The sequence below is a fragment of the Streptomyces tirandamycinicus genome (genome assembly GCF_003097515.1).
GTDB lineage: Bacteria > Actinomycetota > Actinomycetes > Streptomycetales > Streptomycetaceae > Streptomyces > Streptomyces tirandamycinicus.
In genome coordinates this window covers 2005911-2063581 of sequence record NZ_CP029188.1, presented here as the reverse complement: position 1 = coordinate 2063581, position 57671 = coordinate 2005911, and the positions used below count along the sequence as shown (strand labels likewise).

Genomic DNA, 57671 nt, shown 5'->3' with positions numbered 1-57671 from the left:
GGCAGGGCAGCCTGGTGGGCTACTCTCGCGCGCTTTCCAGCCGCCTCTCGCGCGTGGCCTGGAGCCACTCGAGGTCGGCGAGAACGTCGTCGGTCACGTCCTTGCGGATCGGCCCAGTCTGGGGCGATGTGGGTTGCTCCGATGCAGGGCGTGGAGTCAACGCGTTCACCGCTTTCGCTGGGCGGCGAGGGTCTCGTAGTGGTCGCACAGGGACGACACCGACAACGCCAGCTTCCGCGCCCGGCGGTACGCGGCGGAGGCGCCGAAGCCTGCCGTGGTGTGCAACCTGCGCCACGCCTCGTCCACCCCGACCTGCTCGACCTCGGCGGGCATGTCCCCGGCGGGCTGGTGAGTGATGAGTGTGCGGATCTCGGGGACCAGGCGCTCGACGTAGCCACGCATTTCGGCGGTCAGCTCGCCCAGCTGCGGCTGCGGCTCGTCCATGAGAATGACGCGCCGCGCGGCCTCGCGCATCGAATGGACATCGAGCCCCGGCCCCGCGGTGGTTGCGGCGACCTCAGCCCTCGATCTGCGGTTCGTCATGGTCCCGGCTCCCTCGCTGGTCGGCTTGGTGACCAGGATGGCGCTGGGCGGAGGGCGCAACGCTCACAGATTTGTGAGCGTTGCCGGCGAGCATGTAGGTGTCAGAGACCGATCCACGCGGCCAGATGACCGAGGCTGTCGGAGGTGCGGCGGGAAAGGTGGACCAGGCCCCTGACGGTCTCCCGTGCACCCGGGTGATACCGCGTCTGTTCCGGAGCTGCGTGGCGCGCCTCGGCGATGGATTTGAGTGCGGCCTCAGTTCGGCCGATCTCCATCTCCGAACGGGCCCGGTCGATGAGGAAGTGCGCTCGCCGAGAGGTGGCCGTGCTCGCCGGCAGTTTGATGTGTCGGGCCTGCTGTACGGCGTCGTCGTAGTGGCGCATCTCCACTGCCGCGGACATCCTGTGCAGGGCGACGTTCGTCGGGCCGAAGGAGAGCCAGTACGCGTCCGAGGCGTCGCCCGTCCGCTTGGCGTATGTCTCGGCTTCGCCGAGGTGGGTGTCGACAGCGGTCCCGTTGGCGGCCCGGGCCGCGATGACCGATGCACCGAGGTGCAGCTGGCCGGCGACTGCGAGGGCTTCCCGGCCCTGGTCGGCCGGGTCGAGCAGGCTGTGACCGGAACGGATAAGCCGCTGCCCGATGACGTACTCGCCTTCGCGGAAGTACACCAGCGCGCGCATGTACTGGCGGACGGCGCCGAGGCACGGGTCGGAGGCGCGCTGCGCGGCCCAGTCCATGCGGTCGAGGGCGACGGCGCTGAGGTCGTAGTAGCCGAGCTTGACGGAGATGTCGTGGGCCGTGCGGTATGTGGAGGCGAGGGCTTGCCACACATCCCGGCCTGGGGTGCGGTAGGCGGTGGTGGTGAGTTCGGCGATGACGCCGGGGAGGGCCCGGGCGGCCTTCCTCAAGTGGGTCGCGCGAACGTCCGCGCACAGTTGGTCGGCGGCGCCCATGAGGCGCCCGGTGGCCCGGGTGGTGAGGTGCGGGTCGTCCCCGAGGTCGTACAGGTCGAGGGCCTCGCGGATCGGGCGCACCAGTTCGGCCAGACGGTCCTGCTGGAGCTCGGCCACGTAGGGCTGTCCTGTGAGCGCTGTGACGTCGATGCGGAGGGCATGGGCTACGGCCGCGACGAAGTCCACGGTGGCGGGTCGGGCGCCGCACTCGACTTGGTTGAGCAGGCTGTACGAGTAGGGGAGGCGGTCGGCAAGCTGCTTCTGCGTGAGCCTGGCCAGTCTCCGCTGTTCCCTGATGCGGTCACCCGTGCTGTCGGCATCCAGATTGGCCGTACCAGGCTCCGTTCCTTGCAGGCACTTGGCACGGTACTCGTACGTATCGGTGTCGGTGAGCGCTTCCGCCTCCCACTCCACCCGGTTCGGCGACGGTCGTGTGTGATCGGATGTGCGCATGACGAGGACCCTGTACCTGTTCGGAAGCGCGGCCCCGCCGGTGTTCGACATCGCGCGAGTCGTCGAAGACGCCCACGGCCGGGGGTGGGACGTGTGCTTGGGCCTCACGCCCACGGCGGCACGCTGGCTCGGGGACAGTCTCAGTGGACTCGAGGCGCTGACCGGCCACCCGGTCAGGTCGGAGTACAAGCTGCCCGGGCAGCCTGATGCCTGGCCGAAGGCCGACGCCATCCTGGTTGCGCCGGCCACCTTCAACACGATCAACGCCTGGGCCCTGGGCCTCACCGAACGCTTTGTCGTCGGTGTCGTGGCAGAGGGCGTCGGCAAGGGCATCCCGATCGCGACGATGCCGTGTGTGAACGCGGCTTACGTGCAACACCGGGCATTCGAGCGAAGCGTGGCAGAGCTTCGCTCCATGGGTGTGACCGTGCTGTACGGCGAGGGCGGGTTCGTCCCCAACCAACCGGGTCAGGGGCGGCCGGATGCCTACCCGTGGGACCGCGCACTCGCCGCGGCCGCGGAACTGCTCGAGTCCAGCGGCTGACTGCCGGCGTGTGTTGCTTGCTCAGAGGTCGCCGGGTCGCCCGGTAACCCTTCCGCGTGCCCGGGATCACGCGAGCCGTCTGCTTCAGCGCTCTGTTGCGGCGATCAAGAAGGAGATGCTCCTGGTGCTGCGGCTCGGAAGAGGCGGTGCGGCGGTTCGAACCCTGCTCGTCGCGTGGGAGGCAGCGGTGCGCGCACGCCGGGCGGCAGCTCGCGCACGGGGTCCGGCCGGGCCTGAGGAAGGGCCAGGGGACCGGGTCCATACCGGGGAGTGCGAACCGCTCTGCTCAGGGACCAGGAGGGTGCTGCCCCGAAGCCGGCAGCGTGAGGCGGCACCGCTCGCCCTTCGGCGCCTCCCGCAGCTCGTCATGGCATTGCAGGGAAGGCCGGTCGGAACGGAACCGCACTCGACCAACGTCCGAACGAGAAACACGATCAGCCGGTGACCCGCTTCCACGGGTCACCGGCTGATCGTTCAGGGTGAGTGACGGGACTCGAACCCGCGGCATCCTGGACCACAACCAGGTGCTCTACCAGCTGAGCTACACCCACCATGACCGGTCGTTCTCCCGACCGGCCGAGAAAAAGTGTACAGGGTCCGAGAGGGTGCTCGCGCCCGCGTTTCCGGCGGTTCGGCGCGAGCCCCTCCGCCTGGCCGTAGAGGGCCGCAGGGCACTCCGCCGTACGCGGGACGCACGGCCCGTGCGTGCCTCCTCCGTACGGGCCCCGGTACGCGAGCGCCGAGGCGGCGGCGACTCGTGCGTGGCGCGGTGCGGGCGCGGTGCCGGGGGCAGGCCGGTGCGGGGTGGGTGTGGGGGCGGGTGTGGGGGCGACAGGCCGTCGGGGGCGCGTCGCGCGGTCTGGGCGCCGGTGCCGGGAGGTGCGCCGACGCCGGGGTCTCACCTACGGGTGCAGGCGGTCTGCGCGCCCGGATCCGCGCCCGGATCAGGCGGGAGTGTGCACGGTTCGCAGCACCGGGGTGCGGGTGGGCCGGTGCCGTACGTCCGCCCGGATCGCGCTCGAGAGGCGCCCGGACGCCGCCCGGGTCCTCCAGGGCGGCGCGGACGATCCCGGCAGGAGGACGTGCCCGGCGGGGCCGGGCCGGGGAAGTGGTCGGACGGGCGCCGGGACGACCGGGCAGGGATACCCCTGCACACAGTCCCGGGAACGGGACCGCGTCGGGCGGGGCGGCGCGGACGCCGCCCCGCCCGACGCGGGCGGGTCACTGCGGCGCGGGCACCACGTGGCGCGCCGCGATCGTCTTCGCGGTGTCCGAGTCCGGGCCCGGCTGCGGGACGAAGATCGCCTCGCGGTAGTAGCGCAGCTCGGCGATCGACTCCCTGATGTCGGCGAGCGCGCGGTGGTTGCCGTTCTTCTCCGGACTGTTGAAGTACGCCCTCGGGTACCAGCGGCGGGCCAGCTCCTTCACCGAGGAGACATCGACGATGCGGTAGTGGAGGTACTCCTCCACCTTCGGCATGTCGCGCAGCAGGAAGCCGCGGTCGGTGCCGACCGAGTTCCCGCACAGCGGAGCTTTGCCCGGCTCCTTGACGTGCTCACGCACGTACGCGAGGACCTGGTCCTCGGCGTCGGCCAGGGTGGTGCCGGACGCGAGCTCGTCGAGGAGGCCCGAGGCGGTGTGCATCTGCCGCACCACCTCGGGCATGGTCTCCAGCGCCGCGTCCGGAGGGCGGATCACGATGTCCACCCCTTCACCGAGCACGTTCAGTTCCGAGTCGGTGACCAGCGCGGCCACCTCGATGAGTGCGTCGTCGGCCAGCGAGAGCCCGGTCATCTCGCAGTCGATCCACACCATGCGATCGTTCATGCGTCCTACCTTATGGCGCACTCCGCTGGCCGGGGAGCGCCGGACGCCCCGGGGCGTAGGCGTCCGGGCCGTGCTTGCCCGGTTCCGGGGAACCGGGGGACGCACCCAGCGCGGCCGGGGACCTTCTCGGGTGCCCGGGGGACACCCGGTCCGGCACGGCCGGCTGCTCCGCCGCGGAGGCCACCGGCTCGCCCTGCGGGCGTCTGGCCCGGTAGGCCGCCCGGTAGGCCGCCGGAGAGGAGCCCAGCTGGCGGCGGAAGTGCCCGCGCAGCGCCACCGGGGAGCGGAAGCCGCAACGGCCCGCGACCTCGTCGACCGAGTAGTCGGAGGTCTCGAGCAGCCGCTGCGCCTGCAGTACCCGCTGGGTGATCAGCCACTGCAGGGGAGCGCTCCCGGTGAGCGAGCGGAACCTGCGGTCGAAGGTCCGCCTGCTCATGTACGCACGGGCCGCCAGGGTCTCCACGTCGAACTGCTCGTGGAGGTGTTCCAGCGCCCAGGCCACGACCTCGGCGAGCGGGTCGGAGCCGATCTCCTCGGGTAAAGACCTGTCGAGGTAGCGCTCCTGACCGCCGCTGCGCCGCGGTGGGACGACCAGCCGTCGGGCCAGTGCCCCGGCGGCCTCCGCACCGTGGTCGGTCCGCACGATGTGCAGACAGAGGTCGATGCCGGCCGCGGTGCCGGCGGAGGTGAGGACGTCGCCGTCGTCGACGAAGAGCTCCCGCGGGTCCACATGGACCGACGGATAGCGCTTGGCGAGCGTCGGCGCGTACATCCAGTGCGTGGTCGCCGGACGGCTGTCCAGCAGCCCCGCGGCGGCCAGTACGAACGCCCCGGTGCACAGCCCCACGATGCGGGCGCCCTCCTCATGGGCGCGGCGCAGTGCCTCCAGCGCCTCCGGCGGTGGAGGCGAGGTGATGGACCGCCAGGCCGGCACGACGACCGTGCCCGCTCTGCCGATCGCCTCCAGCCCGTAGGGCGCGGTGAGTTCGAGTCCCCCTGTGGTCCGCAGGGGGCCCTCCTCACCGGCACATACGAGCAGCCGGTAGCGGGGAACTCCGGCATCCTGTCGGTCGATTCCGAACACCGAGAGCGGAATGGAACTCTCGAAGATGGGACCGCCGCTGAACAGCAGCACCGCCACCACTTCCCGGCGGCGGCGCCCGGACAGCTTCCTTACGGCCTCCGGCGCGGCGGAGTCCTGACTCATGACGCTAAGCCCCCCTCGGTGTTCGCGTCTCCCCGTTCTTGTCGGGCCTGTCGCTCCTGCACGTTTCCCCTCGGTTCTGCACGAGTCCCCAGACTTCGATACTCATGATCGAATCTACTGCGTCCCGTGGTGCCGGCGTGACAAGTTCCGGATTCGGCACATTGTCGACAAGGCAACTTGGCGCGAAGCATTCGATCACGAAGCGTTGCATCCGGAGGCCGCGCAGGGAAGTGCGCGGCGCGTGCATGGCCCATCCCCGTAGGGTGCGCGGGGCGCGCGCGGTCCTTTCTCCGCAGGTGGCACGGGGGTTGACGGGTCATTTCCGCAAGGAAGGCCCGCGCGGGCGAAGTTGGCTGAAAACCTACGGGTGTGTATGTGCGAATCCGTCAGCCGCGGGAGGTGCGCCGTGCCCGACGGCCCCCGCTCCGGTGTCCCCGCGGCCCGGCGGGGCGCGCCGCCGCCCGCTCGGACCGGCGCATCAGCGCCCGGCTCACGCCGGTCACGGCGGCCAGGCCGGCGGTGATCGCCGCGGCGCCGCCGACGGACGTGCCGTACGCCACAAGGACGACCGGGACGATGACACAGCCGAAAGTTGCCCATCGAACCATTTCGGCCGCGGCGTCGCCCGCCGGGGTGCGGTCGGCGGCCGTCGCGGGCCTCCCGGTGCCGTACCCGGCGGGGCGGGTGGTGCGGGCCGGACGGTCCGTGCGGGCGGCACGGGCGGTGCGGTCCGTTCGTCCGGCCGCTCGGCCGCCGCTGCGGGGAAGCCCCGGCGCGTCCGGTGCGGCGGCTGCCGCCCGGCCCCCGGCCGTCGTCCGCGGCGCCCTGCGGCGGCCGCGTGCGGGAGCCCGGCCGAGGGGCGGGGTGAAGGTGCGGGCGGCCGGGGATGCGGGCACGGAAGCTCCTTGCGGCTGTGGCTGAGGCTGAGGTTGAGGCGGCTGAGGCGGCGGATCCGTTCGCCGATCGGTGGGGTGGGTTCACCGATGGGTGGCCCACGGATCCGCCGGGAGGCGGCGCGGTCTCGCCGGTGGCCCGGTGACCCGGTGGGGCGACGAGGGAAGGCGAAAGGCCGACGGGAGACCAACGAGGAGCGCGGCCGTGCGGTCACTGCCGGGCCCTTGTCCGGTGGTTCCCCGGGCCCCGCCGCCCGTCTCCGTGCCGCCTGCCGCCTGCCGCCTGCCGCCTGCCGTCCGCCGGAGCCCGCGGGTCCCGGAGGGTGCCGGAGGGTGCCGGAGGGTGCCGGAGGCGCCCGCGGGCGAAGCCTGTACGGTGCAGGCGCCATTGCCATACGGAGCGTGCTCGTGCATGCTCCCTGGGACGCATGCCTCTTGGCTCGCCGGGAGCGGACACGTGAGCTCCGGGCGGGCGAAGACGAGCTCTGGGCAGGCAAGGAGTGGCGCCGTACCCTTGGGGGTATGGGGTTGGGAAGATGATTCCCGGACAGAGCTCCGCCACCAACCATCACCCTCCCATGAGGATCTGAACGCCGAGACAACCGATGGCCGGTCACGAAACTCCCGAACCCGCGGACCGCAAGCAGGTCGCCGACCCCCTGTCGGATCTGCAGGCGGCGGAACAGTCGCGCCGTTCCTGCGATCCCGCCTTCCGGCACGGCGTCGTGGTCGGCTTCGACGGATCGACCTCCAGCGAGCGGGCACTGGCCTATGCGATCGGCATGGCCAGGCGTTCCGCTTCGGGTCTGATCATCGTGCATGTCGCCAACCGCCTTCCCACCACGGTGTGGGCGGGCTGCGAACCGCCGGTCTTCGTAGACGTCCCGGACCACCGCACCGAGGTGCTGGGACTCGAACTCGCCTGCGCGGACTACCTGTCCGAGGTTCCGTGGATCCTCGTCGAACGCGGCGGCGACATCTGCAACGAACTCGAAGAGGTCGGCCGGGAGTATTCGGCGGACGCCATCGTGGTCGGCTCCACCCATGGCCTCGTAGGGCGCATTTTCGGCTCGGTCGCCGGGCGGCTCGCCCGCCGTGCGCAGCGCCCCGTCATCGTCATCCCGTAGCCCCAGAGGGCGCACGAATCCCTTGCGCACCATCGTTCTCGCAGGTCGGCGCTGTTGGTAACTTTTTGACGACCGTCATGACTACTCGTCCGTACGGGGTGGATTGTGCGCTTGTGAAGGGTAGATAAGGGTGGCTGGGAATCAGCACCACCACGCGCACGAAGGGAGCCCGCCGTGGACAAGGACGTCTCCGCGGGAAGCGCCACGTCAACCACTCTCGGCCACCTCGCACTGGGCCTGACGCTGCTGGCGTTCGGGATCGGCAACACCGGTGTGATCGACAATGTCGCGGCGTCCGACGCCGCAGCCCTCGCCACCTGGGTGGGCGGCATCGCACTGTTCGTCGTCGGACTGCTCGAGTTCCGGGCGGGCGACGGCGGTGCGGGCACGGCCTTCGCGGGCCTCGGTGCCTTCTGGTTCACCTGGGGGATGGGCACCGGCGCGGAGGTCTCGGCGGAGGCCGCCGGGCTGTTCATGCTGCTGTTCGCGCTCCTGGCGCTCACGCTCACCCTGGGCGCGTCCGGCAGCGGCATCCTCGGCCAGGGCGTGTACGGGCTGCTCTGCGTGTCGATGCTGCTCCTGGCGATCGCCTCGTTCGCGGGGAACGACGGGCTGGCCAAGGCCGGCGGCTGGGCCGGCGCGGTCGCGGGCCTCGCGGCCTGGTACGGCGCCACCGCGACGCTGGCGCACTGGCCCACCTTCACCGGGCGTGCCGCGGGCCGGGGTGTGACGGCCACCGGCTGAGCGGCGGGACGCCGGCGTGGGCGGTTGCACGCCGGCGACGAAAGAGGCGACCCCCTTGCGGCACTGGTGGCGTGCGCAAGGGGGTCGCCGTCCGCCGAGCGGGGCCGGGGCAGGACCGGGGCAGGACCGGGGCAGGACCGGGGCGGGGCCGAGGTCGTGCCGGGGCCGGGCGGGAGCTACTCCACGGTGACCGACTTGGCCAGGTTGCGCGGCTTGTCGATGTCCCGGCCGAGGGCCAGAGCGGTGTGGTAGGCGAAGAGCTGGAGCGGGATCCCCATGAGGATCGGGTCCAGCTCGTCCTCGTTCTTGGGGACGAGGATCGTGTGGTCGGCCTTCTCCTGCTCCTGGTGGGCGACCGCGAGGATCCGGCCGCTGCGGGCCTTGATCTCCTCCAGCGCGGCGCGGTTCTTCTCCAGCAGCTCGTCGTCCGGGACGATCGCGACCGTCGGCAGCGCCGGCTCGATCAGCGCCAGCGGGCCGTGCTTCAGCTCGGAGGCCGGGTAGGCCTCGGCGTGGATGTAGGAGATCTCCTTGAGCTTCAGGGAGGCCTCGAGCGCCACCGGGTAGCCGCGGACCCGGCCGATGAACATCATCGACTTGGCCTCGGCGTACTCGTCCGCCAGCTTCCTGATCTCGTCCTCGGACTCGAGGATCTCGGAGATCTGGGCGGGCAGCCTGCGCAGGCCCTCGATGATCCGCTTGCCTTCGGCGACGGACAGGTCGCGGATGCGGCCCAGGTGCAGCGCGAGCAGCGCGAAGGCGACGACCGTGTTGGTGAAGCACTTGGTGGAGACGACGCAGACCTCCGGGCCCGCGTGCACGTACACGCCGCCGTCCGTCTCGCGGGCGATGGCGGAGCCGACGACGTTCACGACGCCGAGGACGCGGGCGCCCTTGCGCTTGAGCTCCTGGACGGCCGCGAGCACGTCGTAGGTCTCACCGGACTGGGAGACCGCGATGTAGAGGGTGTCGGGGTCCACGACCGGGTTGCGGTAGCGGAACTCGGAGGCCGGCTCCGAGTCGGCGGGGATGCGGGCCAGGGACTCGATGAGCCCGGCACCGATGAGACCCGCGTGGTACGAGGTGCCGCAGCCGAGGATCTTGACCCGGCGGATGCCGCGGGCCTCGCGGGCGTCAAGGTTCAGACCGCCCAGGTGCACCGTGGAGAACCGGTCGTCGATCCGGCCGCGCAGCACGCGGTCCACGGCGTCGGGCTGCTCGGAGATCTCCTTGTGCATGTAGGTGTCGTGGCCGCCCATGTCGTACGAGGCGGCCTCCCACTCGACGGTCTCGGGGGTGGCGGTGGTCGTGGTGCCGCTGGTGGTGTAGGTCCGGAAGTCGTCGGCCTTCAGGGTGGCCATCTCGCCGTCGTTGAGGGTGACGACCTGGCGGGTGTGGGCGATCAGCGCGGCGACGTCGGAGGCGACGAGCATCTCCTTCTCGCCGACGCCGAGGATGACGGGGGAGCCGTTGCGCGCGACCACGATGCGGTCGCTGAAGTCGGCGTGCATCACGGCGATGCCGTAGGTGCCCTCGATGACCTTGACCGCCTCGCGGACCTTCTCCTCCAGGGTTCCGGCCTGGGAGCGGGCGATCAGGTGGGTGATCACCTCGGTGTCGGTCTCGGAGGCGAAGACGACCCCGTCGGCCTCCAGCTTGGCGCGCAGCTCGTCGGCGTTGTCGACGATGCCGTTGTGGACCACCGCGACCTTGTTCTCGGGGTCCAGGTGCGGGTGCGAGTTGACGTCGCTCGGGGCGCCGTGGGTGGCCCAGCGGGTGTGGGCGATACCGGTGGTGCCGGTGAAGCGCTTGGGGACCCGGGCCTCCAGGTCGCGGACCCGGCCCTTGGCCTTGACCATCTTCAGGCCGGTGCTCTTGGGGCTGGTGATCACCATGCCCGCGGAGTCGTAGCCCCGGTACTCCAGCCGCGCCAGGCCCTCCAGCAGCAGCGGCGCGACGTCGCGCTTCCCGATGTAACCGACGATTCCGCACATAGAGTCTCTGCCCCTCCAACGACGTTCCTGTGTGTGTGCCCGGCCGCGCCGCACGCGGGGTGCGCGGCGCACGCGGTCTCCGTGGCGGCTCAGCCGTAGACGATGCGGCGCAGCTGCCGGAGCGAGAGCTCCGGGGGAGCCACCGCGCGGTGCGGCAGCTCGGCCGCGATCCGTTCGAAGATCTCGGTGTTCACGCCTCCGCCGGCCTGCAGCTCCCGGTGGCGGCGGCGGACGAACTCCTCGGTCGTCTCGTCGAAGAACGCCAGCACGTCCAGCACCACCCGGGCCGCCTCACCGCGCCGGAGCGCGGTGCTGCGCACCAGATGGTCGATGAGGTCGTCATGCGACGTACGGCGTTCGAGCACCCGTAGATATTGGGGTGCCGTCGGGGTTGAACGCAAGATTCCTGCCCGATTTCGGGCATAAACCTGCGTGATCATGGTTACAGTGAGTGCTTGGACCTGCTCTACGAGGGGCGCTCGCCGCGGTCACGGCCGCGGCGATCATGACACGTGAGCGGACGCCCGGCGGAGGACCGTACTCCGCCGGACGCCCGCCCGGTCCGGGGTCCGCGGGGCTAACGGAACCGCGCGATCGGGTTCTCCAGCTCGCCCACCAGCTGGAGGGCGCCCGACGGGTCGGCCAGGTCCACCATCTGCTTGTTGTCACGCAGCTGGAGCCGGTTGAGGCAGGACAGCGCGAACTCCGGGGCGAACATGTCGTACCGGGCGAACTTGTCCGCCAGCTGCGGCATCGACTCCTGGTAGCCGGTGACGCACTCGGCGACCGTCCGCCAGAACGCGTCCTCGGTGAGCACGCCCTCGGTGACCAGTGCCGCCGAGAGGAACCGGAAGAAGCAGTCGAAGACGTCGGTGAAGACCGACAGCAGCTTCATGTCCTCGGGGACCTCGGCGCGCACCCGCTCGACCGCGGGCGGAAGGACCGCGTCCGGGTCCATCACGCAGATCTCCTCGGCGATGTCCTTGAAGATCGCGCGCTGCACCGTGCCGTCCTCGCCGAGCACCAGGATGACGTTCTCCCCGTGCGGCATGTAGACCAGGTCGTACGCGTAGAAGCAGTGCAGCACCGGCAGCAGGTAGGCGTCCAGGTAGCGGCGCAGCCACTGCTCGGGGGCCAGGCCCGACTCGGTGATCAGCGCGCCGGCGAGGGACTTCCCGGAGCGGTCGGTGTGCAGCAGCGCGGCCATCGTCGCCAGCCGCTCCCCGTCCTGGAGGGTGGGCACCGGGCTCTCGCGCCAGAGCGCGGCCAGCATCTTCCGGTAGGGGGAGAAGCGGTCCGTCGCGGCCTCGTACTCCAGGTGCCGGTACCCGACCGCGGCCCGCTCGCGGATGATCGAGAAGCGTGCGGCGGTCAGCACGTCGTCGCTCGCGATCAGCCCGGCGAGCCAGTCGTTGATGGCGGGCGTGGCCTCCATGTACGCGGCGGACAGCCCCCGCATGAAGCCCATGTTGATCACGGACATCGCCGTCTTCACATAGTGCTTCGACGGGTCGCTGGTGTTGAAGAAGGTGCGGATGGACTGCTGGGCGAGGTACTCGTCGTCGCCCTCGCCGAGCAGGACCAGCCGCCGCCGGGCCACCTCGGCGGCGAAGGTGACGGAGAGCTTGTTCCACCACTGCCAGGGGTGGACGGGCATCAGCAGGTAGTCCGCCGGGTCCAGCCCGAGCCCGCGCAGCCGGGCGTCGAACCGGTCGAGCGCCGCCTGCCCCAGCTCGGCCCGCATCAGGTTCTCGTAGCCGAGGTCCGCGCACGAGGTGAACGCGGCGCGCGAGCGGTGCGCGGCCACCCACAGCAGCCGGACCGGGGCCGCGGCCTCCGGCGCGTACCGGTGGTACTCGTGGATGCCGAAGCCGAGCCGTCCGTTGTTGGCGACGAAGCAGGGGTGGCCCTCGGTCATCCCGGTCTCGATGTCCTGGAACCCGGCGCGGCCGAGCTCGGCCGCGGACACCTCGGGCTTGGTGAGCTTGTACGCCGTGCCGGACAGGGTGGAGGAGATCTCCTCCAGGTACACCGGCAGGATCTCGTCGGACAGGCCGAGTGCGCCGCGCAGTTCGGTGAAGAACTCCAGTGCGTCCAGCGGGAGTTCCGCGCCGTCGCGGTGGCGGGTCACGGAGTCCGCCTCGACCTGCCAGTGGTCGAGCGCCAGCCGCCCGGCGGCGAACCGGTACTCGGTCCTGCCGTCGTCGCTGGGCACCGCCCAGCGGCCGTCGCCGAGGTCCCTCGGCGCGAGCAGCCGCTCGTGGGCGAACTCGGCGAGGCCCTTGCGGACCAGCTGCCGGTTGGCCTCCGCCCACAGCTCGGGGGTGAGGTGGGAGACGCTGTCGATCGCCGTGCTCATCGCGGCACCTCCGCGCCGCCGACGGCCGCCTCGAACCGCTCACGCGTGCAGAAGCTCAGCAGCGCCCTCTTCTCGGGCTTCTGTATCTCCCGCTCGGGCACGAAGCCGACCGCCTCGTTGAGCGCGTGTACGGCCTTGTTGCCGACGTCCGGTTCGACGACCACCCGGCGCGTCGCCGGGTCGGCGAACAGCTCCCGCATCACCGCGGTGATCACGGCCCGGGTGAATCCGTGGATCGGGGTGCCGGTCGGGGCGACCAGGAAGTGCATGCCGACGTCGCCCGGCTCGGGCTCGTACAGACCGACCAGCTCCACATGGCGCGGGTCGTAGCGCTCCATCAGGAAGGCCGGCTCGCCGTCGTGCAGCCCCATGAACGCGTCGTGGTGCTCGTGCGCGGCGATCCTCATGTACTCGCGCTCGACGTCCTCCAGTCTCGCGTCCTGCATCATCCAGAACGCGGCCTTGGGGTCGGTGACCCACCGGTGCAGCAGCTCGGCGTCGCTGGGGGCGTGCCCACCGGAGGTGGGGGTTGGGCCGTGCCCACCGGAGGTAGGGGGTGGGGTCTCCCCACCGGAGGTAGGGGGTGGGGTCTCCCCACCGGAGGTAGGGGAAAGATCGAGGGGACGGAAGGAGAACGTCCCCAGGGCGGGGGCGGTGGTGCTCATACGGCGAACTCCTGGAACGCGATGGTCTTCTCCACGGGGTAGTACTCACTGCCGAGCATCTCGGCGATGATGTAGGCGTTGCGGTACGCGCCCATGCCCAGGTCGGGCGAGGTGACGGAGTGAGTGTGCACCCCCGCGTTCTGCAGGAAGACGCCGCGTCCCGTGGTGTCGATCGAGTAGTTGCGGGCGATGTCGAAGCGGCCCCGGCCGTCCCAGCGCAGCCGGTCGTGCACGGGCTCGAGGAAGCCGGGGACGGTGTACCGGTAGCCCGTGGCGAGGACCAGGCCCTCGGTCCGGATCTCGAAGTCCTTCTCCTGCTCCTCCTGGCGCAGCCCCAACGTGTACGAGCCGTCCTGGTAGGAGGCCGAGCACAGAGCGGTGTTGGTGAGCAGGCGGGTCGGCACCGGGCCGCCGAGGTTCTTCTGGTACAGCAGGTCGAAGATCTCGTTGATCAGGTCGCCGTCGATGCCCTTGAAGAGGCTCTTCTGCCGGGTCTCCAGCCGGTAGCGGGTGGCCTCCGGCAGTGCGTGGAAGTAGTCCACGTACTCGGGGGAGGTCATCTCCAGGGTCAGCTTGGTGTACTCCAGCGGGAAGAACCGCGGGGAGCGGGTGACCCAGTTGAGCCGGTAGCCGTGCACGTCGATCTCGGAGAGCAGGTCGTAGTAGATCTCCGCGGCGCTCTGGCCGCTGCCGACCAGGGTGATCGACTCCTTCTTCCGCAGCTCCTCCCTGGCCTGGAGGTAACGCGAGTTGTGGATGAAGTCGCCGCCGAGGTCCCGGCAGGAGTCCGGGACGTACGGCGGGGTGCCGGTGCCCAGGACGAGTCTGCGCGCGCGGAACGTCTCGCCGGCGGCCGTGTGCACGGCGTAGACCTCGTCCGCCGCCTCGAACTCGACCCGGGTGACCGTGGTGCCGAAGCGGATGCTGCTCAGCTTGGCCGCGGCCCAGCGGCAGTAGTCGTTGTACTCGGTGCGCAGCGGGTAGAAGTTCTCGCGGATGTAGAACGAGTAGAGCCGGCCCTTCTCCTTGAGGTAGTTGAGGAAGGAGTACGGCGACGTCGGGTCGGCGAGGGTGACCAGGTCCGACATGAACGGCGTCTGCAGATGGGCGCCGTCGAGGAACATGCCGGAGTGCCACTCGAAGTCCGGCTTGGACTCGAGGAAGAGACCGTTCAGCTCCTCGACGGGCTCGGTGAGGCAGGCGAGGCCGAGGTTGAACGGACCGAGCCCGATCCCGATGAAATCGTGGATGTCACGGTGCTCACGAGGCGTGGACAAGGTTCTCTCCAAGGTACTGCTCGGCGTGGCCGGCTATGAGGTCGAGGACGGCGGCGATGTCGGACGCGGTCGTCTCGGGGTTGAGCAGGGTGAACTTCAGGTACTGGCGGCCGTCGACCTTGGTTCCGGCGACGACGGCCTCCCCTGAGGCGAACAGGGCCTTGCGGGCGTACAGGTTCGCGCGGTCGATCTCCGCGGGGGAGGCGACCCGCTCCGGGATGTAGCGGAAGACCAGGGTGGACAGCCGGGGCTCGGCGACGACGTCGTAGCGGGGGTCGGCGGCGAGCAGCCGCCAGCCCTCGGCGGCGAGGTCGCACACCTCGTCGAAGAGCCGGCCCACCCCGTCCGCGCCCATGACGCGCAGGGTCATCCACAGCTTCAGGGCGTCGAAGCGGCGGGTGGTCTGCAGGGACTTGTCCACCTGGTTGGGGATCTTCTCCTCCACCGTGCGCCGGGGGTTGAGGTAGTCCGCGTGGTAGGTGGCGTGCCGCAGCGTGGCGCCGTCCCGCACCAGCACGGCGGACGAACTCACGGGCTGGAAGAACGACTTGTGGTAGTCCACGGTCACCGAGTCGGCGTGCTGGATGCCCTCCAGGAGCGCCCGGCGGGTCGGCGAGGCGAGCAGTCCGCAGCCGTAGGCGGCGTCGACGTGCATCCAGGCGCCGTACTCGTCGCACAGCGCGGCGATCTCGGGCAGCGGGTCGATGGAGCCGAAGTCGGTGGTGCCGGCGGTGGCGACGACCGCCATGGGGACAAGTCCGGTGCGCCGGCACTTCTCCAGCTCGGCGGCGAGGGCGACGGTCTGCATGCGCCGGTCGCGGTCGACGGGCACGGACACCACGGCGTCCGCGCCGAGGCCCAGGAGGGTGGCGGACTTCTGGACGCTGAAGTGGCTGCATTCGGAGGCGAAGACGCGCAGCTTCGACAGGTCCTCCCGGTCCGCGGGCTTCACCTCCTCGCGGGCGAGCAGCATCGCCTGGAGGTTGGACTGGGTGCCCCCGCTGGTGAACACGCCGTCGGCGGCCGGGCCGAGGCCGATCCGCCGGGTGGTCCAGTCGATGAGCTTTCGCTCGATCAGGGTGCCGCCCGCGCTCTGGTCCCAGGTGTCCAGGGAGGAGTTGACGGCGGAGAGGACGGCCTCGGCCAGTACCGCGGGGATGACGACGGGGCAGTTGAGGTGGCCGAGGTAGCGCGGGTGGTGGAAGTAGACCGCGTCGCGCAGGTACACCCGCTCCAGTTCGTCCAGCGCGGCGGAGGAGTCGCCGAGCGGCTGGTCGAGGTCGACCGCGGCGATCGCCGGGGCCAGCTCGTCAGGGGAGACGCCGGTGAACGGCCGCCTGGTGGTGGCGAGTTTGCTCGCCACCCGCTCGACCCCTTCGGTCACCGAGCTGCGGTAGAGCTCCGCCGTTGTGCCGTTGAGCAGGTGCGAGCGCATGGTGGGGGTCCTCCCGGTGCGGGGACATGTCACGGTCCGCCCCTGGGGCAGGAGCGGACCGTGGGGCGGCTGGGACTTAGGTTAGCCTAACCTGAATCCCGCCCTCCGTCCGCCCCTACCGCGCGGAACCTGCAGCGAGTTGGCTCACACCCGGCTCCACGGGCCGCGCGCGCACGGCAGACCGGCCCCGCCGACGGGTGTCGACGGGGCCGGTCCGGCGGAGGTTCCTACGAATCGTCGTCGGGGGCCTCGCGCAGGGCGTCCTCGCTGAGGCCCTTGCGCCAGTAGCCGACGAACGTGACCCGGCGGCGGTCGAGTCCACGCTCGTTCACGAGATGACGGCGCAACGCCTTCACCGAGCCCGACTCGCCGGCGATCCAGGCGTACGGGGCGGACCCGGCGAACTCGGCGGCGCGCACCGCCTCGACGGCCGGAGGCGCTCCCTCGTCCCGCACCAGCCAGGTGACGGTGGCCTCGGCCGAGGTCGTGAGCTCCATCCGGTCCCCGGCGTGCGGCACCTCGATCCAGACCTGTGCTCGGACCCCGGACGGCAGCCACTCCAGCGCGGCCGCCGCTGCGGGCAGCGCCGTCTCGTCCGCCCAGATCAGCACCGAGTCGGCGTCCTCGGGCGGCCGGAAGCGGACCGCGGTGTTGTCGGCGGCCGCGGGGCCGAGGACCGTCACCCGGTCTCCGGTGGAGGCCTGCTGCGCCCAGCGGCATGCCGGACCGCCGTCCTCGTGGACCGCGAAGTCGATGTCGATCTCGCCGTGTTCACCGGCGTCCGGGCGCTGTGCGCGGACCGTGTACGAGCGCATCACGGCCCGCTCGTCGTCCGGCAGCGCCCGCCAGGCGCCGAGGCGCGCGTACATGTCCTGCTCGCCGGGGAGCGGGATGACCGGCTCCTTCTGCCCCGGACGCGGCAGGAAGAGCGAGAGGGACTGGTCGCGCCCACCGGAGGCGAAGCCCCGGAGGGCCTCGCCGCCGGATCCCTCGGCCCTGGACGCGCCCCCGCCGAAGGTGACGCGGATCAGCGACGGGCCGAGCCGCCGTGTCCGCACGACCTGGAGAGGGAAGAAGCGAAACGGGGCGGCCGCGGCTGTCGGCATGGGTCAGGCGACCTTCTTCGCGTTCTCGATGGCCTGGGCCAGGTCGTCGAGGATCGGGGTGCACTTCTCGTACGAGTAGATCGGCTCGGTGACCCGCGGGACGACCTGGCCGGCCTTCACGGCGGGCAGCTGGGCCCAGGTCGGCTTGGACGTCAGGGCGTCGGGCTGGAGGGCCGAGGCGCGGTTGTCCATCATGATGATGTCGGCCTGGTACCTGTCGACGTTCTCCCAGCTGAGGCCCTCGAACCAGCCGCCGGCGTCGAGCTTCGCGGGCGTCACGAAGTTGACGCCGAGCTCCTTGAAGTAGAGCGTGTCGGTGGGTCGCGCCGGGCTGGAGACATAGAACAGGTCGGCGCTCGCGGAGCCGACCAGCACCTTGATCTCGGGCTTGGCCTTGGCGGCGGCGCGCAGCCGGGCCGCGGCCTTCTCGAAGGCGGCCTTGGCGTCCGTGACCTTCTTGGCCTCGACGTCGGCGCCGAGGGACTCGGCCAGTTCGACGTGGCGCTGGAGGACCTTCGGCATCGACCGGTCGGCGGCCGACAGGGCGACGCTCGGGGCCAGCTTCAGGATCTTGTCCTTGGACTGGTCCGGCACGTACCAGAGGGCGTCCTTCTCCCACATGTCGGTGATGAGCAGGTCCGGGGCCAGCGCCGCGTACTGCTCGACGTTGAACTCGCCCCAGACGTTGCCGAGGATCTTGACCTTGTCGATGTCGAGATCGCCCGCCTGGACGTCCGGTGCCCTGGTCCCCTTGGCCTTGTCCTCGACGTACGTGGGGCCGAAGACGCCCTTCACCTCGATGCCGAAGTCGTGCAGCGCGGCCGCCATGCCGGTGAAGGCGACGATGTTCTTCGGCGTGGCCTTGGCCTCGGCGACCTGGCCGCGGTCGTCCTTGAACTGCCAGGGGCCGGACTGCTTCGCGTCGGAGGTGGACTCCTCCTTGTCGCCGGAACCGCAGGCGGAGAGGGCGGCGGTGAGGCCGAGAACGCCGCCCGCCGCGAGCAGGCCGCGACGGGTGAGATGGGAAGCGCGGGCATGGGGCATGACGGAGTTCGCTTTCGGTGCGTGCCGGTGGGGGCGGCCTCTGGCAAAGTCGAAGATAGGTTAGCCTAACCTCAACTGGCGCGATACGGGGGGCCGCGGTTCCGGTGGCCCGCGGCGGGTTCGCGGAGCCGGGGCGCCGGGGTCTGCCGGGTCGGCCGGCGGTCGGCGCGGCCGGAGTCCGGGCGCCCCGGGTGGTCGGGGCGCCGGCGCGGCAGCGGTCTGGGCGCCCCGGGTCGGTCGGCGGTCGGCGCGGCAGCGGTCTGGGCGCCCCGGGTCGCGCAGGGCGCTTCCTCCTGCGAAGAAGACGTGACGGTGAGGGCGAGCGCGCCGACCCTGGCCCGCCCTACCCGGACAGCCCCAACTCGCGGGCGACCAGCATCCGCTGGACCTCGCTGGTGCCCTCGCCGATCTCCAGGATCTTGGAGTCGCGCCACATGCGGGCCACCGGGTACTCGTTCATGAAGCCGTACCCGCCGTGGATCTGCGTGGCCTCACGGGCGTTGTCGACGGCGACCGTCGAGGAGTACAGCTTCGCCAGGGCCGCCTCCTTCTTGAACGGCTCGCCGAGGACGAGCCGCGACGCCGCGTCGCGCCAGCCGATCCGGGCCATGTGCGCCCGCATCTCCATGTCGGCGATCTTGAACTGGACGGCCTGGTTGTCGCCGATCGGGCGGCCGAAGGCATGGCGTTCCTTGGCGTACTTCACCGACTCGTCCACACAGCCCTGCGCCAGACCGGTGGCGAGCGCGGCGATGGCGATGCGGCCCTCGTCGAGGATGCGCAGGAACTGGGCGTAGCCCCGGCCCTCCTCGCCCAGCAGGTTCGCGAACGGGACGCGGACGTCGGAGAACGACAACTCCCGGGTGTCCGACGCGTTCCACCCGACCTTCGAGTACGGGGCGGCGACGGTGAAGCCGGGCGTGCCCGACGGGACGATGATGGAGGAGATCAGCGGCTTGCCCGCGTCCGTGCGGCCGGTGACGGCGGTGACCGTGACCAGGCCCGTGATGTCGGTGCCGGAGTTGGTGATGAAGCACTTGGAGCCGTTGATCACCCACTCGCCGGTCGACTCGTCGCGCACGGCCGTGGTCTTCGTGCCGCCCGCGTCCGAGCCGGCGTCCGGCTCGGTCAGCCCGAACGCGCCGAGGATCTCACCGGAGCAGAGCCGGGGCAGCCACTCGCGCTTCTGCTCCTCGGTGCCGAACCGGAAGACGGGCATCGCGCCGAGCGAGACCCCGGCCTCCAGGGTGATGGCGACGGAGGAGTCGACGCGCGCCAGCTCCTCCAGGGCGATGCCGAGGGCGAGGTAGTCGCCGCCCATCCCGCCGTACTCCTCGGGGAACGGCAGGCCGAACAGGCCCATCCGCCCCATCTCGCGGACGATCTCGTACGGGAACTCGTGCCGCTCGTAGAGGTCGCCGATCTTGGGGGCGACGACGTCGTGGGCGAACTCCTCGACGGTGCGGCGCAGTTCCTCGTGCTCGGGGGAGAGGCGGTGGTCGAGCGACATGGCTAGGACTCCTTGTGGGACGCCGTGCCCGCGAGGGCGCGAACGGTGCGTGAAGGGCTGGGGCGGCCCAGCCGTTCGGCCATCCACACGCTCGTGGCGGTGAGCCGGCCGAGGTCGACCCCGGTCTCGATGCCGAGGCCGTGGAGCATCCACACGAGGTCTTCGGTGGCGAGGTTCCCGGTGGCGCTCTTCGCGTACGGGCAGCCGCCGAGGCCGCCCGCGGAGGCGTCGACGGTGGTGACGCCGTGCTGGAGCGCCGCGAGGGTGTTGGCCAGTGCCTGGCCGTAGGTGTCGTGGAAGTGGACCCCGACGGCGTCGGTGGGCACGCCCTCCTCGTTGAGCCCGGCGAGCAGGGCCCGCACATGGCCCGGGGTGGCGACGCCGATGGTGTCGCCCAGGCTCAGCTCGTCGCAGCCCAGGTCCATCAGCCGCCGGGCGACGCGGACGACCTGGCGGATCGGCACCGCGCCCTCCCACGGGTCGCCGAAGCACATCGAGAGGTAGCCACGGACATGGACCTCGTCGTCCTTCGCCCGGGCCACCACGGGCTCGAACATGGCCAGCGACTCCTCGACCGTGCGGTTGAGGTTGCGGGCGGCGAAGGTCTCCGTCGCCGAGGCGAAGACGGCGATCCGGCGCGCGCCCAGGGTGAGGGCACGGTCGAGCCCGCGCTCGTTGGGCACGAGGACCGGCAGGACCACCCCCTCGATGTCGGCGAGCCGGGGGAACAGGTCCTCGGCGTCCGCGAGTTGGGGGACCCACTTGGGGTGGACGAAGCTGGTCGCCTCGACCGTCGTCAGCCCGGAGCCGGCGAGGCGGTGGACGAACTCCGCCTTCACCTCGGTCGGCACGACCTGCTGCTCGTTCTGCAGCCCGTCGCGCGGCCCGACCTCGTGGATCCGCACGCGGGGCGGCAGCCCGCCGGCCGGCATCTCCATCGGCAGTCCCACGGTCATGGCGTGCCCTCCTGCCCCTCGCCGTCGTGCGGGGCGACGACCGCCAGGACCTGGTCCATGACGACGGTCGCCCCCGGGGTGACGTCCAGTTCGGTGACGGTCCCGGCGTGCGGGGCGGAGATGACGTGCTCCATCTTCATCGCCTCGACGACGAGCAGGCTCTGGCCCGCGTCGACCTCGTCCCCGACCGCCACCTTGACGACCGTGACGGTGCCGGGCATCGGCGCGGCGAGCGTGTCGGCGCCCTGCCGGGCCGCCCCGCTCAGACTCGCGGCGACCGGGTCGTGGTCCTGCACGTGCCAGGAGTCGCCGTCCCGGCCGAGCCAGACCCCGCCGGGGGCGGCGGCATGGTGGAAGGTGTGGGTGACGCCGTCGATCTCGACACCGATCGTCGCCGCACCCGCACCCGCACCCGCGACCGCGCCCCTGCCCAAGCCCGCGCCCCTGCCCGGCGCGGTGCCGCCGGCGCGCCCGATGTGCCGCACGTGCCGGACCGGCCCGCCGTCCAGGACCGCCTCGGAGCCCCTCAGCCGGACCTCCACCGGGTCGTGGCCCGGGACGCGGAAGTGGTGGACGGTCCAGGCGGGTTCGCCGCCGAGGCGCCAGCCGCCGGGGACCGAGAACGGGTCCGTCCAGCCGGAGGCGTCCACCGGCGCGGGCGTCTCCCGCAGCAGCGCGGCGGCGGCGTACACCTCCGGCGGTACCGTGCCGCCGACCAGGGAGTCCGCCTCCCGCTCGACGAGTCCCGTGTCCAGTTCGCCCGCGACCACCTCGGGGTGGTCGAGCAGCCTGCGCAGGAAGCCCGCGTTCGTCGGGACGCCCAGGGTGACGTTGTCCGCCAGCGCCGCGCGCAGCCTGCGCAGGGCGGTCGCCCGGTCGGGTCCGTACGCGATGACCTTCGACAGCATCGGGTCGTAGAGGCTGGAGACCTCCGTGCCCTCGCTGAGGCCGGAGTCGGTGCGCACCCCGTCACCGGCCGGCTCGCTCAGTGAGATCACCGTGCCGCCCGAGGGCAGGAAGCCGCGGGCCGGGTCCTCCGCGCAGATGCGGGCCTCGACCGCGTGGCCGGTGAGCGCGATGTCCTTCTGGCCGAAGGGCAGTTCCTCGCCCGCGGCCACCCTCAGCTGCCACTCCACCAGGTCCAGGCCGGTGACGAGTTCGGTCACCGGGTGCTCGACCTGGAGCCGGGTGTTCATCTCCATGAAGTAGTACGAGGACGGGTCGCCGCCGGGGACGATGAACTCGACCGTGCCGGCGCCCCGGTACCCGCAGGACCGGGCCGCCTGCACCGCGGCCTCGCCCATCGCCGCGCGGACCTCCTCGTCCAGCAGGACGGAGGGCGCCTCCTCGATGATCTTCTGGTGGCGGCGCTGGAGCGAGCACTCGCGCTCGCCGAGGTGCACCACGTTGCCGTGGCCGTCCGCGAGGACCTGGATCTCGATGTGCCGCGGGCGGTCGATCCACCGCTCCACCAGCAGGGTGTCGTCGCCGAACGACGCGCGCGCCTCCCGCCGGGCGGCCGCGATCTCCTCCAGCAGGGCCGACTCCACCCGGGTCAGCCGCATGCCCTTGCCGCCGCCGCCCGCCGAAGGCTTCAGCAGGACCGGCATGCCGATCTCCCGTGCCGCCTCGGCCAGTTGATCGTCGGTGAGTCCCGAGCCGGAGGAGCCCGGCACGACCGGGACCCCGGCCGCCCGTACGGTCTCCTTGGCGCGGATCTTGTCGCCCATCAGGGCGATCGCCTCGGCGGGCGGCCCGATGAAGACCAGGCCCGCCTCCTCGCAGGCGCGGGCGAAGCCGGCGTTCTCCGCGAGGAAGCCGTATCCGGGGTGGACCGCCCGGGCGCCGCTGCGGCGGGCCGCCTCCAGCAGGCGCTCGGCGGAGAGGTAGCTCTGGGCGGCGGGCGCCGGGCCGAGCCGGACGGCGGTGTCCGCCTCCCGCACGTGCCGGGCGTCGGCGTCCGCGTCGCTGAACACGGCGACCGAGCGGACCCCGAGGGTCCGCAGGGTACGGATGACGCGGACCGCGATCTCGCCGCGGTTGGCGACCAGAACGGTGTCGAACATCCGCTGTCCTTCGAACGTCACAGTGGTCCTCACATCCGGAATACGCCGAAGCCGGGCGCCGAGGCGTCCCTCTCGGCCAGCGGGGCGTTGGCACATGCGGTCAGGGCGAGCCCCAGCACCTGCCGGGTCTCCAGCGGGTCGATCACCCCGTCGTCCCACAGCCGGGCCGTGGCGTAGTACGCGTTGCCCTGCTGCTCGTACTGGGCGCGGACCGGGTCCTTGAACGCCTCCTCGGCCTCCGCGGGCCACTCCTCGCCGCGCGCCTCCAGCTGGTCCCGCTTGACGGTGGCCAGCACGGACGCGGCCTGCTCGCCGCCCATCACCGAGATCTTGGCGTTGGGCCACATCCACAGGAACCGGGGCGAGTAGGCCCGGCCGCACATCGAGTAGTTGCCCGCCCCGTACGAGCCGCCGACGACGACGGTCAGCTTCGGCACCCGGGTGCAGGCCACGGCCGTGACCATCTTGGCGCCGTGCTTGGCGATGCCGCCCGCCTCGTAGTCCCTGCCGACCATGAAGCCGGAGATGTTCTGCAGGAACAGCAGCGGGATGCCGCGCTGGTCGCACAGCTCGATGAAGTGGGCGCCCTTCTGGGCCGATTCGGCGAACAGGATGCCGTTGTTGGCGACGATCCCGACCGGGTGGCCGTGGATCCGGGCGAAGCCGGTGACCAGCGTCGTGCCGAACTCGGCCTTGAACTCGGCGAACCGGGAGCCGTCCGTGATCCGGGCGATGATCTCCCGGACGTCGTAGGGGGTGCGGGAGTCCACCGGCACCGCCCCGTACAGCCCGAACGGGTCCACCTTGGGCTCCTCGACGGGCTCCACCGGCCAGGGGAGCGGCCCGCGCCCGGGGAGGGTGGAGACGATGGTCCGCACGATCCTCAGCGCATGGGCGTCGTTCTCCGCGAGGTGGTCGGTGACGCCGGAGATCCTGGAGTGCACCTCGCCGCCGCCCAACTCCTCGGCCGTGACGACCTCGCCGGTCGCGGCCTTCACCAGCGGAGGGCCGCCGAGGAAGATCGTGCCCTGGTTCCGCACGATCACGGCCTCGTCGCTCATCGCCGGGACGTAGGCGCCGCCGGCCGTGCAGGAGCCGAGCACCGCGGCGATCTGCGGGATGCGGGCGCCGGAGAGCCGCGCCTGGTTGTAGAAGATCCGGCCGAAGTGCTCGCGGTCGGGGAAGACCTCGTCCTGCATCGGCAGGAAGGCGCCGCCCGAGTCGACGAGGTACACGCACGGCAGCCGGTTCTCCAGGGCCACCTCCTGGGCGCGCAGGTGCTTCTTCACCGTCATCGGGTAGTACGTGCCGCCCTTGACCGTGGCGTCGTTGGCGACCACCACGACCTCGCGGCCGCTGACCCGGCCGACACCGGCGATCACCCCGGCCGCCGGGGCCTGCCCGTCGTACATCCCGTCGGCCGCGAGGGGGGCCAGTTCCAGGAAGGGCGAGCCCGGGTCCAGGAGCGTGTCCACCCGGTCGCGCGGCAGCAGCTTCCCGCGCGCCGTGTGGCGCGCCCGGGCTTTCTCCCCGCCGCCGAGCCGGGCCGCCGCCAGCTTCGCGCGCAGGGCGTCGGCCAGGGCGTGGTGCGCCGCCTCGTTGGCCTGCCAGGCGTCCGAGGCGGGATCCGCCGCACTCGTCAGCACAGGTGCTTGCCGCATCGTGTCGTGCCCCCTGTCAGAGCATCGTTCGTGTTAATGAGCGTTAACCCATCCCCTTCAGGTTAACGATCGCTAACCGCGTTGTCTAGAATTGGCGGCATGAGCACCAGGACCGACGCTCCGACCCGTCGCGAGCAGATCCTCAGGGAGGCCGCGCGCCTCTTCGCCGAGCGCGGCTTCCACGGCGTCGGCGTCGACGAGATAGGCGCCGCCGTCGGTATCAGCGGCCCCGGGCTGTACCGCCACTTCCCCGGCAAGGACGCGATGCTCGCCGAACTGCTGGTCGGCATCTCCGGCCGGCTGCTGGACGGCGGCAGGCGGCGGGTCGCCGAGGCGGACGGCGTCCCCGAGCAGGTGCTCGCCTCGCTCATCGACGGGCACATCGACTTCGCCCTCGACGACCGCCCGCTGATCACCCTCCACGACCGGGAGCTGGACCGGCTGCGGGACAGCGACCGCAAGCTGGTGCGCCAGCTCCAGCGGCAGTACGTCGAACTGTGGGTGGACGTCGTCCGCAAGCTGTACCCGGAGACCGGCGAAGGCCAGGTCCGGGCGGCCGTCCACGCCGTCTTCGGCCTGCTCAACTCCACCCCGCACCTCGGCTCGTACGGCAACGGGCTGCCGGGCCGCGCGGCCATGGAGGACCTGCTGCGCAGGCTCGCCCACGGGGCGTTCGCCTCGCTGTCGTAGCGCCGGGCCGGGCCCCCGCGAGACCGAGCCGGGCCCCGGCGGCCCGGGGGTGTCCGGCCCTCGGGACGCCGGGCACGCTCCGCACACCTGGCGGCACAATGGGCGCATGCCGATACCGAACCGCGCCGCCCTCGTCGACCATCTGGTCCGCACCCGTATCGCCGGAGACGTCGCCACCCCCCGCGACAACAACCTCTCCCACTACCGCAGGCTCGCCAACGGGGACCGTCACTACTGGCTGGGCCTGGAGCTCGGCGACCGCTGGAGCGACGAGCAGGACGTCCTGGCCGTGATGGCCGAGCGCTGCGGCGTCAACGACGACCCGCAGTACCGGCACGGACAGGACACCATCGACCCGGAGCTGACCGTGGACGCCCTGGACCGGATGGCGGCCCGGCTGAAGCAGGCCGCCGCCGGGCGGGAGTCCGTCCTCTTCGCCACCGGTCACCCCGGCGGGCTGCTCGACGTCCACCGGCAGATCGCGGACGCGCTCAGATCCACCGGCTGCGAGATCGTCCGGATCCCCTCCGGGCTCACCGCGGACGAGGGCATGGTCTTCCAGTTCGCCGACGTGGCCGTGCTGGAGCGCGGCGCCACCCTGTGGCACACCCACTCCCCCGAGCCGATGGCCGCGATCCTGGACGGGCTGGAGCGGGACGGCCGCACCCGGCCGGACCTGGTCGTCGCCGACCACGGCTGGGCGGGCTGTGCGGGACAGCGGGGCGTCGACGCCGTCGGCTTCGCCGACAGCAACGACCCGGCTCTGTTCATCGGCGAGGCGGAGGGCACGGTCCAGGTGACGGTCCCGCTGGACGACCATGTCACCGACCCTCGCTTCTACGACCCGATGACCGCGTACCTCCTGGACGCGGCCGGTCTCCTCTGAGCCCGGGCGGGTCGGCGTCGGAGTCCCGGCGGGTGCTCATCGAGTCCCCGTGGGGCCGGCGTCGGGTCCCGGCGGGTCCTCATCGAGTCCCGGCGAGTGCTCATCGAGTCCCGGCGGGTCCTCGACGAGTCCCCGTGGGGCCGGCGTCCGGGGCGGGCCGGGTCCGGTGCACCGCCGGCGTCGGGTCCAGGTACACCCGCCGGATCGCCGGGAAGCGCTGGCGCAGCTGCTCCTCGGCGTCGTCGCAGGCCCACTCCACCTGCTCGGCAGAGGCGACGTCCCGGAAGTTCACCTTCGCCGCGATCAGGATTCCGGCCGGTCCCTGGACGAGCGTGGTCAGCTCCAGCACCTCCACGATGTGCGGGACCGTGAGCAGTTCCTCGTGCACGGCCCGCCGCATCCGCGGCGGCAGCGGCCTGCCGACGAGCAGCCGGGCGTTGTGCCGGCCCAGCACCCAGGCCACGTACCCCAGGAGCAGGCCGATGAGGATCGAGGCGATCCCGTCCCACACCGGCGAGCCGGTGAGCTGGGCACCGGCCAGGCCGCCCGCCGCGAGCAGCAGTCCGCTGACGGCGGCCGCGTCCTCCACGGCCACGGCCCGGACCGGGGTGTCCGGGGTGTAGCGCAGATAGCGGCGCGCGGGCGGGCCGAAGCGGGCGCCCTCGCCGCGGAGCTGCCGCACCCCGGTCCACAGCGAGCAGCCCTCCAGCAGGGCCGCCACGGTGAGGACGATGTACGAGGGCAGCGGGTCGCCGAGGTCCCCGCCCCGCACGAGGGTGCGGACGCCGTCGTGGACGGCGAAGACCGCGGCGCCCGCGAAGACGGCGACGGACGCGAGCATCGCCCACACGTACCGCTCGGGGCCGCGGCCCAGCGGGTGCTCCTCGTCGGCGGGCCCGGCGCTCCGCCGCAGGGCGGTCAGCAGCAGTACGTCGGTCACCGCGCCGGCGACCGAATGGGCGGCCTCGGAGAGCATCGCGCTCGATCCGCTGACCACGCCGGCGACGGCCTTGGCCGCCGCGAGACCGAGGCCGGCGAGCGCCGCGGCGACCACGGTGAGGGCGCTCCGCGGCGCCTTGACCGGCTCCATCCGCTCCGGGGCGGGTACGGGGGCGTCGGCAGGACCGCCGGGCACGCGCGGTGTACCGGACGGGCCTCCGGTGATCTCGTCGCTCGCCATGAGGGGAGCGTATGTCCGTTATGGCCCTCATGCTCGGGCGCGTCGCCCCGGGGCGAGCTCTGCGTACGGCCCGGCCTCCGGGGCCTTGCAGGGGAGCTCTGCGTACGGGGGCGGGCATCCGGGTGGGTGGTGCCGGGGCGCAGCCCCTGGGGGGTGGTGCGGTGGCCCCCTGCATCCGGGCGGGCCTCCGGGGTCCTCCGAGGTGGTGCGGTGGACCCGGTCCGCGATCGCGGCCCCCGCCGGCCGGTGCCAGACTGACTGCGGACCCTTCCGGGTACGGGCAAGCCTCCGCGATCGCCGGGGGAGGCCCCTTGGGCAACCCTCAAGCGGTCCGGCGGTCCGGCGGTCCGGCGGTCCGGCGGTCCTGGGGAACCCTCAGGCCGCCGCCCTTGGGCGGCAACGGCAGGCTCCTCCCGGTGCGCTCCGCAGCCGCGGGCGCGCACCCCGACGACCGGCGGGCGGTGCGACGTTGGCCGACTATCTCCTGGTGCACGGGGCCATGCACGGCGGATGGTGCTGGCGGACGGTGCGCGACCTGCTGACGGCCCGCGGGCACCGGGTGCTCGCACCGAGCCTCACCGGCCAGGGCGAGCACCGTCACCGCCTCTCCCCGGAGGTCGGCGTCGCCACCCATGTCGAGGACCTGGCGGCCCTGCTCTGGTACGAGGACCTCACGGACGTCCGCCTGGTGCTCCACAGCTACGCCGGAATCCTGGCCGGACCGGTCGCCGAGCGCTCCGGCGAGCGCCTGACGTCCGTCGTCTTCCTCGGAGCGTTCCTCGTCCGGCCGGGGCAGTGCCTTCTGGACGTCGAACCGCCCGAGGTGGCCCGGCGCTACCGCGCGCAGGTGGCGGCGGCGGGGGAGGGACGGTACCTGCCCGCCGACGCCTCCTTCCTCGCGCAGTGGGGGGTACGGGATCCGGAGCTGCGGGCCTGGGCCGGGCCCCGCCTCACGGACTTCCCCTTCCGCTGCCAGACGGACCCCGTGCATTTCGACCCCGGCCCGCTCGACGCACTGCACAAGGTGTGGGTACGGCACACGGAACCGTTTATGCCGAACCTGCGGCCGTCCCTCGACCTGGCCCGCTCCCGCGGCTGGGAGATCCGGACCATCCCGTGCGGGCACGACATGATGCTCGAAGCGCCCGAGGCGACGGCCCGTCTGCTCGAGGACGTCGCGGCCGGGTACTGAACGGGTCTGAGGGCCGGGTACTCGACGGGTCCGCGACCCAGAGGGGTCAGCGGGTCCGTGGCCAGGGCTCAACGGGTCCGCGGCCGGGGGCCGAAGGGGCCCGTGGCCGGGCGCTGAACGGGTCCGCGCGCGGGCGGTGGGCTCAGGCGCGGTCGCCCGCGGCCCCCGGCCCGGTCAGTCGCGCGGGACGCGGACGACGCCCTCCTGGATCACCGAGATCGCCAGCCGCCCGTCCTGGGTGTAGATGCGCGCCTGGCCGAGGCCGCGGCCGCCGTGCGCGCTCGGCGACTCCTGGTCGTACAGCAGCCACTCGTCGGCGCGGAACGGGCGGTGGAACCACATCGCGTGGTCCAGCGAGGCCCCGACGACGTCGCCGACCGCCCAGCCGCCGCGACCGTGGGCCAGCAGCACCGAGTCGAGCAGCGTCATGTCGGAGACGTAGGTGGCGAGGCAGACGTGCAGCAGCGGATCGTCCGCGAGCTTGCCGTTGGTACGGAACCACACCTGCGAGTGCGGCTCCCGGCGCTCGCCGATGCTGGCGTACGGGGGCCTGCCCACGTACCGGATGTCGACCGCGGCGCGGGCCTCGAGCATGCGCCGCACGATCTCCGGGTGCAGGGTGTTCCCGGCGTATTCGGGAAGCCGCTCGGCCGCGGTCGGCAGGGTCTCCGGATCCGGCGCCTCGGGCATCGACGCCTGGTGGTCCAGCCCTTCCTCGTGGACCTGGAAGGAGGCCGAGAGGTGGAAGATCGGCTGGCCGTGCTGGACGGCGACGACCCGCCGGGTGGCGAAGGACCGGCCGTCGCGGATGCGGTCGACCGTGTAGACGATCGGGGCGCCCGGGTCGCCCATGCGCAGGAAGTACGCGTGCAGGGAGTGCGCCGTGCGGTCGTCGGGCACGGTACGGCCCGCGGCCACCAGCGCCTGGGCCGCGACCTGCCCGCCGAAGACGCGGGGCACGATCGTGGGGCGCGAGTGGCCGCGGAAGATGTCCTGCTCGATCCGCTCCAGGTCGAGCAGGTCGAGCAGGTCGTCGAGAGCCTCGCTCACAGGGTCAGAGGCCCATCGACTTGGCGATGATCGACTTCATGACCTCGCTGGTGCCGCCGTAGATGCGGTTGACGCGGTTGTCGGCGTAGAGGCGGGCGATCGGGTACTCGTTCATGTAGCCGTAGCCGCCGTGCAGCTGGAGGCACCGGTCGATGACGCGGTGGGCGACCTCGGTGCAGAACAGCTTGGCGGAGGCGGCCTCCGCCGGGGTCAGCTCGCCCGCGTCCAGCGCCTCCAGGGCGCGGTCGGCGACGGCCTCGGCGGCGTCCACCTCGGCCTGGCAGGCGGCCAGTTCGAACTTGGTGTTCTGGAAGGACGCGACCGTCTTGCCGAAGACCGTGCGGTCCTGGGTGTACTCCTTGGCGAACCGGATCGCGGCCTTGGCCTGCGCGTAGGCCCCGAAGGCGATGCCCCAGCGCTCGGACGGCAGGTTCTGGCCGAGGTAGTAGAAGCCCTTGTTCTCCTCGCCCAGCAGGTCCTCGACCGGCACCTTGACGTCGACGAACGCCAGCTCGGCGGTGTCGGAGGTGCGCAGGCCGAGCTTGTCCAGCTTGCGGCCGATGGAGTAGCCCTCGGACGCGGTGTCCACCGCGAAGAGGGAGATGCCGAAGCGGCGGTCGTCCTCGCGCGGGGCGGAGGTGCGGGCGCACACGATCACGCGGTCGGCGTGGACGCCGCCGGTGATGAACGTCTTGGCGCCGTTGAGGACGTAGTGCGTGCCGTCCTCCGACAGCTTGGCCGTGGTCTTCATGCCCGCGACGTCGGAGCCGGTGCCCGGCTCGGTCATCGCCAGCGCCCACATCTCCTCGCCGGTGACGAACTTCGTCAGGTACCGCTTCTTCTGCTCGTCGGTGGCGAGCATCTTGATGTACGGCAGGGCCAGCAGCACATGCACGCCGGAGCCGCCGAAGTTGACGCCCGCCCGCGCGGTCTCCTCGTAGAGGACGGCCTCGAACTTGTGGGTGTCCAGGCCCGCGCCGCCGAACTCCTCGGGCACGTTGATGCCGAATATGCCGAGCTCGCCGAGCTGGTAGTAGAAGTCGCGCGGCGCCTGGCCGGCGGCGAACCACTCGTCGTACACGGGGACGACCTCGGCCTCGATGAAGGCGCGGACGGTCTCCCGGAACGCTTCGTGGTCCTCGTTGAATACGGTCCGGCGCACGGACGCCTCCTCGGCACGGGTCGTGTGACTGGCTGGGCACAGACGGGTACACAGCGCTGTCTAAGCGCTTGCTCAGAATAAGTTACCCGGCGGTTGTTGAAACTGTCCAGAGTGATGCGGGGCACGTGCGGGTGCGGCGGACGGACGGCAGCCGGACGCCGCCGGACGGTGCGGCCGAGCGTGACGGGCGGACGTGACGACAGCAACGTGACGACGGCCCTGTCACATGGCGCGGCCGGTGCGCCTGCCCGCGGGCTGCCCCCTTTCGCAGTTCGAGGGGGAGAGGGCGGCGAGCCGCGTACGACGACGGCGGCCCGTTCCACCGCACGGCGGTGGAACGGGCCGTTTTCGCAGTGCACGGCCTGCCGGCAGGGTTCCGCCGGTCAGGCGGGGGTCACACGGCTGGGGTGGGTGTGACGATGGGGGTGCCGAATCCGCGGTTGCCCTTGCCGGGGTAGGCGTAGATGCTGCCGTTGGTGTGGATGGCGATCAGGTCGCTCTTCTGGTCGCCGTTGAAGTCGGCTTCGGAGAGCAGTCGCATGTTCTGCCAGCCGCCGCCGGTCTTGCCGGCGGTGTTGAAGGTGCCGTTGCCCTTGCCGGAGTAGAGGTAGAGGTCTCCGCTGTTGTGGACGGCGTAGATGTCGGCCTTGCCGTCACCGGTGAAGTCTCCGGCGGAGAGCATGCGCATGCCGGTCCAGCCGGTGCTGGACACGCTCCCCGAGGCGAAGTTCTTGCCGTTGCTCGGGTAGAAGAAGAGGTTGCCGTTGGTGTGGGCGGCGATCAGGTCGCCCTTCTTGTCGCCGTTGAAGTCCGCGGCGGCGATCAGGCGTATGCCGCCCCAGCCGCTTCCGATGACGGAGGAGCCGGTGACGCCGTTCTTGCCGTTGCCGGGGTAGAGGTAGAGGTTGCCGTTGGTGTGGGCGGCGAGGATGTCGGCCTTGCCGTCGCCGGTGAAGTCGGTTGCCGCGAGCAGGCGCATGCCGGTCCACTTGCCCGGGCTGACCTTCACGGGCTTGCCGAACGTGCCCTTGCCGTCGCCGGGCTGGGCGTAGAGGTGGTCGTCGGCCGCGTCGATCGTCAGCAGGTCGGCCTTGTTGTCGCCGTTGAAGTCGTCGGCGGTCATCAGCAGCGCCCATGACCGTCCCGCGGTGGTGGCGATCCAGTCGGCCAGGTGGTCGGTGCGTACGGCGATGGCGTCGGTGCGGGTCTCGCTCTCGCCCAGGCAGCCGCCCTGCCGTGAGCGGGTGGCGATGCCGACCAGTTCGGTGCCTCCCTCGGTCTGCCGCAGCAGCGGGGCACCGGTGTCGCCCTTGCACAGGGCGTCGTTCGCGGTGGCGCCGGTCAGGGTGAGTTCGGTGTCGGAGAGCGCGCCGACCTTCATGGACGCGGAGTGGGCGGTGCCGGGCACCCATTCGGTCTTGGTGCGGCCGAAGCCGACCGCCTGCAGGCTGTCGCCCTCGCCGGCCGGGGAGGCGGCCAGTTCGACGGGGGCGATGCCGGTGGCGGCGGGTGCCGTCAGGCGGGCCATGACCAGGTCGCCGGCGGGGGAGGGGACGAGTTCGGCGATGTCGGCGGCATGCCCGCCGGTTCCGGTCAGCGAGCTGCGGCCGATGGTCGCGGTGGTCTTGAGGGCCGGCTTGCCTGCGGGGACCTGGGTGGGGTTGGCCGGGTCGACGGCGAAGCAGGCGGCGGCGGTCAGCACCCACTGGCGATCGACCAGGGCGCCGGAGCAGGAACGGGCGGTGTCGCCTTCCCCGATGTGGAGGCGGGCCGCGGATGCCTGGGTGCCGGCGGGGGTGCCCGGACCGGTGGCGGCTGTGGCGGGGGCAGTGGTGAGGACGGCTGCGCCGGTGACGGTGGCGAGGGCCGCGGCGAGCACGGCGGAGCGGTTGCGTGTACGGGACAAGGTGACGGGTTTTCCTGTCTGGCGTGGCGAATGCAGAGGCATGACGGGGCGCCGGACGTGGTGTCAGGCACCGAGCAACGCGGCGCGGACGGCGTGCGGCACATCTGCCTGCCGGGCTGCGGAAGGGTCTTGTGAGCCGGCGGCCGGAGGTCAGCCGGTGACGCGGAGCTCGACCAGGACGGAGCGCTCGCCGTTGTCCCCGGCCTCCCCGATGGGCTGGTAGTCGTTGGCCGCCGCACGGACGACGGTCTCCTCGTTGCCGGCGGTGATGGTGGCCGTCACCGGGTACGCCTCGGTCCAGATGCCGAATGCGTCGGGCAGTTCGAGGGTGAGGTAGCCCTGCTTGGCGCTGACGTCGAAGCAGTAGCTCTTCTTGCCGGTACGCGACTTCACCGTGATGTCGGTGGTGCCCTCACAGGGCACCAGGGTGATGTGGCCGTCGCCGCGCTTCAGGACGATCTGCTGGTCCTGCTGGATCTGCGCGGCACCGGGGTGGGTGAAGTCCTCCACGGCGTAGGGCAGCTCCGTGGCGGAGGGTGTCCCGCCGTCCTGCGGAGCGGCGTTCGCCACGCCGAACATTGCGATACCGGCGACGGCTACGGTCGCGGCGGTGAGAGTGGTGAAGAGCGCCGCGCGGGCCCGCGAGATCGCCATGGTTCCCCCTGTTGGTCAGTGGAATGCGTGAAATCCCCCACGCAAGTTACCCAAGAGTAAATCAGATGTAGAGTGCTCCGTGCGCACACACGGACCCCTTCGGGAGGTGTGGGCATTCGGGGGGCTCGGGGGATTCTCAACTGTGGTGACGTGAAACGCCGTTCACCCTTTTGGCCACCGCTTCCACACGACAAGCACGCCCGGTTGACCCCCGGGGTGTGGGTCTGTCGTGCGCATGCTCGAAGTTGAAGGTCGAACGAGGGGTGCCGATGAAACGGCGAACAACCTCCGGAATGCCGAATTCCGGGATGTCATCTCGCATAGGGAGAGGAGTACGCAGGGGCGTCTGCGGCGTCGTCCTCCCCGTGGTGATGGGTGCGGGCTTGCTGGGGGCCACCCCGGCGTACGCGCAGGAGGAACGGCTTGAGGGCTCGTTCGGCCGGTACCTGGCTGTTCATTACTGGCAGACGGGCGGGGCGGGGATCCGGGAGGCGGCGGAGCGGGCGCTGCTTGGTTCGGACGACGACGTTCGGAAGTTCCTGGACGAGGCGCCCGCGATCGAGTACGACGACGACTATGTCGACGCGAGCCGGATCTACAACGTCGGCGGCGTGGCCGTACGCGAGGCCACGAAGAAGGCGCTGAAGGGCACCCCGGAGGAGTTGCAGGCGTTTCTGCGCAGTGGCTGGCAGAAGCCCTTGGAGGAGGACCGGGAGGTCGAGGCGTCCCGTGTCATCAACTTCGGCGGCGTCGGCGTAAGGGAAGCGGGCAAGGCCGCGCTGAAAGCCGGGCCCGAGGCGGTCAAGGAATTCCTCGAGTCCGGTCAGTACAAGGAGCGGGAGACCGACAACGAGGTCGAGGTCTCCAAACTGATCAACTTCGGTGGCCCGAACATGAAGGCCGCCGGAAAGGCGGCGCTGAAGGGCACGCCGGAGGACATCGCCGAGTTCCTGGCCGTCGGGCAGTTCGTCGCCCGCAACCGCGACCAGGAACACGCCACCATCGAGCAGCTCACCGAGCAGGCCGAGCAGGCAGGGCTGCAGGCGGAGGCCGCCACGAAGAAGTCCGAGGAGGCGTCCGCTCGCGCGATCGCCGCTTCGGAGCTGGCCAAGGAGGCCGCGGCGAAGGCCGCCCGGGAGACCGAGGCGGCGCGCAAGGACTCCGTCCGTGCGGCCTACAAGGCCAAGCAGGCCGCCGCATCAGCACGCGCCGCCGCCGCTGCCGCCCAGACGGCGATCGGCGCGGCCAACGCCGCAAACCGGGCCGCCCGGATCGCCGCGCTCGCCGCGGCGCAGACCGCGAACGCCGCCGCAGCAGCAGCGAACGCGGCCAACAACGCCTACAACTCGGCGATCGCCGCGGCCGGCAACGCGAGCCAGGCCGACACGGCCAAGAAGAATGCGATCGCCGCCCGCAAGGCCGCCGCGCTGGCCCGCACCGCGGCTGCCGCCGTCGATCAGGCGGCCAAGGCATCCGCCGCCGCCGGTGTCGCCGCGGCAGCCTCCCGCAGCGCGGGCGCGAACGCGAACGCCGCCGCCGACTCCGCCGAGGAAGCCAACCGGCATGCCGAGGCCGCCGGTGTCCACTCCGCAGAGGCCCGCAACGCCGCCGCCGAAGCGCGCCGCCACGCCAACGCCGCCAACCGGGCCGCCAACAACGCCACCGCGCTAGCCCAGCGCGCTGCCCAGCAGGCATATGCGGCCCGCGACGCGGCGAACTCCGCCGCCGGACACGCCGAGAAGGCCGCCGACGCCGCCGACCTCGCAGCGAAGTACGCAGGGCAGAGCGCGTCCGCCGCGGCGGACTCCCGCAAGTGGGCCGAGGCTGCGAAGACCGCCGCAGACACGGCCACCACCGCGGTCAGTACCGCCAAGCAGGTCCACCAGGTCGCCCTGGACGTCGAGACCGAGGAACTCGCCTCCCGCGGCGAAGCCGCTCTGGAGCGAGCCCGCACCGAGAAGGCTCAGAACGACCAACTGGTCTCCGCCACCCAGAGTGTCATCGACCAGGCACGCGCCCTGGACGGCAGGGCGGAGGTTCTCGCCGTCGAGGCGGCCACGCCGGACGCCGATGTCACGGCCACCGCGGCCAAGGGCCGCAAGCTCGCCCTGGACGCCCTCGAACTCCGCGGCCCCTGGCACCAGCAAGCCGCCGCCGACGCGCTGAGGGGTACGGACACAGATGTTCTGGAGTACCTGCGCAGCGGCTGGGGGAACGCCGCCGCCGAGGAGACGCGTGACAGGGTCCTCCAGCTGAGCATGGACAGTCCCTACCCGTCGGTGCGGGAGGGTGCCGCGGCAGCGCTCAAGGGCACCGCGGAGCAGATCGCCGACTTCTACGCCGACGGCCAGTACACCGTCGCCGAGACCGACCTCGCCGTCGCCGTGTCCAAGGTCAACAACTTCGGCGGGATCAGTGTCAAGGACGCGTCCAAGATCGCCCTGAAGGACGGCAGTGGCAAGGCCCTGGCCGCCTTCATGGAAGTCGGCCAGTACACCGCCCGCGTGACCGATGAAGAGGTCATCGCCTCCAAGCTCGTGAACGGCGGAGGCGAAGAGGTCAAGGCGGCGGCCAAGGCGGCCTTGGCAGGCCCCCCGGGCAAGCTCCACGAGTTCATAGCCGTCGGCCAGTACACCGCCGCCCGCAAGGACGACCTCACCGCCACCCACCGCGCCCAGATCGGACGCCTCCTCGCCGAAGGCGAGATCATCGCCGCCAACGCCCAGGCCAACCGCTGGCGCGCCGCCGAGGCCGCTGCCAAGGCCAACAAGGCCGCCACCGAGGCGGCCACCGCCGCCGGCGAAGCCAAGAAGTCCGTTGCTGCGGCCAATGGCTACGCCGCCGCGGCCAAGAAGTCCGCCGACGCCGCCGCGGTCAGCGCCGACCAGGCACGCAAGTCCGCCACCACCGCACGCAACGCCGCCGACGCCGCCAACCGCGACGCCGACGCCGCCGAAGCCTCCGCCGCACAAGCAGCCTTCTCCGCCGCATACGCCCGCCAATCCGCCAGAGAAGCCAGCACATCAGCAGAGAACGCCCGCTACTCCGCGATCGCAGCCGGCAAGAGCCAGGCGGAAGCTGCTGCTGCCGCGAGCCAGGCATGGACGGACGTCAAGCGCAAGCGTGAGGCGGAAATCGCCGAAGCCAAGCGCAAGGCCGAAGAAGCCCGGAAGGCCGAGGAAGCCCGGAAGAAGAAGGAACCCGGAGCCTGCGGATACACCATGGTCGCGGGCTACGCCCACCCCAACCCCTGCGAGGAAAGCGACGCCTTCGGCCTCGACGACCTCGTATGGGAACTCGTGGGCGGCGCCGACATCGAGAAGTGCGTCAAGAACCCCTCCTGGGGCGACTGCGCCATGGCAGTCGTCGCCGTCACCCCCGCCGGCAAGCTCAAGATCATCAAGAAGGGTGTTGACGCCGTCGAGGACGCCGCCACGGGAACCCGCCGGGGCAAGGAAGTGATCGCGTGCGTCCGTGAGGCTGCCGGGGACAGCTTCCCAGCCGGAACCCGAGTCCTCATGGGCGACGGCACCACCCGCCCGATCGAGCAGATCAAGGTCGGCGATCAGGTCGTTGCCACCGACCCCGGAACAGGGACGACCGGCCCGCGCCGCGTCGACGCGACGATCTACACCCCCGACGATCGCGACTTCACCAGCATCACCCTCGACCAGGCCAACGGTGGCGGCTCCCTCACGGCGACCGGCCACCACCCCTTCTGGGCCGAAAACGACCAGAAATGGAAGAACGCCGCCAACCTCACCCCCGAGGACACCCTCCGCACCCCCGATGGCGGCGCGGCACGGATCAACTCTGTCCGGCACTGGACCGGGCTCGCCCCCGCCTACAACCTCACCGTCAACGACCTCCACACGTACTATGTGCTGGCGGAGCAGACGCCCGTCCTCGTTCACAACTCAAATTGTCCGTGGACCTCGGTGCGTAAGTACGACGGCGATGGCCACCCGGTGGACGGAACCCGCATACCGACGAACGATGCGCTCGATTCGGCACAGAAGTGGCTTGGTTCTGGATACAAGGAGACCGTTCCGGGTAGCGGGCGGTACGTTTCGAGGGACGGTACACGTGTTGCAAGAATGGGTGAATCAGATATCACTGGGCAACATGGCGGCGGCCCGCACATGAATTTTGAGCGACTCGCCCCCAACCCGAAGAAGCCTGGAAAAATGATGGTAGTCGAGAATCGACACATCTATCTCGAGTAGCGCAACTCTATTGGCTTTACTGCCCGAGAGGGTTAATGTTCGCCTCGGGCGGCATAGCCACTAGTCAGTAAGTTAGGAGCAGTCGATGGAGCAAGTGATTGTCACCCCCGATTACCAGCCTGATGAAGGGCTGCGCTTCTCTTGGGATGAGGGGTTCGAGATCACGGTCTCTGTGACTCGATCGGAAGTGCTCATTAAGGCCAACCGTGCGGGGCTGACTTCATTGGCGCGACACCTTCTTACGCTTGCGCAGGACGGCGTGAGTAATGGGATGCATGTCCACCTTACCGCTGACCAAGAGATCGAATCCGAGATCGATCTCATCCTGGAACGGATGGCAGACTGAGTCTCTTCGACGCGCATCCTTTTCGGCTGATCGCGGTCCGTGTTCAAATCTCACATACGCACCGAAGTGGCTGCATTTGTGACCGGCATGGATGCCGCGACCGAATGGAGATTGAAGTCAGAGGCGCCGCCGGACTCGAAACGTTAAGAATCGGCACGGCGTTCAACCCGGATAAGTTCCCTGGAGGTGGGTAGGTGCGGGTTCCCGTTGAACCGCGCCCACTGAACGCCCAAGGAGCGGGCGGTAGCAGAGCGGATTCTGCAAGTGGACTTCCTTGGAGCGGTAGAGCTCCGTCATCAACTTGGCCGGGTTCAAGTGGTGGCCCAGTGGGGATCCAATTCTGCCAGTGTTGATCTGCGAGTCACGGATAGCGCGCCGCGTGCTCTCATCGCAACTGGGGTTGCGCCGGTAGCTTGCACGGTTATTGACGATGAGGGTGGGCTTGTTGGCGAAATCATCCTCTGGGCTGAATCGGGCATGCTGTCCGGGCTTGAATACGCCTGGTATGGTGATGCGCCGCCGACTTCACTCCCAGAGGTAGATCGAATGGTCACTTCCTAGAACCTGATCCGATCTGCTTCCGGCCATGAATGAGAGGCCCCGCCGGGATCCGGCGGGGCCTCTGGGGCGTTCGACAGCCTTCAGGCGTCCTTGAGGGTCGCGACGAAGCGCGACCAGATGGAGGCCTCGAACACGATTGCGGGGCCGTGCGGTTGCTTGGAGTCGCGGACGGGGACGCCGGCGGGGTGGCCGTCCAAGACCTCGACGCAGCTCCCGCCGTCCCCACTGCTGTGGGACGACTTGCGCCAGCCACTCGATGCAGCCGCGTTCGGGATGATGCGGTCAGTCATGTGGCCCGTAGTCCTTCGCTGTCGCTCTCAGGAGGGCGATCGATTCCTTGCGGGGCAGCGCGTCGCCCAGGGTGAGAGTGTAGATGCGCTGCAACGTCTCGACCAGGGCAGGGGAATCGTGCAACCTGCCCATGAGTACACCCTCGCCGTAGGCGACCGGAGGCTGGTCGTCGAACATCATCAGCGACAGCATTCCTTGGAGTAGTTGGTGGTAGCCGACTCCGAAGGGAAGGACGTGCAGGCGGATGCGCTCGCTCTCTGCCAAGCGGACGATGTAGTCCAGTTGATCCGCCATGATCCTGCTGTTCCCGACTCGCCGACGTAGTACCGCCTCGTCCAGGAGGACGCAGACCAGTGGAGTGACCGGGTGGGCGAGGACGTGCCCTCGCTCCAGGCGTGTGACAAGGAGCCTGTCACATTCCTCTTCACTCCGGGGGGTGGCACCCGGCGCCAGAACGGCACGTGCGTACCCCTCCGTCTGGAGGATGCCGGGTACGAGTGAGAGGGCGAACTCCTGGATAACCGTCGCCTGTTGCTCCAGTTGCCTGGCCGCCTCGAAGTAGTCCGCAACGGCCACGTCCCCCCGGGGCAGAAAGCTGCTCAGCACGTCGCCCGTGCCCAGCGCCCTGTCCAGCCGACGCGCGTCCTCCTTCGACGGCACCCGGCGGCCCGCCTCGATGTGGGCGATGTGTGAACGGGTCATGATCGCGGAGTCGGCCAGTTCCTGTTGGGTGAGGCCGGCGACTTCGCGTTGGGCCTTCAGCCATTCCCCGTAGGTGTTGCTCATCGTCGACTCCCCTGCGACAAACGCTCTGTCACACCGAACCCCCTGGTCAGGGTAGCCCGGCCGGTCCCAGGGTGTGAGGGAATCGCTACTGAGCGAAGTCCCCGGTTTGGGGCTCGCTCGGCGGAGCCGCACGCCGGGACCCGCGCGACCGACGCGAACGGTGCGAGGGGCGCGGCCCTCAATCAACAGGGAGTTGACGACGTGTTGCCCTCCATCGCCCGACTGCTCGCACCACTCCTGCGGCTCTGGTGGCCCCCGCCACCCGCGCGGCTCTGCCTGCCGCGCGCAGACGGCCCCCGCACTCCAGCGACCCACCCGCCGTGCCCGCCCCGGCCCACGTTCGCCCCCGCCCCGTACTACCGAGGCGAGGACAGCCCTCTCGTCCGTCCCTACCTCCTCGCCCATGAGCGCCGCCAGGCCGAGGCCCTCCGCGGGCGGGCCCGCCACCGGACCCTCTGGCTCGCGGTCCACGGCGTCGACATCGGCCCGCGGGTCGTCCACGGACGGGAGGCAGCGGCGTGAGCCGTCCCACCACGGAGTCGCTTCGCCTGCTCCCCTGGATCGGTGCCGAGGGTAAGCCCTGCTACCTGATCGGCGACGGTGACGGCTATGTCTCGCGCCTCGCCGACGACATCGAGAGCGTGCAGCTCGGCATGGCCGTCGATCTCCTCGCCCACACCGACGACCTGCTGTCCGACCGCTCCGCCACCCCCGAGCAGCTTCGCTACGTCATCGCCCGCCTCGCGGAGTCCCTGCGCGATGTGCACCGTGTCGCGCGGAGCCGAGGGGCCCGGCTCGCCGTTCCCGTCCGTGCCGGCCACACCGAGTAGCCGGGGCCCGAGCGGCCGAAGTCCTCGCCCGCCGTCCGCCCGTAGGGCACTCAGGATCGTGTGGCGGTCCGGCAGCCGTCACCGGCGCCCGCACCGCCCTGGTCAATCGGTGCACTGCGGTCGTAGGGGTCGACTGCGGCACCGGCCGCGCTCGGGGGCTGCTCTGCCCCGAAGACCGGGGTGAAGTAGCCGGTGGGACTGCCGCAGCCGCCGTTGGTCATGTCGAGCTTGTACGACGAGAGTGAGAAGGTGCCGGGCTCCGTGATGACCTTGGCTGGATCGTCCCAGCTCATCGCTATCTCGCGGCGCACGATGGTGCGCACGATGTCGTCGCCGTCCCCCGCTGCACTCGTCACCGGATAGACGAAGGTGACATCGGCGGTCACCTGGAGCGCACCGCGTTCACCTGCCGCATAGCTGATCCGCCCGCGCGTCTTGACCACATCTCCGACCGGGCGTGCTTGCGAGGTGTTGAAGCGGCTGAAGAGCAGGAGGGGGTCATGGTCTTCGCCGGGTGTCCGAAAGGCGGTGCGCAGAAACGCCTGTACGTCCTCCTGGTGCGGGTTGATCAGACTCATCGCCTTGTCGGGGCGCTGACCGCGCAGCACTCCGGGATCCAGATTGGAGGCGACCAGGAAGGTTCGGGTCGCTTCCAGGGCGTGCTTCACCTGGGCCGTGCTCATCCATCCGGTGGCTTTGGCCTCGGGCACCGTGATGCCCGCGGCTCCGCTCGCCCAGAGCGCCGCCGGCGATCCCCTGAACGGTTCATCAGGGGTGGGCGGCAGGGCCGGGTCGGCGGGAGGCGCGTGTTCCGGGCGCCCCGTCTCGGCTGCCAGCGGCCGGGACTCCGCAGGGTCGCCGCTGAACAAGTCGACTATCTGCGCCGGGGCCAGGGCCACGGCCAGCAGCAGCACCGAGGTGAGCAGCCCCGCCATGTACCAGCCCTTCCTCCGCCTGGGTCGGGCGGGCGTATAGGTGCGCCAGCCCGGTGGAGGGGCGGACCCGTCTCGCCGGTCGTTCGCCACGCGCCGTGCGCGGGCCGATGGTTCCTTGGGCGCGTCGGCGACTCCCGCCACCGACTCGCGTAGGAACCGTTCCCACTCCTCGTCGGACATGGACGAACCTTTTCGCTCCCCACCCGCGCCCACACCGCGCTCCTTGTCTTCGCAGCCTGCCGTAGCGCCCCCCCTCGGGCCGTGTTCGCATGATCGCACAGGGCCATCGGGGGCAACGAGGGAACCCGGGGGCGGTCGAGACGGTGCCGGAAGGGCCAGGGGCGATACGGGGTCCGAGAACCACCCCGGCTGCAGCGGCCCACCCGCACCCGTCAGTTGGAGGCCGTCGGCATGGGCACGAGAGGCCGGCTCGTCGACCAGCCGGCGCACCGCACCGCCCCGCCCCGCCCCGTGCCGCGCTCGGGTCACTCCGCGATGTACGTGCGGTAGACCCAGCGGTAGACCGGCAGGCGTTCGCCGTGCAGGGTGCGGTGGCGGTCCGCGAACTCGAAGTGTTCGTAGGCGTTGTGACGCGGAATCTTGATTGGCTCCCGGCACCCGCCGGAGGGCAGGGGCCAGACCTGGGGCAGGTCGTCGGGACCGCCTTCGAGGAGCACGAGGTTCGAGGGGCTCATGGTGGGTCTCCGTCGGCCTTGCACGGGTGGGGCTCATGAGGGTGGGGGGCTCAGGAGCATGTGAGCTGAGGAGCGTGTGGGCTGAGGAGGGTGGGGCGCAGGAGGGGAGGGAGCGGTGCCGGGGCGCGGGTGCGAGCCCCGGCGGGCCGCGCCCGCCCCTCTCCCACGGGCTCAGGACTCCGCGTGCTCCTCTAGCGGGAGGCCCATGTGACCGGCCAGGCCCGCGGCGAGGGCCGCGAGCGTCGGGTGCTGGTAGACGAAGTCACCGGCGATCTTGATGCCGAGTCCCGCCTCGAGCCGGGTCCGCAGCTCCAGCGAGAGCAGCGAGTCGAAGCCGAGGGACTTGAGGGGCGTCTGGGGGTCGAGGACGGTGCCGTCGCCGAGCCGGAGCACCGCGCGGATATGGCCGGTGAGGTACTCCTCCAACTCGGCGCGGCGGGCGAGTCCCGGGGGGAGGGAGGCGAGTCTGCCGCGGATGTCCGGGGCGGCGGTGTCCGGCTCGGCCGGTGCGGCCCCGTCGTCGGTGAGCAGGCCGAACAGCGACGACTGCCGGACCGCCGGGAGGATCCAGGTCTCCGGCTCGCCGGGGATCACGCCGGTACGGGTGCGCCGGTGCACCAGCAGGGAGCCGAGCGCCTGGAGCCCGTGCTGCGTGGGGATGGTCCGGTAGCCGCGGTCGGCGAAGTCCACCGCGGCCCCGGTCTCACCCCAGGGGCCCCAGTTGACGGCGAGGGTGGGCAGGCCGCGTCCGGTGCGCCAGGCGGCGAACCCGTCGAGCCAGGCGTTGGCGGCGGCGTAGGCCCCCTGCCCCGGGTTGCCCAGCAGGGACGCCATCGACGAGTACACGACGAACCAGTCCGGGGTGTGACCGGCGGTGGCCTCGTGCAGTCGCCACGCCCCGACCGCCTTGGGGCGCCAGACCGCCGTCAGCTGGTCGTCGGAGATGTTGGTGACCACGGCGTCGTCGAGCACCATCGCGGCGTGCACCAGGCCCCGCAGCCGCAGGCCGTCCGCGGTGGCGGCGGCCACGAGCCGTTCCGCCGTACCGGGCTCGGCGATGTCGCCGAGGACGACGGTGACCCGTGTGCCCCCGGCCCGCAGCTCGTCCAGTGCCGCCGAGGTGGAACGCGGCCCGGCCGAGCGGCCGTTGACGACCACATGGCCGGCGCCCCGCGCCGCGAGCCAGCGGGCCGTCTCCAGTCCCACACCGCGCAGCCCGCCGGTGACGATGTAGGAGCCGTCGGAGTGGACCGGCGACGGCTCGCGGTCGGCTCGTGCACGGGTCTCGCCCCGCTCCGGGACGGTCAGGACGATCTTGCCGATATGGCCGGCGCCGGCCATCAGGCGGAACGCCTCCGTGGACCGCTCCAGGGGGTACGTCCGGTGGGGCAGGGGGGCGAGCCGCCCCGAGGCGATCTCGGCGAGCACCTCGCGCAGAACGGCGGCGAACACCTCGGGCCTCTCCCGCTGCAGCTGGATCAGGTCGACGGTGCTGAGGGTGATGTTGTCGCGGAACGGACCGAGCCCGACGGGGGCGTCGGCCAGGATGTCCCGTACGCCGAGCTCGACGAACCGGCCGAACGGGCGCAGGGCTTCGAGCCCGGCGCGGATACCCGGCCCGGACAGCGAGTTCAGGACGACGTCCACGCCTTCGCCGCCGGTCGCGGCTCGTGTCCGCGCGCCGAAGGCGGTCGACCGGGAGTCCATGACGTGCTCGATGCCCATGCCGCGGAGATGGGCGCGCTTCTCCGGCGAGCCCGCCGTGGCCAGGACCTCCGCGCCCGTCATCCGGGCGACGGCGACGGCCGCCAGTCCGGTTCCGCCGGTCGCGGAGTGGATGAGGACCCGTTCACCCGCGGTGAGCCCGGCGACGCGGCGCAGCGCGTACCAGGCGGTGGCGTACGCGGCCGGCAGCGCCGCCGCGGCGGTGGGGCCGAGTTCGGCCGGAAGCGGTGCGACGGAGTGCTCGGGGACCGTGAGGAAGGTGCCGAAGGCGCCACCGCGGAGATCGACGGCGAGGACGTCGTCGCCGGGGCGGGCGGTTCGCACACCCGGCCCCACGGCGGTGACCGTCCCCGCGCATTCGAAGCCGATGCGGTCCCTCGCCTCGTCGTCGTCGGCCAGCAGCCCCATCGCCGTCAGCACGTCGCGGAAGTTGAGCGCCGCGGCGGCGACCCGTACCTCCACCTCCCCGGCGCGTGGCGGCGTCCGGTCCGCGACGACCGGTTCGAGGCCGTCCAGGTCGCCGAAGCGGCCGATGCGCAGGCGGAAGCGGTCCGTGCCGTAGCGGACGGTCCGGGTGGTGGCCAGGGTGCGCTCGGTCTCGGTGAGCGGCGTGTACTCCAGCCGGGCGACGTGGCGGCGGCCGCCGCGCAGGGCGATCTCGTCCTCCGGACCGGCGTTGAGCAGTTCGTCGGCCGCGTCGTGCAGTGCGGTGTCCGCCGGGTCGGCGTCGAGGTGGGTCGCGCGCAGTTCCGGGTGCTCGTAGGCGAGTACCCGTACCGGCCCGCGAAGGGCGCTCTGCCCGGGGTCGCCCGTCTCCGTGGCGCGTACGGTCTGGGCTCCGCGGGTGACGACGAACAGCCGCGGAGGGCGGGGGAGGCCGGCGAGCACGGTCTGGACCGTGGCGAGGAGGCGGCGGGTGCGGAGCAGACCGCGCACTGCGGGCTCCGGGTCGTCGGCGGGGGGTGGGCAGAGCACCACCACCGCGTCGGGTTCCGCCGAACGTCCGGGCGGCGACTCGGTCCAGGCCGCGCGGAGCGCGTGCCGCAAGGTGCCGCGGACGCCGCCGCCGCTGCCGTCAGTCAAGCCAGTGCGGTCAGCCCTGTCACGGCCGTGACCGCCGTCGTGACCGCAGGCGCCGACGTCAGCGTCGTCAGCATCGTCAGCGAGCGGAGTGTCGACCACATGGGCCTGCGCCCCCGCCGTGCGGAGCCGGTCGGCCAGCTCCGCCGCGGAGCCGTCGCCTTCCCCGACGACGAGCCAGTTTCCCGGTGCGGGGGAGGCGGTGGCCGCCTGGTCTCGGGGAGCGGTGTGCCAGCGGGGCTCCAGGAACCAGTGGTCGACGCGTCCCGCCTCAGCGGTCCGCGACGGCCGGTGGTGTACGAGCCGCAGCCCCTCGACGGTCACGACGGGCCGGCCCGCCTGGTCGAGCAGGTGAAGATCTCCGGTGACACCGTTGTCGCCCTCCTGCGTGATCCGGCCGAGGCAGTACACCGCCGCGGCCGGGTCGCCGAGAACGCGCAGCGACTCGGCCCCCACGGGGAGGGCGAGGCCCGGATCGCCGTCCTGGAGCAGTCCGGCCACGAGGGTCTGGGCGCAGCAGTCGATCAGGACGGGGTGGACGCGCAGCCGGAGCGGCGGGCGCGTCGCGGCCGGGGGCAGGGTGATCCGGGCCCAGCTGCTCCTGCCGTCGGCCGAAGTCCGAAGGCTCGTGATGCCGGTGAACGCGGGCCCGTGCTCGATGCCCCGGGCCCGCATGCCCGTATAGAGGGTGCCCGGGTCGATCGCGGCGGGATGCCGCTCGGGCAGCTCGGCGAGCGGCGGGACCAGGGGCGGCGGTACGGGACCGGGGCGGTGGTGCAGTTCGGCGGTGGCCAGGAGGGTCCAGTTGCCGGCGTCATCGCGTGCGTGGATCGCGCAGTTCGCGCGGCCGGTTCCGGTGACCGTCGCGCTGGTGACCATCTCGGTGTGTGGGTCGAGCCGCATCAGTTCCAGGAAGCGGATGCCGGTGACCTGGACGTCCGTCGCGGGCGCGCCGAACATCTCGCAGGCCGCCGTGGCGGCGACGGCGCAGTAGCCGGCGCCGGGGAAGACGGGATTCCCGCGGACCTTGTGGTCGGTCAGCCAGGGGACGGCGTCGGTGCCCGCGTCCGCCTGCCAGAAGTGGTGGACTCCCTCTCCGGCGACTCCGGACGCTCCGGCGACTCCGGACGCTCCGGGGACTCCGGCGACTCCGGGGACCCCGGACACTCCGGGGACCTCGGAGTGGTGGCCGGGCAGTGCGGCCGTCCCCGGGGAGGCCACGGCGGCGGTCGCGGAAGTGTCCGGGGAGGCGTCGGCGGTGGTCGCGGAAGCGTCCGCGGTGGTGTCGGCGGTGGCGTCGGCGGACGTGCCCGCCGGGGCCGGGTCGGGCACCCAGTGCGGCTGCCGGTCGAAGGTGAGGACCGGGGCGTCGCAGAGGCCGCCTCCCGCGTACAGGACGGACCAGTCGACCTCGACCCCGGCGCAGTGCAGAGCGGCGAGCTGGGTGCGGAACGTGGCCGTCTCGTCCTCGTCCCGCCGGAGGGTCGGCAGGACGACGGGGTCGCGCAGGCTGCCCGGCAGGCTCTCGGCGACCGAGCGGGTGACGACGGGGTGGGGGGACACCTCGACGTAGACGCGGTGCCGGTCGGCGCCGGCCGCGGCGATGGCGGAGGCGAACCGCACCGGGCGGCGCAGGTTCGCGCACCAGTAGACGGCGTCGAACGCCGGTGCGCGGCGGTGGTCCTTGTGGACCGTCGAGTAGAAGGGCACGCGGGGCCGCTGCGGCGTCAGGCCGCGCAGGGACCTCCGCAGCTCGGGGAGCAGCGGATCCACCTGGGGGGAGTGCGAGGCCACGTCCACGGCGACGGCGTGGGCGGGAACGCCCCGCGCCTCCCAGCCGGCGACCAGCTGCGCGATCCCGTGCGGCGCCCCGGCGACGACCGTGGACCGGGGAGCTGCGAGGACGGCCACGCAGACCTCCCCGCCCACTCCCGTCTGGTGCAGTTCCCGCTCGACCGACCGATGGTCCAGGCTCACCGTCGCCATGGCGCCGGCCCCCGCGATCCGCGCCAGCAGCGAGGAACGGCGGCAGACGACCTTCACCCCGTCCGCGAGGGTGAGTGCTCCGGCCGCCACCGCGGCCGCCACCTCTCCCATGGAGTGCCCCACGACGGCGGCCGGTTCGACCCCGTACGCCCGCCAGAGGGCGGCGAGCGACGTCTGCATGGCGAAGAGCAGGGGCTGCACCTGCTCCGGGCCGGTGGCCGTCGCGCTCCCCGACACCATGCCGAGAACCGAGAAGCCCGCCTCGGCCGAGATCAGCGCGTCCACCTCCGTCAGGGCCGCGGCGAAGGCCGGTTCCCGCTCCAGCAGCCCGCGTCCCATCGCCGGCCACTGCGAGCCGTGTCCGGAGAACACCCACACCGGTCGCCGGGAGACCCGGGCCGGGACGGCTCCCGTCACCACATGGGGCTGGGCACGACCGGCCGCGAAGCTCCTCAGGGAGCGCACCAGGTCTTCGTGCGAGGAGGCCACCACGCCGAGACGGCCCCGTCCGGCGGACCGCCTCAGCGCGAGCGTGTGGGCGATGTCGCCCAGCGGTACGTCCCGCGCGTCCCGCTCGACCCAGTCGGCTAGCCGCTGCGCCGCCGAGGGGAGCACCCGGGGCGATCCGGCGGGCACGAGCAGGACCTCCGGAGCCGGTGGGCCGGGACGGCGCGGGGCACGGGGGCGTCGGGGACCGGTGGGCGGTGCCTGCTCGAGTACGACGTGGGCGTTGGTGCCGGAGTACCCGAAGGAGGAGACCGCGGCGAGCCGGGGGCCGCCGACGGGCCAGTCCGTCAGGGCCGTGGGGACGAAGAAGCGGGTGTCCCCGGCCGAGATCGCCGGATTCCACCTGGTGAAGTGCAGATTGGGCGGCACCACGCCGTGCCGGAGGCAGAGCACGGCCTTGATGAGGCCTGCGATGCCGGACGCCGGTTCCAGATGCCCCACGTTGGTCTTCACGGACCCGAGCGCGCACCTGCCGTGTCCCGTGCCGTAGACACGGGACAGACTGGAGAACTCGATCGGATCGCCCACCGACGTGCCCGTCCCATGGGTCTCGATCATTCCGAGGTCCTGGGGGTCGACGCCGGCGCATTCAAGGGTCCGGCGGAACAGGGCGGCCTGGGCGTCCGCCGAAGGCGCGGCCAGGCCGTCGGAGTTGCCGTCCTGGTTCACGGCCGAGCCGCGTATCACCGCCAGTATCCGGTCCCCGTCCCGCCGGGCGTCCGCCAGGCGCTTGAGGACGACGACGCCGCACCCCTCGCCGCGCACGAAACCGTCGGCGGCGGCGTCGAAGGTGTGGCAGCGGCCGGTCGCCGAGAGCATGCCCATCCGCGCGAAGGACCTCGTGGTGCGGGATCCGAGCAGCAGATTGACGCCTCCGGCGAGGGCGAGGCGGCACTCGCGCTCCGCCAGTGCCCGGCAGGCGAGGTGCAGCGCCACGAGCGAGGAGGAGCAGGCGGTGTCGAGGGCGATGCTGGGGCCGTGCAGCCCCAGGAGGTAGGAGATGCGACCTGCCGCGACACAGTGGCCGTTGGTCAGCAGGGAGCCCTCGACCTCCCCGGGCCGACCGGCCAGGCCCTCGTAGAAGTCGTTGTAGCTGATGCCCACATAGACCCCCGTGGCGCTCCCGGCGAGCTGCTCGGGGGGCAGCCCGGCGTGCTCCAGCGCTTCGCTGGACACCTCGAGTAAGAGGCGGTGCTGGGGGTCGAGCACATCGGCCTCGCGGCCGGACACGCCGAAGAAGCCGGCGTCGAAGCCGGCCACGTCGCGGAGATAGCCGGCCTGCCGGGCCGCCGGGCTTCCGGAGTCGCCTCCGGCCGGGGGGCTTTCCGGTCCCCGCTGCCGCGCGCGGGTGGCGGAGGGCGGTCCGACGGCGTCCCGTCCACCGGTCAGCAGCCGCCACAGGGCGGCCGGGGAGTCGGCGTCGCCGGGGAGCCGGCACCCCAGTCCGACGACCGCGATCCGCTCGTACCCCCCATGGTCTCCGTTGTCTCCATGGCGTCCCTTGCCTCCGCTGTCTCCGCTGTCTCCGCTGTCTCCGTTGACTCCTTCGTCTCCGTTGACTCCGTTGGCGGTGTACGTGTGCTTGGGCATGTGGGCCTCCTCGGTCCCGTCGGCGACGGGTTCGGATCGACGTGCGACGGGATGCCAGGTGGTGCGAGGTGAGTGCGAGGTGATGCGAGGGGGACTCGACGGGATGCGATGGGATGTGCCGGGAGGTGCCGGGATATGAAGGCTCGCGAGGGAATGTGAGGAGGACGCCACGGCAGCGGCCGCGCCCCCGCTGCTCAGTGCGGCGAAGAGGTGTCCGCGCGTCCGAGCAGCATGGCGCTCTTCACACCGCCGATCTGATAGGTGAAGTTCAGGGCGTAGTCGAAGGCGAGGGGGCGGGTGCGTGTGCCGGGCACGGGGTCGAACGGCAGACCCTCGGCCGGCTCCTCGCAGTTGGCCGTGGGGCAGACCTCGCCGCGTTCCATCATCAGCAGGGTCAGCGCCGCACCGAGGCAGCCGGCGGGGGCACCGTTGTGCCCGAAGCAGCCTTCCTGGGAGGTCATCAGCAGGTCCGAAACGGCCGGCCCGTACAACTCGCGTACGGCGTTCGCCTCGAAGGCCGTGACGAGGGCGTCTCCGTCGCTGCCACCGTGGATGTAGGGGATCTGCCCGATCGACCAGCGGTCCCCCAGACACGCGCGGACGGCGGCCACCAGTCCCGAGCCGCTCTCGTCGCTCGTCAGCGGATTGGCCAGTCCGTCGCGTGTCGTGGCCTGGCTCAGCACCCGGCCGTACGCATGGGCCCCCCGCCGCTCGGCGTGCTCCCGGCTCTCCAGGACAAGGGTCGCCGAGCCCTCGCCGTAGTTGACGCAGTCCGCGCGGCGGTCGTAGGGGCGCATCAGACGGTCGAAGGAGGGCAGCAGGGCGGGCTTGCCGGCCGCCCGCCGGGAGGCGTCGGCCTGCTGTGCGATGCGCAGGAGGACCTGGGCGTTGCGGACCAGCTCCACGTCGAAGACGTCGACGCCGGTCACCACCGCGAGATCCACCACGCCGGCGGCGATCATGCCGCGTGCGTGGCCGAGTTGCACCGCGGAGGACGCGCAGCCGCAGGAAACGGTGTAGCAGGGTCCGGTGGAGCGGGTCACCGCACTCTGCACCAGCGCGACGTCGGAGGGGGTGACCGCCAGTTCCGTCCCGATGAAGAGGTCCATCGCGCCCAGCGGCCCGATCACCGCGGGGTCGGCCCGCATGACCGCCTGGTAGCTCGCGACCTGGGCATCCACTCCTCCTCGGCCGGCCAGGACGGCCGCCTCGGCCAGGTCGCCCGCCTCCAGGTCCAGTTCGGCGTCCAGGCAGGCCTCGGCCAGCGACACCAGGCCGAAGCGGTGGGCGGAGGTGAAATGCCGGGAGAAGACCCCGGGCAGTGTGGGAAACCGCTCCTGGAGCGCGGTCTCGGGCAGGTGTACCGGACCGTGGTGGACACCGTCGTGCAGCAGGCATGTGCGGCCGTGGGCGGCGACGTCCCATACGTCGTCCGCGGTGAGGACGGGAGGTCCGTCCCCCGGCAGGCAGAATCCCATTCCGGTGACGAGGGACTCCCGGGATTCCGGGTTTTCCCGCGCCGCCGTCGCCCGTCCGCTCATGGCGCACCTCCGGATGGATAGAGGGGGCATGGTGAATCCACGCCGCTGAAGAGCTGAGCCGGGGAACGCGATCGAAAGGGCGGCTCAGGGGGAGCCGGATCGGCAACCAGCCCGGGGCGCGTTCGAATGAGCGGTCGATTGCGACGGGGCGGGATATGAGGAGCGGCTGATCCGTACCATGACGATCATGAGAACTGCCCGGCGGTTCTCCCTGACGGAGTCATATTCAGGGTACGGGTGTAACGGTGAGTCACCTACAGTCCGGTATCCCGGCGCTCGAAGCGCTTGGCCCCGGAATTCGTGCGCCGATATTCCACCGGCGTATGCCCGGGGATCAATCCGACAGCAATGTCAGATAAATCTGATAAGCGGATCATAGGGCTATTCTCTGTTCATCTCCGCTTCGGCTTCCCTCGGCCCCCCACCCGCTTCCGTCGGCCTTTCTTCGGAATTCCGTGAGCTGTCCGTGAGCTGCGTCCGTGAGTTGTGTTCGTGAGCTGTCCGCGGGCCGTCCGTTGGGCGTTCGTGGGCCGTCCGTGCGTCGTGCGTGGCCCCTCCGCGGGCCGTCCCCCGGCTTTCCCCGGCTCCCACCGGCTTTCCCCGGCTCCCACCGGCTTCCCCGGCTTCCCCGGCCTCCCCGGCCCCCGGCCTCCCTTGCCCCCCGGCCGTTCCGGCGTCAGCCGTACCGCAGCGCGAACCACAGCTCCATCCGCACGTCCGCGTCGTCCAGGTCGACACCCAGCAGCGAGCCGCACCGGGCGATCCGCTGGCGGACGGTGTTGCGGTGGACGCCCAGGGCCACCGCCGTTCGGTCCCAACTGCCGTGCAGCGAGAGCCAGACGCGCAGGGTCTCGGTGAGCGCGGGGGAGTCCGCGACCGGCGCCAGCAGGGTCCGCGCATGAACGGCCGCCTCGTCGGGCGCGACCAGCCCGACGAGGCCGGTGTCCCGCTGGCGGGCCAGCGGGACGCGGGTCGCCTCCGCGCGGCGCAGCGCCCGGGCGGCGGCGGTGTCGGCGGCACCCAGCTCGTCCGCCGCGGCCGGGGCGCTCACCCCCAGGGTCCAGCCGGGCTGCGGTTCGACGCGCCGGTCGCCGGAGAGCAGCACCCGCACCCGCTCCCCGTCGGTGTCCACCAGCGTGCTGCCCAGTGCCGCGCCGAGGGCCGAGGCCGCGATCCGGTCCGGCTGCCCCGGCCGTGCCCCGTGCACCACCGTCCACGGGCCCTGGCCCAGGTCGCGGACGACCTCCGCGGGGGTGCCGCCCAGCAGCAGCCGTACCAGCGCCGCGGTCCGCCCGCTCGCGTCCGCTCCCCGGTGCGGCGCCGTGAGCAGCGACAGCAGTACGACGGCGAGCCCGGCGATCGTGTGCCCGCCCGGTTCGCGGCCCTCGGCGGCGATCCCGAGGACCATGCCCTCGCCGCCACCGAGGGCGTAGGCCGCGAGATGCACGTCCCCGGCGGTGTCGGTCGCCGACGACGGTGCCCGGCGCGCGGAGCCCGCCGCCGCGCCCTGTTCGGGCCTGCCTCCGGCGGCTCCCCGGGCAGGAGGAGCCGCCGTGTCCTCTGCGGGCCCCTCGTCCGCGGGCTCCGGGCTCACCACCCGCGCCAGCCGTCCCAGGGCCTCGCGGGCCTGCCGGGACGGCGCCCGGCCCGACACATGCAGGGCCGAGCCGTCCGGCGCCAGCAGCACCGCCCAGCCGCCGAGGCGGGAGGCCAGCTGCTGGAGCACCGCCGGTACCGGGTCGGGGCGGGCCGCCGCGCCGGCGAGGCCCTGCTGGGCCTCGCTCACCCGGCGCACCTCCCGGAGCCGGGCCTGGGCCATCAGCCCCCAGACGGCTCGGGCGACCGCGGTGAACGGGGTCTTCGGCGGCACCTCCAGCAGCGGCAGCCGGTGGCGCTCGCAGGCCGCGACCAGCGCGTCCGGGACGGTGTCGTACACCGGGGCCAGCCCGAAGCCGATCGCCGCGCCACCCGCCTCGACGACCCGTGCCGCGTACCGCTCGGGGTCCTTCAGCAGGACGCCCGCCGTCAGCAGCAGCTCACCGCCCAGGAGGTACGGGTACGGGTCGGCCATCTCCGAGGTGTGCACCCACTGGATGTGGACGCCCTCCGGGCCGGTGGACTCCGGGACGCCCGCCACCAGCCGCAACCCGAGCTCCTCCCGCGCCAGCAGCGCGGTCAGTGGTACCGGCGGGGTGGGCGGCGCCGAAGGGGCGGAGGTGCCTGCGGCGGCCGAGGCAGCCGAAGAGGCTGAGGCGGCCGAGTGGGCTGAGGGGGCTGAAGCGGCACCCTGGAGAGCGGCGGGGTCCGGCATGGTGGACGTTCCATCCCTGATCGTCTTCGAGAATGGAGGAAACGTACACTTCATCGTCTCTTTTCGGCCACCTATCGTCGAGTCGTCCAGCGGACGCGGGTACGGGCGGATGTCCCCGCGGAGCAGCCGCTGCGTCCCCGTGAACTTCTGCACGACACGCCACCGAGTGAGAGCGAAGGAGGCCCCATGGCCGTCGACTACGCAGTGATCGTCGTCTATCTGGCCGGCATGCTGGCCATGGGCTGGTGGGGCATGCGCCGCGCGAAGTCCAAGAGCGAGTTCCTGGTCGCCGGCCGTCGGCTCGGGCCCTCGATGTACTCCGGCACCATGGCCGCGATCGTCCTCGGCGGCGCCTCCACCATCGGCGGTGTGGGCCTCGGATACAAGTACGGACTCTCCGGCGCCTGGATGGTCTTCACCATCGGCCTCGGCCTGCTGGCCCTGTCGATCTTCTTCTCGGCCCGCATCGCCCGGCTCAAGGTCTACACCGTCTCCGAGATGCTCGACCTGCGCTACGGCGGCCGGGCCGGACTCATCACCGGTGTGGTGATGTGGGCCTACACCCTGATGCTCGCGGTCACCTCGACCATCGCCTACGCCACGATCTTCGACGTCCTCTTCGACATGAACCGGACCGTCGCGATCATCCTCGGCGGCTCGATCGTCGTCGCCTACTCCACGCTCGGCGGAATGTGGTCCATCACCCTCACCGACATGGTGCAGTTCGTCGTCAAGACGATCGGCGTGCTGCTCCTGCTGCTGCCCATCGCCGTCGTCAAGGCCGGCGGCTTCGCCGAGATGAAGGCCCAGCTGCCCACCGAGTACTTCGCCCCGTTCGGCATCGGCGGCGAGACGATCTTCACCTATGTGCTGATCTACACGTTCGGCATGCTCATCGGCCAGGACATCTGGCAGCGCGTCTTCACCGCCCGCGACGACAAGGTGGCCCGCTGGGGCGGCACCGTCGCCGGCACCTACTGCCTCGCCTACGCCCTCGCCGGCGCCGTCGTCGGCACCGCGGCCAAGGTGCTGTACCCCGATCTCGCCAACGCCGACGACGCCTTCGCCACCATCGTCAAGGACGCCCTGCCGCTGGGCGTGCGCGGACTGGTCCTGGCCGCCGCGCTCGCCGCCGTGATGTCCACCTCCTCCGGTGCCCTGATCGCCTGCGCCACCGTCGCCAACAACGACATCTGGCAGCGGCTGCGCGGCGCGGTGACGCGGCGGGCGGACGGCGAACCGCACGACGAGGTCAAGGGCAACCGCCTGTTCATCCTGGCGATGGGCGTCGCCGTCATCGGCATCGCCATCGCCCTCAACAACGTCGTCGAGGCCCTGACGGTCGCCTACAACCTGCTCGTCGGCGGACTGCTGGTGCCGATCCTCGGCGGACTGCTGTGGAAGCGCGGCACGGTGTACGGCGCCCTCTCCTCCGTCGTCGTCGGCGGACTGGCCGTCATCGGCCTGATGGCCACGTTCGGCATCCTCGCCAACGAGCCCATCTACTACGGCCTGCTCGCCTCCCTGGTGACGTACGTCGTCGTCTCCCTGGCCACCAAGCCCACCGACGAGGCGATCCTGGCCGACTGGCGCGAGCGCCTGGCCGGCCGCGACCCCGAGGCCGAGCGGCGGACCGAAACGGAGCCGGTCCCGGCCACCCCGTGAACCCCGTTACAGTCAAACGACTGCAAACCGACGGATAAGCAGAAAAGCGTCAGGAAGAAGAGGCATGGTCATGAGCAGCAACGAGACGCCGCGCGGCCCCATCGACTCGTCCCGCATCCCGCGGTACGCCGGACCCGCGACGTTCGCCCGGCTGCCCCGGCTCGACGAGGTCGGCAGCACCGATGTCGCCGTCGTCGGCGTGCCCTTCGACGCCGGGGTCTCCTACCGTCCCGGCGCGCGCTTCGGCGGCAACGCGATCCGCGAGGCGTCGAGGCTCCTGCGGCCGTACAACCCGGCCCAGGACGCCTCGCCCTTCGCGCTCGCCCAGGTCGCGGACGCGGGCGACATCGCCGCCAACCCGTTCAACATCAACGAGGCCGTCGAGACCATCGAGGCCGCCGCCGACGACATCCTCGGCACCGGCGCCCGCATGATGACCCTCGGCGGCGACCACACCATCGCGCTGCCGCTGCTGCGCTCGGTCGCCAGGAAGCACGGCCCGGTCGCGCTGCTGCACTTCGACGCCCACCTGGACACCTGGGACACCTACTTCGGCGCCGAGTACACCCACGGCACCCCGTTCCGCCGCGCCGTCGAGGAGGGCATCCTCGACACCGAGGCCCTGTCCCACGTCGGCATCCGCGGCCCCCTCTACGGCAAGCAGGACCTCACCGACGACGAGAAGATGGGCTTCGGCATCGTCACCTCCTCCGACGTGTACCGCCGCGGCGCCGACGAGGTCGCCGACCAGTTGCGCCAGCGCATCGGCGACCGCCCCCTCTACATCTCCATCGACATCGACTGCCTCGACCCCGCGCACGCCCCCGGCACCGGCACCCCCGAGGCCGGCGGCATGACCTCCCGCGAACTGCTGGAGATCCTCCGCGGGCTCGCCTCCTGCAACCTGGTCTCCGCCGACGTCGTCGAGGTCGCCCCGGCCTACGACCACGCCGAGATCACCTCGGTCGCGGCCTCCCACACCGCGTACGAACTCACCACGATCATGGCCCGTCAGATCGCCGCGTCGAGGAACGACAAGTGACCCACGACCACGACCTCGTGCTGCGCCCCACGGCGCGGCAGGTCGCCGCCGCGCTCAACCCGCCGCCCGGCCGCAACGGCGGTGACCTCGTCGTCGAGACCCTCGCCGGGCTCGGCGCCACCACGGTCTTCGGCCTGCCCGGCCAGCACGCCCTCGGCATGTTCGACGCGCTGCGCCGCTCCGACCTCGCCTACGTCGGGCTGCGGGTGGAGAACAACGCGGGGTTCGCCGCCGACGCCCACGGCCGGATCACCGGACAGGCCACCCCGCTGCTGCTCTCCACCGGCCCCGGCGCGCTCACCGCGCTCGCCGCGCTCCAGGAGGCCGCCGCGGCCAGCGCCCCCGTCCTGGCGATCTCCAGCCAGGTTCCGAGCGCGGGCATCGGCGGCGGACGCCACGGCTATCTGCACGAACTGCGCGACCAGAAGGCGTCGTTCCGGGACGTCGTGAAGTCCGTGCACACCGTCCGCACCGCCTCCCAGATCCCCTCCGCGATCGCCGCCGCCTGGGAGTCGGCGCTGACGGCCCCGCACGGGCCGGTCTGGGTGGAGATCCCCCAGGACGTGCTGCTCGCCGAGACGGCCCTGCCGGTCGTGACGGCCCTGGACGCCACCCCGCACGACCTCGTGCCCCGCCCGGAGCTCACCGCCGTCGCCGCGCATCTGCTCCAGAACGCCGAGCGCCCCGCGATCATCGCGGGCGGCGGTGTCGTGCGCTCGGACGCCTCCGGCAAGCTGCTGGCGCTCGCCGAGAAGCTGGACGCGCCCGTCGTGACCACCTTCGGCGGCAAGGGGGCCTTCCCCTGGGAGCACCCGCTGTCGATGCAGTCCTGGCTGGAGGACCGGCACACCACCGACTTCCTCGAGGACGCCGACGTGCTGCTCGTCGTCGGCTCCGGCCTGGGTGAACTCTCCTCGAACTACCACACGTTCGCCCCGCGCGGCCGGGTCGTCCAGATCGAGGCGGACCTCGGCAAGCTCGAGTCCAACCACCCCGGGCTCGGCATCCACGCCGACGCCCGGATCGCGCTCACCGCGCTGCTGGAGACGGTGGAGGAACGCCGCGACCCGTCGGCCGCCGAGCGGGTCTCCACCCTGCTGGCGAAGGTCCGGGAGCGGATCGCCGGCCAGGAGCTGACGCTGGAGCAGGAGGTGCTCGCCGCGGTCCGCGAGGCCCTGCCGGACGACTCCCCGAGCTTCTGGGACATGACGATCCTGGCCTACTGGGCCTGGTCCGCCTTCGACGCCCGCCGGCCGAACACCATGCACTCGGCGCAGGGCGCGGGCGGCCTCGGCTACGGCTTCCCCGCCGCCCTCGGCGCGGCCGCCGCGGACCGGACCAGGCCGGTGCTCGCGGTGTCCGGCGACGGCGGCGCGATGTACTCGATCGCGGAACTGGCCTCCGCGAAGCAGTACGAACTGCCGGTGACCTGGCTGATCGTGGACGACGGCGGCTACGGCATCCTGCGCGAGTACATGACCGACGCCTTCGGCGAGGCGACCGCGACCGAGCTGTCCCGCCCGGACTTCGTCGCGCTCGCCGAGTCCTTCGGCGTCCCGGCCGTGCGCACCACGGCGGAGTCGCTCCGCGAGGACCTCGCCAAGGCCCTGGTCCAGCCCGGCCCCTCGGTCGTGGTACTGCCCGCGGTGCTCCGGATGTTCGCGCCGACGCACCTGTAGGGGCGCGGCGCGGGCGCACGGGCGGGCCCCCGGTGTGGCGCGGGGCCGTATTGGTGAGGCTGCGCGCGCGGTCGATGGGCGCGGCCCGGCGTGACGCTTGCGCTTGGGCGCGGTTCTGGCGAGCGCCGCACCGGCGAGTTCAGGAGTGGCGCGCGCACCGGTCACCCTCAGGAGTGACCGGTGCGCCGGTGTCATGGCCCTTCGCGGGGGTCTGCCCATACCTCCGAGCCGGCCCGGGGCCCGTGCGGCGCTGCTGCTCGGGAGGGCCTCCGTCGCTCGTGCACACGGCCCACCCCCGCCGCGGATGAGTACGCGTACTCAGAGACACCCGTACAGGCGGCCGATACGCAGGCCGGGAGGGGTTCGCTAGCCTGCACCGGCGATCCCGGGCGGTCCGGGCGTCATCGCATGTGCATACGGGGAAGTGGTCCACACGTGGCCTGGGACGAGTGGGAACGGATCAAGGCATCCGCGGCCGAGCGACGGTTCACGGAGATGCGGCTCGACCAGCCCCCGGCCGATCGCGCCGGTGACGGTCCGTCGGGCGGCGCGGGCGGGAGCCGGCTGAGGCACGCGGCCCGGCCGTGGAACCGCGCCGCGGCGACCGCCGGCATCCTCAGGACCAGTACCCGCACAGCCAGGACCGACCTGGCGACGGGTCACGCCGGGACGGCGGGCGGTCTCGCCGGACTGTCCAGCCTCGCCTCGCTGACCAGCGTGCTCGACTCCTGGGAGGACCGTCTCGGTGCGGTGGAGGACGAGTGCGTGGCCCTGGAGCCCGCGTTACGGAG

At 71.7% G+C, this 57671-nt stretch carries 42 protein-coding genes and 1 tRNA gene (1 of these 43 only partly in view); 14 read left to right on the top strand and 29 right to left on the bottom strand.

Translation table 11 applies throughout. From position 1 onward, the window contains the following. Positions 1 to 165: 165 nt before the first annotated feature. Together DDW44_RS09065 and DDW44_RS09060 are read right to left on the bottom strand one after the other, a co-directional pair. The gene (locus tag DDW44_RS09065; RefSeq protein WP_108906108.1) at positions 166 to 543 is read right to left on the bottom strand and encodes a DUF6415 family natural product biosynthesis protein; all 378 of its coding nucleotides are present in this window, start codon (positions 541 to 543) and stop codon (positions 166 to 168) included. A gap of 101 nt (positions 544 to 644) precedes the next feature. After that, a complete protein-coding gene (locus DDW44_RS09060; RefSeq protein ID WP_108908777.1) occupies positions 645 to 1949 on the bottom strand; it encodes a helix-turn-helix domain-containing protein in 1305 nt (434 codons plus the stop codon). On the opposite strand from DDW44_RS09060, the gene DDW44_RS09055 reads away from it, so the two are divergent. Then, positions 1948 to 2493, top strand: coding sequence for a flavoprotein (locus DDW44_RS09055; protein WP_108906107.1), 546 nt, complete (start codon positions 1948 to 1950; stop codon positions 2491 to 2493). The two genes, DDW44_RS09060 and DDW44_RS09055, sit on opposite strands and share 2 nt — an antisense overlap. Positions 2494 to 2971: 478 nt before the next feature. On the opposite strand, the gene DDW44_RS09050 is transcribed toward DDW44_RS09055, so the two are convergent. The 3 genes from DDW44_RS09050 to DDW44_RS09040 form a co-directional block, all read right to left on the bottom strand. Next, positions 2972 to 3044: transfer RNA gene (locus tag DDW44_RS09050), tRNA-His, on the bottom strand. A 670-nt stretch (positions 3045 to 3714) separates the two neighbouring features. Beyond that, positions 3715 to 4320, bottom strand: a complete 606-nt coding sequence (gene orn / locus DDW44_RS09045; RefSeq protein ID WP_018890129.1) for an oligoribonuclease — start codon at positions 4318 to 4320, stop codon at positions 3715 to 3717. 10 nt (positions 4321 to 4330) lie between these two features. After that, positions 4331 to 5527, bottom strand: coding sequence for a helix-turn-helix domain-containing protein (locus DDW44_RS09040; RefSeq protein ID WP_108906106.1), 1197 nt, complete (start codon positions 5525 to 5527; stop codon positions 4331 to 4333). 1498 nt (positions 5528 to 7025) lie between these two features. On the opposite strand from DDW44_RS09040, the gene DDW44_RS09030 reads away from it, so the two are divergent. Next, entirely contained in the window at positions 7026 to 7547 is a 522-nt protein-coding gene (locus DDW44_RS09030; protein WP_017949782.1) for a universal stress protein, read from the top strand. A gap of 174 nt (positions 7548 to 7721) precedes the next feature. Then, the gene (locus DDW44_RS09025; RefSeq protein WP_017949781.1) at positions 7722 to 8291 is read left to right on the top strand and encodes an acetate uptake transporter; all 570 of its coding nucleotides are present in this window, start codon (positions 7722 to 7724) and stop codon (positions 8289 to 8291) included. A gap of 176 nt (positions 8292 to 8467) precedes the next feature. Here the strand turns inward: DDW44_RS09025 and glmS are convergent, their stop codons facing one another. The 12 genes from glmS to DDW44_RS08965 form a co-directional block, all read right to left on the bottom strand. Next, positions 8468 to 10285, bottom strand: a complete 1818-nt coding sequence (glmS, locus tag DDW44_RS09020) for a glutamine--fructose-6-phosphate transaminase (isomerizing) (protein ID WP_108906104.1) — start codon at positions 10283 to 10285, stop codon at positions 8468 to 8470. An 89-nt stretch (positions 10286 to 10374) separates the two neighbouring features. After that, positions 10375 to 10650: a hypothetical protein gene (locus DDW44_RS09015; protein ID WP_018890126.1), complete on the bottom strand. Its 276-nt coding sequence runs from the start codon at positions 10648 to 10650 to the stop codon at positions 10375 to 10377. Between the two features lie 212 nt (positions 10651 to 10862). After that, positions 10863 to 12644 (bottom strand): IucA/IucC family protein, encoded by a 1782-nt coding sequence (locus tag DDW44_RS09010; protein ID WP_108906103.1) that lies wholly within the window; start codon positions 12642 to 12644, stop codon positions 10863 to 10865. After that, positions 12641 to 13309, bottom strand: a complete 669-nt coding sequence (locus DDW44_RS09005) for a GNAT family N-acetyltransferase (RefSeq protein ID WP_244223989.1) — start codon at positions 13307 to 13309, stop codon at positions 12641 to 12643. Before DDW44_RS09005 ends, DDW44_RS09010 begins: the two co-directional genes overlap by 4 nt. Then, complete coding sequence (locus DDW44_RS09000) at positions 13306 to 14586, bottom strand: lysine N(6)-hydroxylase/L-ornithine N(5)-oxygenase family protein (RefSeq protein ID WP_108906102.1); 1281 nt, start codon at positions 14584 to 14586, stop codon at positions 13306 to 13308. Before DDW44_RS09000 ends, DDW44_RS09005 begins: the two co-directional genes overlap by 4 nt. Further along, the gene (locus tag DDW44_RS08995; protein WP_018890123.1) at positions 14570 to 16021 is read right to left on the bottom strand and encodes a pyridoxal phosphate-dependent decarboxylase family protein; all 1452 of its coding nucleotides are present in this window, start codon (positions 16019 to 16021) and stop codon (positions 14570 to 14572) included. Before DDW44_RS08995 ends, DDW44_RS09000 begins: the two co-directional genes overlap by 17 nt. Positions 16022 to 16248: 227 nt before the next feature. Beyond that, entirely contained in the window at positions 16249 to 17127 is an 879-nt protein-coding gene (locus tag DDW44_RS08990) for a siderophore-interacting protein (protein ID WP_108906101.1), read from the bottom strand. Between the two features lie 3 nt (positions 17128 to 17130). Further along, a complete protein-coding gene (locus DDW44_RS08985) occupies positions 17131 to 18171 on the bottom strand; it encodes an ABC transporter substrate-binding protein (RefSeq protein WP_108906100.1) in 1041 nt (346 codons plus the stop codon). 343 nt (positions 18172 to 18514) lie between these two features. Next, a complete protein-coding gene (locus DDW44_RS08980; RefSeq protein WP_108906099.1) occupies positions 18515 to 19681 on the bottom strand; it encodes an acyl-CoA dehydrogenase family protein in 1167 nt (388 codons plus the stop codon). A 2-nt stretch (positions 19682 to 19683) separates the two neighbouring features. Beyond that, positions 19684 to 20637, bottom strand: a complete 954-nt coding sequence (locus DDW44_RS08975; protein ID WP_108906098.1) for a hydroxymethylglutaryl-CoA lyase — start codon at positions 20635 to 20637, stop codon at positions 19684 to 19686. Continuing rightward, entirely contained in the window at positions 20634 to 22703 is a 2070-nt protein-coding gene (locus DDW44_RS08970; RefSeq protein ID WP_108906097.1) for an acetyl/propionyl/methylcrotonyl-CoA carboxylase subunit alpha, read from the bottom strand. Before DDW44_RS08970 ends, DDW44_RS08975 begins: the two co-directional genes overlap by 4 nt. A gap of 29 nt (positions 22704 to 22732) precedes the next feature. Continuing rightward, the gene (locus tag DDW44_RS08965; protein WP_108906096.1) at positions 22733 to 24364 is read right to left on the bottom strand and encodes a carboxyl transferase domain-containing protein; all 1632 of its coding nucleotides are present in this window, start codon (positions 24362 to 24364) and stop codon (positions 22733 to 22735) included. Between the two features lie 99 nt (positions 24365 to 24463). Here DDW44_RS08965 and DDW44_RS08960 point away from each other — a divergent pair, with 99 nt between their 5' ends. Then, on the top strand, positions 24464 to 25054 hold the full coding sequence (locus DDW44_RS08960) for an SACE_7040 family transcriptional regulator (protein ID WP_017949768.1): 591 nt from the start codon (positions 24464 to 24466) through the stop codon (positions 25052 to 25054). A gap of 106 nt (positions 25055 to 25160) precedes the next feature. Continuing rightward, a complete protein-coding gene (locus DDW44_RS08955) occupies positions 25161 to 25940 on the top strand; it encodes a phosphatase (RefSeq protein ID WP_018890117.1) in 780 nt (259 codons plus the stop codon). A gap of 100 nt (positions 25941 to 26040) precedes the next feature. On the opposite strand, the gene DDW44_RS08950 is transcribed toward DDW44_RS08955, so the two are convergent. Beyond that, positions 26041 to 27030: a cation diffusion facilitator family transporter gene (locus DDW44_RS08950; RefSeq protein WP_244224195.1), complete on the bottom strand. Its 990-nt coding sequence runs from the start codon at positions 27028 to 27030 to the stop codon at positions 26041 to 26043. 559 nt (positions 27031 to 27589) lie between these two features. Between DDW44_RS08950 and DDW44_RS08945 the strand changes: the two genes are divergently transcribed. After that, a complete protein-coding gene (locus DDW44_RS08945; protein WP_108906095.1) occupies positions 27590 to 28312 on the top strand; it encodes an alpha/beta fold hydrolase in 723 nt (240 codons plus the stop codon). A gap of 174 nt (positions 28313 to 28486) precedes the next feature. Here the strand turns inward: DDW44_RS08945 and tesB are convergent, their stop codons facing one another. From tesB to DDW44_RS08925, 4 genes are all read right to left on the bottom strand, one after another. Continuing rightward, positions 28487 to 29362: an acyl-CoA thioesterase II gene (gene tesB, locus DDW44_RS08940; RefSeq protein WP_017949764.1), complete on the bottom strand. Its 876-nt coding sequence runs from the start codon at positions 29360 to 29362 to the stop codon at positions 28487 to 28489. A gap of 4 nt (positions 29363 to 29366) precedes the next feature. Further along, a complete protein-coding gene (locus tag DDW44_RS08935; protein WP_017949763.1) occupies positions 29367 to 30524 on the bottom strand; it encodes an acyl-CoA dehydrogenase family protein in 1158 nt (385 codons plus the stop codon). A 394-nt stretch (positions 30525 to 30918) separates the two neighbouring features. Then, entirely contained in the window at positions 30919 to 32430 is a 1512-nt protein-coding gene (locus DDW44_RS08930) for an FG-GAP-like repeat-containing protein (protein ID WP_108906094.1), read from the bottom strand. A 150-nt stretch (positions 32431 to 32580) separates the two neighbouring features. Continuing rightward, entirely contained in the window at positions 32581 to 33084 is a 504-nt protein-coding gene (locus tag DDW44_RS08925; protein WP_108906093.1) for a hypothetical protein, read from the bottom strand. Between the two features lie 308 nt (positions 33085 to 33392). On the opposite strand from DDW44_RS08925, the gene DDW44_RS08920 reads away from it, so the two are divergent. Both DDW44_RS08920 and DDW44_RS08915 read left to right on the top strand, forming a co-directional pair. Next, positions 33393 to 37310 carry a polymorphic toxin-type HINT domain-containing protein gene (locus DDW44_RS08920; RefSeq protein ID WP_244223988.1) on the top strand — a complete coding sequence of 1306 codons (3918 nt, stop codon included), beginning with the start codon at positions 33393 to 33395 and terminating at the stop codon, positions 37308 to 37310. Between the two features lie 85 nt (positions 37311 to 37395). Further along, positions 37396 to 37656, top strand: a complete 261-nt coding sequence (locus DDW44_RS08915; RefSeq protein WP_018890112.1) for an Imm32 family immunity protein — start codon at positions 37396 to 37398, stop codon at positions 37654 to 37656. 641 nt (positions 37657 to 38297) lie between these two features. On the opposite strand, the gene DDW44_RS08910 is transcribed toward DDW44_RS08915, so the two are convergent. Both DDW44_RS08910 and DDW44_RS08905 read right to left on the bottom strand, forming a co-directional pair. Beyond that, entirely contained in the window at positions 38298 to 38507 is a 210-nt protein-coding gene (locus DDW44_RS08910) for a DUF397 domain-containing protein (RefSeq protein ID WP_108906091.1), read from the bottom strand. After that, positions 38500 to 39294, bottom strand: a complete 795-nt coding sequence (locus tag DDW44_RS08905) for a helix-turn-helix domain-containing protein (protein ID WP_108906090.1) — start codon at positions 39292 to 39294, stop codon at positions 38500 to 38502. Before DDW44_RS08905 ends, DDW44_RS08910 begins: the two co-directional genes overlap by 8 nt. Positions 39295 to 39495: 201 nt before the next feature. Between DDW44_RS08905 and DDW44_RS33170 the strand changes: the two genes are divergently transcribed. Together DDW44_RS33170 and DDW44_RS08895 are read left to right on the top strand one after the other, a co-directional pair. Continuing rightward, entirely contained in the window at positions 39496 to 39816 is a 321-nt protein-coding gene (locus DDW44_RS33170) for a hypothetical protein (RefSeq protein WP_108906089.1), read from the top strand. Next, on the top strand, positions 39813 to 40124 hold the full coding sequence (locus DDW44_RS08895) for a hypothetical protein (protein ID WP_018890108.1): 312 nt from the start codon (positions 39813 to 39815) through the stop codon (positions 40122 to 40124). Before DDW44_RS33170 ends, DDW44_RS08895 begins: the two co-directional genes overlap by 4 nt. Before the next feature lie 50 nt (positions 40125 to 40174). Here DDW44_RS08895 and DDW44_RS08890 read toward each other — a convergent pair whose 3' ends face one another. The 5 genes from DDW44_RS08890 to DDW44_RS08870 form a co-directional block, all read right to left on the bottom strand. Further along, positions 40175 to 41059 carry a hypothetical protein gene (locus DDW44_RS08890; RefSeq protein ID WP_108906088.1) on the bottom strand — a complete coding sequence of 295 codons (885 nt, stop codon included), beginning with the start codon at positions 41057 to 41059 and terminating at the stop codon, positions 40175 to 40177. A gap of 485 nt (positions 41060 to 41544) precedes the next feature. Then, a complete protein-coding gene (locus tag DDW44_RS08885; protein WP_017944802.1) occupies positions 41545 to 41754 on the bottom strand; it encodes a DUF5988 family protein in 210 nt (69 codons plus the stop codon). Positions 41755 to 41925: 171 nt separating this feature from the next. Then, positions 41926 to 48642 carry a type I polyketide synthase gene (locus DDW44_RS08880; protein ID WP_108906087.1) on the bottom strand — a complete coding sequence of 2239 codons (6717 nt, stop codon included), beginning with the start codon at positions 48640 to 48642 and terminating at the stop codon, positions 41926 to 41928. 194 nt (positions 48643 to 48836) lie between these two features. Further along, positions 48837 to 50183 (bottom strand): beta-ketoacyl synthase N-terminal-like domain-containing protein, encoded by a 1347-nt coding sequence (locus DDW44_RS08875; RefSeq protein ID WP_208647948.1) that lies wholly within the window; start codon positions 50181 to 50183, stop codon positions 48837 to 48839. A gap of 676 nt (positions 50184 to 50859) precedes the next feature. Beyond that, complete coding sequence (locus DDW44_RS08870) at positions 50860 to 52329, bottom strand: PucR family transcriptional regulator (protein WP_341867063.1); 1470 nt, start codon at positions 52327 to 52329, stop codon at positions 50860 to 50862. Between the two features lie 351 nt (positions 52330 to 52680). Between DDW44_RS08870 and DDW44_RS08865 the strand changes: the two genes are divergently transcribed. From DDW44_RS08865 to DDW44_RS08850, 4 genes are all read left to right on the top strand, one after another. Then, complete coding sequence (locus DDW44_RS08865) at positions 52681 to 54159, top strand: sodium:solute symporter family protein (protein WP_108906086.1); 1479 nt, start codon at positions 52681 to 52683, stop codon at positions 54157 to 54159. A 70-nt stretch (positions 54160 to 54229) separates the two neighbouring features. Next, the gene (gene speB, locus DDW44_RS08860) at positions 54230 to 55201 is read left to right on the top strand and encodes an agmatinase (protein WP_026164802.1); all 972 of its coding nucleotides are present in this window, start codon (positions 54230 to 54232) and stop codon (positions 55199 to 55201) included. Beyond that, positions 55198 to 56880, top strand: a complete 1683-nt coding sequence (locus DDW44_RS08855; RefSeq protein ID WP_108906085.1) for a thiamine pyrophosphate-binding protein — start codon at positions 55198 to 55200, stop codon at positions 56878 to 56880. The genes speB and DDW44_RS08855 overlap by 4 nt, the downstream gene beginning before the upstream one ends. Positions 56881 to 57315: 435 nt before the next feature. Beyond that, a protein-coding gene (locus DDW44_RS08850; RefSeq protein WP_108906084.1) for an amino acid ABC transporter permease crosses the window boundary here: on the top strand, positions 57316 to 57671 show its 5' portion. 91 nt of this gene lie beyond the right edge of the window; only the first 356 of its 447 coding nucleotides appear in the window; the start codon lies at positions 57316 to 57318; its stop codon lies off the right edge, out of view.

Coding starts and splice junctions, on each gene's coding strand:
- DDW44_RS09065 (WP_108906108.1), bottom strand. CDS start 543: ATGACGAACCGCAGATCGAGGGCTGAGGTCGCCGCAACCACCGCGGGG.
- DDW44_RS09055 (WP_108906107.1), top strand. CDS start 1,948: ATGACGAGGACCCTGTACCTGTTCGGAAGCGCGGCCCCGCCGGTGTTC.
- DDW44_RS09060 (WP_108908777.1), bottom strand. CDS start 1,949: ATGCGCACATCCGATCACACACGACCGTCGCCGAACCGGGTGGAGTGG.
- orn (WP_018890129.1), bottom strand. CDS start 4,320: ATGAACGATCGCATGGTGTGGATCGACTGCGAGATGACCGGGCTCTCG.
- DDW44_RS09040 (WP_108906106.1), bottom strand. CDS start 5,527: ATGAGTCAGGACTCCGCCGCGCCGGAGGCCGTAAGGAAGCTGTCCGGG.
- DDW44_RS09030 (WP_017949782.1), top strand. CDS start 7,026: ATGGCCGGTCACGAAACTCCCGAACCCGCGGACCGCAAGCAGGTCGCC.
- glmS (WP_108906104.1), bottom strand. CDS start 10,285: ATGTGCGGAATCGTCGGTTACATCGGGAAGCGCGACGTCGCGCCGCTG.
- DDW44_RS09010 (WP_108906103.1), bottom strand. CDS start 12,644: ATGAGCACGGCGATCGACAGCGTCTCCCACCTCACCCCCGAGCTGTGG.
- DDW44_RS09005 (WP_244223989.1), bottom strand. CDS start 13,309: ATGAGCACCACCGCCCCCGCCCTGGGGACGTTCTCCTTCCGTCCCCTC.
- DDW44_RS08995 (WP_018890123.1), bottom strand. CDS start 16,021: ATGCGCTCGCACCTGCTCAACGGCACAACGGCGGAGCTCTACCGCAGC.
- DDW44_RS08990 (WP_108906101.1), bottom strand. CDS start 17,127: ATGCCGACAGCCGCGGCCGCCCCGTTTCGCTTCTTCCCTCTCCAGGTC.
- DDW44_RS08985 (WP_108906100.1), bottom strand. CDS start 18,171: ATGCCCCATGCCCGCGCTTCCCATCTCACCCGTCGCGGCCTGCTCGCG.
- DDW44_RS08980 (WP_108906099.1), bottom strand. CDS start 19,681: ATGTCGCTCGACCACCGCCTCTCCCCCGAGCACGAGGAACTGCGCCGC.
- DDW44_RS08975 (WP_108906098.1), bottom strand. CDS start 20,637: ATGACCGTGGGACTGCCGATGGAGATGCCGGCCGGCGGGCTGCCGCCC.
- DDW44_RS08970 (WP_108906097.1), bottom strand. CDS start 22,703: ATGTTCGACACCGTTCTGGTCGCCAACCGCGGCGAGATCGCGGTCCGC.
- DDW44_RS08965 (WP_108906096.1), bottom strand. CDS start 24,364: ATGCGGCAAGCACCTGTGCTGACGAGTGCGGCGGATCCCGCCTCGGAC.
- DDW44_RS08960 (WP_017949768.1), top strand. CDS start 24,464: ATGAGCACCAGGACCGACGCTCCGACCCGTCGCGAGCAGATCCTCAGG.
- DDW44_RS08955 (WP_018890117.1), top strand. CDS start 25,161: ATGCCGATACCGAACCGCGCCGCCCTCGTCGACCATCTGGTCCGCACC.
- DDW44_RS08950 (WP_244224195.1), bottom strand. CDS start 27,030: ATGGAGCCGGTCAAGGCGCCGCGGAGCGCCCTCACCGTGGTCGCCGCG.
- DDW44_RS08925 (WP_108906093.1), bottom strand. CDS start 33,084: ATGGCGATCTCGCGGGCCCGCGCGGCGCTCTTCACCACTCTCACCGCC.
- DDW44_RS08920 (WP_244223988.1), top strand. CDS start 33,393: ATGTCATCTCGCATAGGGAGAGGAGTACGCAGGGGCGTCTGCGGCGTC.
- DDW44_RS08915 (WP_018890112.1), top strand. CDS start 37,396: ATGGAGCAAGTGATTGTCACCCCCGATTACCAGCCTGATGAAGGGCTG.
- DDW44_RS08910 (WP_108906091.1), bottom strand. CDS start 38,507: ATGACTGACCGCATCATCCCGAACGCGGCTGCATCGAGTGGCTGGCGC.
- DDW44_RS08905 (WP_108906090.1), bottom strand. CDS start 39,294: ATGAGCAACACCTACGGGGAATGGCTGAAGGCCCAACGCGAAGTCGCC.
- DDW44_RS08890 (WP_108906088.1), bottom strand. CDS start 41,059: ATGGCGGGGCTGCTCACCTCGGTGCTGCTGCTGGCCGTGGCCCTGGCC.
- DDW44_RS08885 (WP_017944802.1), bottom strand. CDS start 41,754: ATGAGCCCCTCGAACCTCGTGCTCCTCGAAGGCGGTCCCGACGACCTG.
- DDW44_RS08880 (WP_108906087.1), bottom strand. CDS start 48,642: ATGCCCAAGCACACGTACACCGCCAACGGAGTCAACGGAGACGAAGGA.
- DDW44_RS08875 (WP_208647948.1), bottom strand. CDS start 50,183: ATGAGCGGACGGGCGACGGCGGCGCGGGAAAACCCGGAATCCCGGGAG.
- DDW44_RS08865 (WP_108906086.1), top strand. CDS start 52,681: ATGGCCGTCGACTACGCAGTGATCGTCGTCTATCTGGCCGGCATGCTG.
- speB (WP_026164802.1), top strand. CDS start 54,230: ATGAGCAGCAACGAGACGCCGCGCGGCCCCATCGACTCGTCCCGCATC.